Annotated in this window: 50 protein-coding genes, 2 tRNA genes, 5 pseudogenes and 1 CRISPR repeat array (1 of these 58 running past the window's edge); of the genes and pseudogenes, 25 read left to right on the forward strand and 32 right to left on the reverse strand. The window is 49.3% G+C overall.

The features are described from left to right. The first annotated feature begins 36 nt into the window (after positions 1–36). Positions 37–1,144: a CRISPR direct-repeat array (repeat unit 28 nt; unit sequence GTTCACTGCCGTTCAGGCAGCTTAGAAA). 45 nt (positions 1,145–1,189) lie between these two features. After that, the gene (uvrB, locus tag A2F46_RS04385) at positions 1,190–3,214 is read right to left on the reverse strand and encodes an excinuclease ABC subunit UvrB (protein ID WP_066567215.1); all 2,025 of its coding nucleotides are present in this window, start codon (positions 3,212–3,214) and stop codon (positions 1,190–1,192) included. A 129-nt stretch (positions 3,215–3,343) separates the two neighbouring features. Here uvrB and aqpZ point away from each other — a divergent pair, with 129 nt between their 5' ends. After that, entirely contained in the window at positions 3,344–4,027 is a 684-nt protein-coding gene (gene aqpZ / locus A2F46_RS04390) for an aquaporin Z (protein ID WP_066567525.1), read from the forward strand. Positions 4,028–4,340: 313 nt separating this feature from the next. Here the strand turns inward: aqpZ and hpnC are convergent. The 4 genes and pseudogenes from hpnC to A2F46_RS04410 all read right to left on the reverse strand — a co-directional run bounded on the left by hpnC (position 4,341) and on the right by A2F46_RS04410 (position 7,967). Next, a pseudogene (gene hpnC / locus A2F46_RS04395) lies at positions 4,341–5,152 on the reverse strand (squalene synthase HpnC). A gap of 12 nt (positions 5,153–5,164) precedes the next feature. Then, positions 5,165–5,941 carry a ferredoxin--NADP reductase gene (locus A2F46_RS04400; RefSeq protein WP_066567216.1) on the reverse strand — a complete coding sequence of 259 codons (777 nt, stop codon included), beginning with the start codon at positions 5,939–5,941 and terminating at the stop codon, positions 5,165–5,167. Between the two features lie 42 nt (positions 5,942–5,983). Continuing rightward, positions 5,984–6,784, reverse strand: coding sequence for a J domain-containing protein (locus A2F46_RS04405; RefSeq protein WP_066567224.1), 801 nt, complete (start codon positions 6,782–6,784; stop codon positions 5,984–5,986). A gap of 28 nt (positions 6,785–6,812) precedes the next feature. Then, positions 6,813–7,967: a PLP-dependent aspartate aminotransferase family protein gene (locus tag A2F46_RS04410; protein WP_066567227.1), complete on the reverse strand. Its 1,155-nt coding sequence runs from the start codon at positions 7,965–7,967 to the stop codon at positions 6,813–6,815. 252 nt (positions 7,968–8,219) lie between these two features. Between A2F46_RS04410 and folE2 the strand changes: the two genes are divergently transcribed. Both folE2 and dsbD read left to right on the forward strand, forming a co-directional pair. Beyond that, positions 8,220–8,993, forward strand: a complete 774-nt coding sequence (folE2, locus tag A2F46_RS04415; RefSeq protein ID WP_066567230.1) for a GTP cyclohydrolase FolE2 — start codon at positions 8,220–8,222, stop codon at positions 8,991–8,993. Between the two features lie 82 nt (positions 8,994–9,075). Next, a pseudogene (gene dsbD / locus A2F46_RS04420) lies at positions 9,076–10,871 on the forward strand (protein-disulfide reductase DsbD). Positions 10,872–10,950: 79 nt separating this feature from the next. Here the strand turns inward: dsbD and A2F46_RS04425 are convergent. Beyond that, positions 10,951–11,322, reverse strand: a complete 372-nt coding sequence (locus tag A2F46_RS04425) for a hypothetical protein (protein ID WP_066567236.1) — start codon at positions 11,320–11,322, stop codon at positions 10,951–10,953. A gap of 287 nt (positions 11,323–11,609) precedes the next feature. Between A2F46_RS04425 and recC the strand changes: the two genes are divergently transcribed. From recC to A2F46_RS04450, 5 genes are all read left to right on the forward strand, one after another. Further along, positions 11,610–14,747, forward strand: a complete 3,138-nt coding sequence (gene recC, locus A2F46_RS04430) for an exodeoxyribonuclease V subunit gamma (RefSeq protein ID WP_066567238.1) — start codon at positions 11,610–11,612, stop codon at positions 14,745–14,747. A gap of 1 nt (position 14,748) precedes the next feature. Then, positions 14,749–17,523, forward strand: a complete 2,775-nt coding sequence (gene recB / locus A2F46_RS04435; RefSeq protein ID WP_066567241.1) for an exodeoxyribonuclease V subunit beta — start codon at positions 14,749–14,751, stop codon at positions 17,521–17,523. Further along, on the forward strand, positions 17,496–18,353 hold the full coding sequence (locus A2F46_RS04440) for a PD-(D/E)XK nuclease family protein (RefSeq protein WP_066567244.1): 858 nt from the start codon (positions 17,496–17,498) through the stop codon (positions 18,351–18,353). Before recB ends, A2F46_RS04440 begins: the two co-directional genes overlap by 28 nt. Before the next feature lie 41 nt (positions 18,354–18,394). Further along, positions 18,395–18,805 (forward strand): hypothetical protein, encoded by a 411-nt coding sequence (locus A2F46_RS04445; RefSeq protein WP_066567247.1) that lies wholly within the window; start codon positions 18,395–18,397, stop codon positions 18,803–18,805. Between the two features lie 78 nt (positions 18,806–18,883). Continuing rightward, positions 18,884–20,203 carry a DUF445 domain-containing protein gene (locus A2F46_RS04450; protein ID WP_066567248.1) on the forward strand — a complete coding sequence of 440 codons (1,320 nt, stop codon included), beginning with the start codon at positions 18,884–18,886 and terminating at the stop codon, positions 20,201–20,203. Between the two features lie 342 nt (positions 20,204–20,545). On the opposite strand, the gene A2F46_RS04455 is transcribed toward A2F46_RS04450, so the two are convergent. The 7 genes from A2F46_RS04455 to A2F46_RS04485 all read right to left on the reverse strand — a co-directional run bounded on the left by A2F46_RS04455 (position 20,546) and on the right by A2F46_RS04485 (position 25,814). After that, entirely contained in the window at positions 20,546–21,208 is a 663-nt protein-coding gene (locus tag A2F46_RS04455) for a hypothetical protein (RefSeq protein ID WP_066567249.1), read from the reverse strand. A gap of 137 nt (positions 21,209–21,345) precedes the next feature. Beyond that, the gene (gene pepP / locus A2F46_RS04460) at positions 21,346–22,671 is read right to left on the reverse strand and encodes a Xaa-Pro aminopeptidase (protein ID WP_066567250.1); all 1,326 of its coding nucleotides are present in this window, start codon (positions 22,669–22,671) and stop codon (positions 21,346–21,348) included. Positions 22,672–22,677: 6 nt separating this feature from the next. After that, positions 22,678–23,052, reverse strand: a complete 375-nt coding sequence (locus A2F46_RS04465) for a VanZ family protein (protein WP_066567252.1) — start codon at positions 23,050–23,052, stop codon at positions 22,678–22,680. Further along, positions 23,052–23,261 (reverse strand): dioxygenase, encoded by a 210-nt coding sequence (locus tag A2F46_RS04470; RefSeq protein WP_066567255.1) that lies wholly within the window; start codon positions 23,259–23,261, stop codon positions 23,052–23,054. The genes A2F46_RS04465 and A2F46_RS04470 overlap by 1 nt, the downstream gene beginning before the upstream one ends. 41 nt (positions 23,262–23,302) lie before the next feature. Then, complete coding sequence (locus tag A2F46_RS04475) at positions 23,303–24,031, reverse strand: YebC/PmpR family DNA-binding transcriptional regulator (protein ID WP_066567257.1); 729 nt, start codon at positions 24,029–24,031, stop codon at positions 23,303–23,305. A gap of 158 nt (positions 24,032–24,189) precedes the next feature. After that, positions 24,190–24,669 (reverse strand): low molecular weight protein-tyrosine-phosphatase, encoded by a 480-nt coding sequence (locus tag A2F46_RS04480; protein WP_066567260.1) that lies wholly within the window; start codon positions 24,667–24,669, stop codon positions 24,190–24,192. Next, on the reverse strand, positions 24,669–25,814 hold the full coding sequence (locus A2F46_RS04485) for a conjugal transfer protein (protein WP_231867702.1): 1,146 nt from the start codon (positions 25,812–25,814) through the stop codon (positions 24,669–24,671). The genes A2F46_RS04480 and A2F46_RS04485 overlap by 1 nt, the downstream gene beginning before the upstream one ends. Before the next feature lie 138 nt (positions 25,815–25,952). Between A2F46_RS04485 and A2F46_RS04495 the strand changes: the two genes are divergently transcribed. The 4 genes and pseudogenes from A2F46_RS04495 to A2F46_RS04510 all read left to right on the forward strand — a co-directional run bounded on the left by A2F46_RS04495 (position 25,953) and on the right by A2F46_RS04510 (position 29,972). Next, positions 25,953–26,147: a hypothetical protein gene (locus A2F46_RS04495; RefSeq protein WP_066567273.1), complete on the forward strand. Its 195-nt coding sequence runs from the start codon at positions 25,953–25,955 to the stop codon at positions 26,145–26,147. Positions 26,148–26,174: 27 nt separating this feature from the next. Further along, positions 26,175–26,360, forward strand: coding sequence for a hypothetical protein (locus A2F46_RS12280; protein ID WP_156471558.1), 186 nt, complete (start codon positions 26,175–26,177; stop codon positions 26,358–26,360). Positions 26,361–26,684: 324 nt separating this feature from the next. Beyond that, positions 26,685–28,531, forward strand: a pseudogene (htpG, locus tag A2F46_RS04505) (molecular chaperone HtpG). Positions 28,532–28,658: 127 nt separating this feature from the next. After that, entirely contained in the window at positions 28,659–29,972 is a 1,314-nt protein-coding gene (locus tag A2F46_RS04510) for an FAD-binding oxidoreductase (RefSeq protein WP_066567281.1), read from the forward strand. 65 nt (positions 29,973–30,037) lie between these two features. On the opposite strand, the gene A2F46_RS12910 is transcribed toward A2F46_RS04510, so the two are convergent. Together A2F46_RS12910 and A2F46_RS04515 are read right to left on the reverse strand one after the other, a co-directional pair. After that, positions 30,038–30,523, reverse strand: a complete 486-nt coding sequence (locus A2F46_RS12910) for a thiamine pyrophosphate-dependent enzyme (RefSeq protein ID WP_231867703.1) — start codon at positions 30,521–30,523, stop codon at positions 30,038–30,040. Further along, the gene (locus A2F46_RS04515; RefSeq protein WP_231867704.1) at positions 30,520–31,761 is read right to left on the reverse strand and encodes a thiamine pyrophosphate-binding protein; all 1,242 of its coding nucleotides are present in this window, start codon (positions 31,759–31,761) and stop codon (positions 30,520–30,522) included. The genes A2F46_RS12910 and A2F46_RS04515 overlap by 4 nt, the downstream gene beginning before the upstream one ends. A 162-nt stretch (positions 31,762–31,923) precedes the next feature. On the opposite strand from A2F46_RS04515, the gene A2F46_RS12480 reads away from it, so the two are divergent. Further along, positions 31,924–32,475 (forward strand): hypothetical protein, encoded by a 552-nt coding sequence (locus tag A2F46_RS12480; RefSeq protein WP_197457560.1) that lies wholly within the window; start codon positions 31,924–31,926, stop codon positions 32,473–32,475. 64 nt (positions 32,476–32,539) lie between these two features. On the opposite strand, the pseudogene nagZ reads toward A2F46_RS12480, so the two are convergent. From nagZ to dnaQ, 8 genes and pseudogenes are all read right to left on the reverse strand, one after another. After that, positions 32,540–33,627, reverse strand: a pseudogene (gene nagZ, locus A2F46_RS04520) (beta-N-acetylhexosaminidase). Between the two features lie 74 nt (positions 33,628–33,701). Further along, positions 33,702–35,171 carry a DegQ family serine endoprotease gene (locus A2F46_RS04525; RefSeq protein WP_369796308.1) on the reverse strand — a complete coding sequence of 490 codons (1,470 nt, stop codon included), beginning with the start codon at positions 35,169–35,171 and terminating at the stop codon, positions 33,702–33,704. Positions 35,172–35,322: 151 nt separating this feature from the next. Continuing rightward, the gene (gene nth, locus A2F46_RS04530) at positions 35,323–35,961 is read right to left on the reverse strand and encodes an endonuclease III (RefSeq protein ID WP_066567285.1); all 639 of its coding nucleotides are present in this window, start codon (positions 35,959–35,961) and stop codon (positions 35,323–35,325) included. A gap of 8 nt (positions 35,962–35,969) precedes the next feature. Then, the gene (locus A2F46_RS04535; protein WP_066567286.1) at positions 35,970–36,596 is read right to left on the reverse strand and encodes a thermonuclease family protein; all 627 of its coding nucleotides are present in this window, start codon (positions 36,594–36,596) and stop codon (positions 35,970–35,972) included. A 96-nt stretch (positions 36,597–36,692) separates the two neighbouring features. Then, positions 36,693–37,361, reverse strand: a complete 669-nt coding sequence (gene rpiA / locus A2F46_RS04540; protein WP_066567289.1) for a ribose-5-phosphate isomerase RpiA — start codon at positions 37,359–37,361, stop codon at positions 36,693–36,695. 63 nt (positions 37,362–37,424) lie between these two features. Further along, positions 37,425–37,919, reverse strand: coding sequence for a 2-C-methyl-D-erythritol 2,4-cyclodiphosphate synthase (gene ispF / locus A2F46_RS04545; protein WP_066567291.1), 495 nt, complete (start codon positions 37,917–37,919; stop codon positions 37,425–37,427). Continuing rightward, positions 37,916–38,626, reverse strand: a complete 711-nt coding sequence (gene ispD, locus A2F46_RS04550) for a 2-C-methyl-D-erythritol 4-phosphate cytidylyltransferase (protein ID WP_066567293.1) — start codon at positions 38,624–38,626, stop codon at positions 37,916–37,918. The genes ispF and ispD overlap by 4 nt, the downstream gene beginning before the upstream one ends. Continuing rightward, positions 38,623–39,375 (reverse strand): DNA polymerase III subunit epsilon, encoded by a 753-nt coding sequence (gene dnaQ / locus A2F46_RS04555; RefSeq protein ID WP_066567296.1) that lies wholly within the window; start codon positions 39,373–39,375, stop codon positions 38,623–38,625. Before dnaQ ends, ispD begins: the two co-directional genes overlap by 4 nt. 263 nt (positions 39,376–39,638) lie before the next feature. On the opposite strand from dnaQ, the gene A2F46_RS04560 reads away from it, so the two are divergent. Further along, positions 39,639–40,106: a hypothetical protein gene (locus A2F46_RS04560; protein WP_066567298.1), complete on the forward strand. Its 468-nt coding sequence runs from the start codon at positions 39,639–39,641 to the stop codon at positions 40,104–40,106. A 140-nt stretch (positions 40,107–40,246) separates the two neighbouring features. On the opposite strand, the gene A2F46_RS13205 is transcribed toward A2F46_RS04560, so the two are convergent. After that, positions 40,247–40,657 (reverse strand): LysR substrate-binding domain-containing protein, encoded by a 411-nt coding sequence (locus tag A2F46_RS13205; RefSeq protein ID WP_255358748.1) that lies wholly within the window; start codon positions 40,655–40,657, stop codon positions 40,247–40,249. After that, positions 40,639–41,139, reverse strand: a complete 501-nt coding sequence (locus tag A2F46_RS13210) for a LysR family transcriptional regulator (RefSeq protein ID WP_255358749.1) — start codon at positions 41,137–41,139, stop codon at positions 40,639–40,641. The genes A2F46_RS13205 and A2F46_RS13210 overlap by 19 nt, the downstream gene beginning before the upstream one ends. Before the next feature lie 109 nt (positions 41,140–41,248). Between A2F46_RS13210 and A2F46_RS04570 the strand changes: the two genes are divergently transcribed. The 3 genes and pseudogenes from A2F46_RS04570 to A2F46_RS04580 all read left to right on the forward strand — a co-directional run bounded on the left by A2F46_RS04570 (position 41,249) and on the right by A2F46_RS04580 (position 43,921). Beyond that, complete coding sequence (locus A2F46_RS04570; RefSeq protein ID WP_066567300.1) at positions 41,249–41,656, forward strand: CidA/LrgA family protein; 408 nt, start codon at positions 41,249–41,251, stop codon at positions 41,654–41,656. A 122-nt stretch (positions 41,657–41,778) separates the two neighbouring features. Beyond that, positions 41,779–42,383: pseudogene (locus A2F46_RS04575) on the forward strand (LrgB family protein). A 173-nt stretch (positions 42,384–42,556) separates the two neighbouring features. Beyond that, entirely contained in the window at positions 42,557–43,921 is a 1,365-nt protein-coding gene (locus A2F46_RS04580) for an NAD-dependent succinate-semialdehyde dehydrogenase (protein WP_066567302.1), read from the forward strand. Between the two features lie 566 nt (positions 43,922–44,487). Here the strand turns inward: A2F46_RS04580 and A2F46_RS04585 are convergent. Beyond that, positions 44,488–44,563 (reverse strand) — tRNA-Thr (locus A2F46_RS04585). Positions 44,564–44,671: 108 nt separating this feature from the next. Beyond that, a tRNA-Ala gene (locus A2F46_RS04590) sits at positions 44,672–44,747 on the reverse strand. A 260-nt stretch (positions 44,748–45,007) separates the two neighbouring features. Between A2F46_RS04590 and mltG the strand changes: the two genes are divergently transcribed. Genes mltG through A2F46_RS04625 form a run of 7 tightly spaced genes read left to right on the forward strand, consistent with a single transcriptional unit; the run spans position 45,008 to position 50,249 of the window. Continuing rightward, positions 45,008–46,006 carry an endolytic transglycosylase MltG gene (gene mltG / locus A2F46_RS04595; RefSeq protein ID WP_066567304.1) on the forward strand — a complete coding sequence of 333 codons (999 nt, stop codon included), beginning with the start codon at positions 45,008–45,010 and terminating at the stop codon, positions 46,004–46,006. 40 nt (positions 46,007–46,046) lie between these two features. Beyond that, positions 46,047–46,673: a dTMP kinase gene (gene tmk / locus A2F46_RS04600; RefSeq protein WP_066567305.1), complete on the forward strand. Its 627-nt coding sequence runs from the start codon at positions 46,047–46,049 to the stop codon at positions 46,671–46,673. Next, positions 46,670–47,650: a DNA polymerase III subunit delta' gene (holB, locus tag A2F46_RS04605; RefSeq protein ID WP_066567308.1), complete on the forward strand. Its 981-nt coding sequence runs from the start codon at positions 46,670–46,672 to the stop codon at positions 47,648–47,650. The genes tmk and holB overlap by 4 nt, the downstream gene beginning before the upstream one ends. A gap of 17 nt (positions 47,651–47,667) precedes the next feature. Next, complete coding sequence (locus A2F46_RS04610; protein ID WP_066567310.1) at positions 47,668–48,027, forward strand: PilZ domain-containing protein; 360 nt, start codon at positions 47,668–47,670, stop codon at positions 48,025–48,027. A 22-nt stretch (positions 48,028–48,049) separates the two neighbouring features. Further along, the gene (locus tag A2F46_RS04615) at positions 48,050–48,829 is read left to right on the forward strand and encodes a TatD family hydrolase (RefSeq protein WP_066567312.1); all 780 of its coding nucleotides are present in this window, start codon (positions 48,050–48,052) and stop codon (positions 48,827–48,829) included. Positions 48,830–48,831: 2 nt separating this feature from the next. Then, positions 48,832–49,629: an MBL fold metallo-hydrolase gene (locus tag A2F46_RS04620; protein WP_066567317.1), complete on the forward strand. Its 798-nt coding sequence runs from the start codon at positions 48,832–48,834 to the stop codon at positions 49,627–49,629. Positions 49,630–49,637: 8 nt separating this feature from the next. Further along, positions 49,638–50,249 carry an alpha-ketoglutarate-dependent dioxygenase AlkB gene (locus A2F46_RS04625; RefSeq protein ID WP_066567320.1) on the forward strand — a complete coding sequence of 204 codons (612 nt, stop codon included), beginning with the start codon at positions 49,638–49,640 and terminating at the stop codon, positions 50,247–50,249. Positions 50,250–50,353: 104 nt separating this feature from the next. Here A2F46_RS04625 and A2F46_RS04630 read toward each other — a convergent pair whose 3' ends face one another. The 3 genes from A2F46_RS04630 to rluD all read right to left on the reverse strand — a co-directional run bounded on the left by A2F46_RS04630 (position 50,354) and on the right by rluD (position 54,444). Continuing rightward, positions 50,354–52,141 carry a 2-isopropylmalate synthase gene (locus A2F46_RS04630; protein ID WP_066567325.1) on the reverse strand — a complete coding sequence of 596 codons (1,788 nt, stop codon included), beginning with the start codon at positions 52,139–52,141 and terminating at the stop codon, positions 50,354–50,356. Between the two features lie 363 nt (positions 52,142–52,504). Beyond that, a complete protein-coding gene (gene pgeF, locus A2F46_RS04635; protein WP_082783574.1) occupies positions 52,505–53,302 on the reverse strand; it encodes a peptidoglycan editing factor PgeF in 798 nt (265 codons plus the stop codon). 17 nt (positions 53,303–53,319) lie between these two features. Then, positions 53,320–54,444, reverse strand: a complete 1,125-nt coding sequence (gene rluD / locus A2F46_RS04640) for a 23S rRNA pseudouridine(1911/1915/1917) synthase RluD (protein ID WP_066567327.1) — start codon at positions 54,442–54,444, stop codon at positions 53,320–53,322. 12 nt (positions 54,445–54,456) lie between these two features. Between rluD and A2F46_RS04645 the strand changes: the two genes are divergently transcribed. Then, positions 54,457–55,245, forward strand: coding sequence for an outer membrane protein assembly factor BamD (locus A2F46_RS04645; RefSeq protein WP_066567330.1), 789 nt, complete (start codon positions 54,457–54,459; stop codon positions 55,243–55,245). Between the two features lie 71 nt (positions 55,246–55,316). Here the strand turns inward: A2F46_RS04645 and trpE are convergent, their stop codons facing one another. Both trpE and A2F46_RS04655 read right to left on the reverse strand, forming a co-directional pair. Next, positions 55,317–56,792, reverse strand: a complete 1,476-nt coding sequence (gene trpE / locus A2F46_RS04650) for an anthranilate synthase component I (RefSeq protein WP_066567333.1) — start codon at positions 56,790–56,792, stop codon at positions 55,317–55,319. Positions 56,793–56,893: 101 nt separating this feature from the next. Then, positions 56,894–57,671, reverse strand: the 3' portion of a protein-coding gene (locus A2F46_RS04655) for a DUF3488 and transglutaminase-like domain-containing protein (RefSeq protein WP_197457561.1). Its footprint extends 1,214 nt past the window's final position; 778 of the gene's 1,992 nt are visible here — the last part of the coding sequence; its start codon lies off the right edge, out of view; it ends in the stop codon at positions 56,894–56,896.

Below are 57,671 nucleotides of genomic sequence, written 5' to 3' on the forward strand. Positions count from 1 at the left end.
GAAAAGCTGCTCATCGTCATATCATTGTCTTTGAGCGTTCACTGCCGTTCAGGCAGCTTAGAAATGAAAGGTTAGCGATGAAATGGATTTTACGAAGTTCACTGCCGTTCAGGCAGCTTAGAAACGAATATCAAGAATATGATTATGTAACCCGCCGTTCACTGCCGTTCAGGCAGCTTAGAAAAGATACTTCTGCTCAAACAGTCCCGTATAAGGGTTCACTGCCGTTCAGGCAGCTTAGAAATTTAACGTATTTATATTTGAGTAAATCAGCACGTTCACTGCCGTTCAGGCAGCTTAGAAACAAAGTGGGCGTTTTTAAACAAGGAGCACATTGTTCACTGCCGTTCAGGCAGCTTAGAAAGCTCAGATTCTTGAGATACAAGAACACGAGGTGTTCACTGCCGTTCAGGCAGCTTAGAAAACTCGCCGTCAGCTTGCCAAATATCTGGGGTATGTTCACTGCCGTTCAGGAGCTTAGAAAGCTGGGGTCTCTCCAAAATGGGCGTTTTTAAAGTTCACTGCCGTTCAGGCAGCTTAGAAAAGCAGGCAACCAAAGATAATAACCTGGTATCCGTTCACTGCCGTTCAGGCAGCTTAGAAATTCAACCCCGGCTGCTCGGCGGCGGGCAAATAGTTCACTGCCGTTCAGGCAGCTTAGAAAATGATTACGCTTTTAGTTATGACAACGCATGTGTTCACTGCCGTTCAGGCAGCTTAGAAAGAGCAAAGCTGCTGCAGTGTGTTATAACGCGCGTTCACTGCCGTTCAGGCAGCTTGGAAATATCCAGTTCAGCAAAAAATGAGTCAGGAAAAGTTCACTGCCGTTCAGGCAGCTTAGAAATGATACGCCGGACATGTGCGCAGTTAACCCGAGTTCACTGCCGTTCAGGCAGCTTAGAAAATGATTTCTCACTTAATTGAATATGTAACGAAGTTCACTGCCGTTCAGGCAGCTTAGAAATATGGGCGGCTTTTTCATGAGGTGACGATATGGTTCACTGCCGTTCAGGCAGCTTAGAAAATTCATCATGCGCGTAAACACTTTACGCAACGGTTCACTGCCGTTCAGGCAGCTTAGAAATCAAATTCGCGGCCCAACACCGCTTTCACCGCGTTCACTGCCGTTCAGGCAGCCTAATAATTTTATTTATTATTCAATAAATTCATGAATAAACTCGGTTATCTGTCATACATCAACAGCACCAAACAACAACCCTTCTTTAATCGCGCGAATTTTGTCGCGAATCACGGCGGCCTCCTCAAACTGCAAATCGCGTGCCGCCGTTTGCATGGCTTTTTCCAGCTTAGCGATTTCTTTTAAGGCGTCTTCTTCGCTGCGGATTTCCTTTATTTTGATTTTATGTTTGCCGCGGCCTTTGCCATTATCATCGTGGTAAACGCCATCAATGATGTCTTTCACTTGTTTGTGAATTGGCGTGGGGACAATACCATTTGCTTCATTAAAGGCAATTTGCTTCTCGCGCCGCCGATCGGTTTCATCAATGGCCGATTTCATCGAGTCAGTGATTTTATCGGCGTATAAAATGGCCTCACCATTGATGTTGCGGGCTGCTCTACCAATGGTTTGAATCAAGCTGCGATGACTGCGCAAAAAGCCTTCTTTGTCGGCATCCAAAATGGCCACCAAGGATACTTCGGGAATATCCAAGCCTTCACGCAACAAATTAATGCCCACCAATACGTCAAACAAACCCAAACGCAAATCACGGATGATTTCCACGCGTTCGACTGTATCAATGTCGCTATGCAAATAACGGACTTTCACGCCCAGCTCGGTGTAGTAATCGGTGAGTTGCTCGGCCATGCGTTTGGTTAAGGTGGTGACTAATACGCGCTCGCCGCGTTCTTTGCGGATATTGATTTCGGAGAGTAAGTCATCCACTTGGGTGGCCACTGGACGAATAATAATGGTGGGATCCACCAAGCCAGTTGGCCGCACCACTTGCTCAACTACTTGCCCGGCATGCTCGGCTTCATATTTGGCAGGCGTAGCCGACACAAAGATGGTTTGCGGCATCAGCTGCTCAAATTCCGGAAATTTGAGTGGGCGATTGTCACGAGCACTGGGCAAACGGAAACCATAGTCCACCAAATTTTGTTTGCGTGACGCATCGCCTTTATACATGCCACCTACTTGGGTGACGGTGACATGGCTTTCATCAATAAACATCAAGGCATTATCGGGCAAGTAATCCATTAAAGTGGGTGGCGGCTCGCCTTCGGCTTTCCCAGAAAAATGGCGTGAGTAGTTTTCAATGCCTTTACAAAAGCCCATTTCATAGAGCATTTCCAAATCAAAACGGGTGCGCTGTTCAATGCGTTGAGCCTCAACCATGCGCCCTTCTTGGCTGAACCAGCTAATGCGATCGGCCAATTCTTGCTTGATGCCTTCACACGCGCGCAATACGGTATCGCGTGGGGTCACATAATGGCTGGCCGGATATACAGTGTAACGGGCCAAACGCTGATGCAGGCTGCCTGTTAGCGGGTCAAAAAACTGCATGCGGTCAATCTCGTCATCAAACAGGCTCACGCGCAAAGCCAGTTCTGAGCTTTCCGCTGGGAAGATGTCAATAACATCACCGCGCACGCGAAAAGTACCGCGAGAAAAATCCATGTCGCCACGCTCATATTGCATGGCCACCAGTCGTGCAATGATGTCACGCTGATCCATATGATCCCCCTCGCGGATAATCAAACGCATCTGCGTGTAATCTTCGGGGGCACCAATGCCATAAATGGCAGAAACGGTGGCCACAATCACCACGTCGCGCTGCTCCAATACCCTTTTGGTGGCGCTTAAGCGCATTTGCTCGATGTGTTCATTAATGCTGGAATCTTTCTCAATAAACAGATCGCGGCTGGGCACATAAGCCTCGGGTTGGTAATAGTCATAATAAGACACAAAATACTCAACCGCATTTTCTGGGAAAAATTCACGCATTTCCGCATACAACTGCGCCGCCAAGGTTTTGTTGTGTGCCATGATGATGGCTGGGCGGCCGCTTTGCGCAATCACATTGGCCATGGTGTAGGTTTTACCTGAACCAGTTACCCCCAGCAGGGTCTGATAGGCCAAACCATCTTCCAAGCCTTCCAGCAAACCAGCAATCGCCGTTGGCTGATCGCCGGCAGGCGGAAATGGTCGATGCAATTTAAACGGGCTATTGGGGTATTCGATGATGTCCATGCTCTTATGATGGTGCCAACTCAGATGAATAACAAGCCTAGGAAACCATTTCTGGGTTCAGATTCGTTTCAGGCAACCGATGCAATGGGCTACAATGACGCTCCCATCTGCTTTCACACGAGAAAAATTATGGATAAATATTTGGCTGAGTTTTTTGGTACATTTTGGTTGGTTTTCGGCGGTTGCGGCAGCGCCGTGTTGGCGGCGGCTTTTCCTGAACTGGGCATTGGCTTTGCGGGCGTGGCACTGGCTTTTGGTTTAACGGTGGTTACCATGGCTTATGCCGTGGGCCATATTTCCGGCGCCCATTTCAATCCAGCAGTGTCTGTGGGCCTCGTAGTGGGCGGCCGTATGGAAGCAAAATACTTGTTGCCGTATGTAGTCTCTCAAGTATTGGGCGCCATTGCCGCAGCAGCGGTATTGTATGTCGTGGCTTCAGGCAAAGCAGGATTTGATGCTGCCGCCAGCGGCTTCGCCAGCAACGGTTATGGTGCGCACTCGCCAGGTGGGTTTAGCCTGATGTCGGCATTGGTGATTGAAGTGGTGTTAACGGCTTTCTTCCTGTTTATCATCATGGGCGTTACCCATGCCAATGCCCCTGCGGGCTTTGCACCCTTGGCCATTGGTTTGACGTTGACCCTGATTCACTTGATCAGCATCCCAGTAACCAACACCTCGGTGAATCCTGCCCGCTCTACCGGTGTGGCCTTATTCCAAGGCGGTTGGGCTTTGCATCAGTTATGGCTGTTTTGGCTGGCACCCATTGTGGGTGGCATCATTGGCGCGATCACTTACCGCGCGATAAAAAAATAACCCATTATCAACATCAACAGGCTGCCTGAATGTTTCAGGCAGCCTGTTTTGTCATTACACCCGAATATCAACACAGCCATCGAATCCCAGCCACCATTCAAGTAAAAGATTATGGTCCATGAATGGAGGTGCATTGAAGCGGCCTGAGCGATAACGCCAAGGGATGTGCAGCAGTATATTTTTCACTTCTGGGCAATTTGGATGGCTACGAGTATCAGCGATACTCAGAGGCGGAAGTGTCATCAAAATGAGTAGGCGGTTCACCACCAGAACCAATCCGAGATAGCCACTGAGTGGTTTAAGATTTCATCATCTACTTAAGCAATGCGCGCCAGAGCAAAAGTGGTGCATCCCAAGCATGCAATTTAGGCCGTTCCGTAAACACATCAAACTTCGCGGCCCGAAGCTTATCTAAAATACGCTGTCCACCCGCTACAATCAGGCGCAATTCCAAGCCAACTCGACCCGGCAGCGTGCGGCCCAACGGTACGCCTACATCTAAAAAATGCTGTGCGCGCATCACTTGATGGGCGATGAGCGCCTGCATATCGGGCGTCAGCACCGCAGCATTGATTTCATGCACCGTAATACCATAGCGCTGGCATTCGTGTTCCGGCAAATACACGCGCCCTTTTTGCAATCTATGGCCACATCTTGGCAAAAATTGATGAGCTGCAAGGCGGTACAAATGGCGTCGCTCTGAGTCTGTGCAGTTGCATCGTGTATGCCAAATAGTCCCAACATGAGCCTACCCACTGGATTGGCGCTGCGTGCGCAGTAATCCAGCAACATAGTCTCATCAGAGAAACGCGTGGTGGTGACATCTTGGGTAAATGCGGAAAGTAAATTGTAAAAAGGAGGCAATGGCAGCGAAAACGGGCGTATCGCGACTTGGTTTAGGCGTTGCATTAAACCCGTTTGCGGCATTTCATTGCGGCCAATTCGATCCAATTCGGCGGTTAAGGCAGCCAGCTGTTGCAAACGCAAGGCGGGATCGTCATCACCCTCATCCGCGATATCATCTGCAGTGCGGCAAAACGCATATAAGGCATGCACAGGCGCCCGCAGCGACTTAGGCAACACCCATGACCCCACGGGAAAATTTTCGTAATGATTAACCGCCATGTTGATGCGCCATCAAAACCCGTTTTCCATAATGATTTGCCCCGGTATTTTATTGCGGTGCATGGCATAGCCCAAGTTGATTAAAGCTTTGAACGTATCTTGCACCATGGCAGGGTTGCCGCACAGCATAAACCGGGTATCGGCTGGGGAAAAAAGTTTCCCCGCGTATTGTGCCAAACTGCCATCCTGCAACAATTCAGGCAATCGTTTACCCAAAGCACCCGCTACCTGCTCACGCGTCACCACGGGAACAAAGCACAATTGATGCACAAATGCACCCACCAAGGGATGGTCAGCCAATGCCGCTATGTGCTGGTTGAAAATCAGTTCATCGGCATAAGACACGGAATGCACCAACACCAAATGCGCAAACCGTTGCCACACTTCTGGCTGCTGCAACATAGACAGAAATGGGGCAATGCCGCTACCCGTACTGAGCATCACCAAATCACGCCCGTCGGCAAACCGATCAGGCAGCAAAAAACCCGTGGCGGTTTTGTCCAACAGTATCGAATCCCCTGCGCACATGGCTTCAAACCGCGCGCTCATCGGTCCACCCTCAATCAACACCGCAAAATATTCCAGCGTGTCGGCATATTCAGCCGACACCACCGAATAGGCGCGCCACAAAAAACCGCTGCCATCGCGAAAACCCAAACGTGAAAATTGACCAGCCGTAAAACGGTAAGATTCAGGTCTGGTTATGGCAAAAGTCATCAATTTGGACGTATGCCGCTTTACCCACAACACGGTTTCCTCAGTGAATTTGGCTTCTGCTGGTGCACTCATACAACCTCACTTCTGTTCAGGCAACCACAACGCCGCCTATCATCACAAACGAATATCAATTTCTCGGAATTGGCCACTGGACTCGGTGTGCTGAATTTGAATGGCGTCGCTGACTTGCCAAGCCCCATTATCCAAACGCTGATACTGCAGGCTAAAATCACCATCACCCAATTTTTTCACATCAAAGACATCACCTGCTGGCACATAAAATGACCGAATGGCCGTGAACTTACCCGCGCGCAACTCATACAATTGGGCAAACACCGCCGTATTTAAGCCACTGGCATCCACATGAATCACATTACGACCACGCTCACGCAAAACTGGGTAACCAGACACATATGCCGGTTTCACCGGAAAAGACTGCCCATTGGGTGCTGTCATCACCACGCCAGGTATCGATGCCGATAAGGCGGCGGGCTTATGCCATGTCATTTTCCACCATACTCCGCCCATCACCACCACCAACGCCGCAGCCAGTAGCCACAGCCAACCATGCCCTTGCGTGGCCAAAGTATTGGTATCCTCACCCAAGGCAGGCACCGTTGCCACGGCCTGACCGCCTTGAGTTACCTCGTGCTGGCGGTTCAGGCGTGTGGGTGCCACATTAGATTGCAGCTGCTGCCGCGCGATCCACACATCATGTTGATGCCGCTGCTCTGGGTCTGACAATACTGCATAAGCCTCATTAATCTGCGTCATCATCTGATGGGCTTGAGGGTTATGCGGATTGCGATCAGGATGGTATTTTTGTGACAACACGCGATAAGCCGCGCGAATCACATCCTCTGAGGCAGTAGGCGCTACCCCCAAAACATCATAAAAAGTACGAAACACACTCATGGCCCTGCGGCCCTTCCTCAAAACAAGTTCACATCAGTTGGTTTAAAGCGTGATTGATGTCATCCCAAATGTCGTCTATGTCCTCAATCCCTGCCGAAAACCGCAATAAGCCTTCACGGATACCCAATGCCTCTTTCACTTCATGGCTCATGCCACTGTGCGATTGGCTGGCACTGTGATTCACAAGGCTTTCTACACCACCCAAACTGGGTGCCATTTGCACCAATTTGAGGTTCTTAATAACGGTATTGGCAGCTTCGCGACTGTTGTTTTTTAAATAAATTGACACCACACCACCAAAACCACGCATTTGTTTGGCCGCAATATCATGATGCTCGTGTTCAGGCAGCCCGGGGAAAAATACCTTTTCTACGGCCGCATGTTTTTTCAGGCGCAAGGCCAATTCAGTCGCATTTTGCACATGTCTGTCCATACGCACGGCCAAGGTCTTGATACCGCGCAACACCAGCGCGCAATCCATAGGGCCAGCTACGCCACCACTGTTGATGGAGATGCTTTTCAATAATTTGGCGTGTTTGGCCGATTTGGTCACCACAATGCCCATCAACACATCAGAATGCCCACATAAATATTTGGTGGCTGAATGAAACACCACATCAACGCCCAAATCCAATGGATTCTGCAAATAAGGCGTGGCAAAGGTGTTGTCCATACCCACCAAAGCACCGGCTGCTTTTGCTTTAGCGGTCAACAACCCGATATCCACCAAACGCAGCAAGGGATTACTGGGGGACTCCAACCACACCATTTTCACTGGTGTTTCAGCCAAAATAGTATCCAAGTTGGCCGGATCGGTTAAATCGGCGAACACCACGTTTACGCCCCATTGCGCATACACTTCAGTGAGCAAATCATAGGCACCGCCATAAATATCAGCTACCGCCACGATGGTGTCGCCGGGTCGCAAAAAAGTGCGCCAAATAGCGTCAATACCTGCCATCCCGCTGGCAAACGCAAAGCCCTCTACGCCATGTTCCAATGCCGCCACAGTGTCTTCCAATACTTTGCGCGTGGGGTTGCTCACACGCGAATAACGAAACGGAATGCCCTCCCCGATTTCACGCAAAGCAAACATGCTGTTTTGATAAATGGGTGGCATCAATGCGCGGTTATGTTCGTCTGGATCGTAACTAGAATGAATGGCTTCCGTGGCAAATTTCATGCAAAACTCCTGATATCGGCACCCATGCTTGGCATGCCGCTTAAGCCCGTTTGGCAAGTTTAAAAGTGGGTGAATTTTAGCACGTTGGCCCTACTTTCAGGCAGCCCATTGCACAACAATCGCATTCACAGCGATTTAATCCGACTAATTTGCTCGGATTTAAGCAGTCCAGTATAATCGCCAGCCACGCATCTCATCATGCGCAGGCCCAGAGCCCAACCGCTTTCTTTATACTGAAGGATATGCAACAGCATGAATGCCATTGCCGACGTGCAAAGCAGCTTAGACAAACGCAACATGCCCATTAATCAAGTGGGCATCAAAGACTTACGCCTACCCATTGCCATCACTTCCGATGCCGGCACGCAAAATACAGTGGCGCGTCTGACCATGACCGTCTTTTTGCCAGCTGAGCAAAAAGGCACACATATGTCGCGCTTTGTTGAATTGATGGAAACACACCATGAAGCCATTGACTTTCAAGGTTTGCAAACGCTGACTGAAGCGATGGTGGCTCGTTTGCATTCAGATTCTGGTAAGTTGAGCTTGAGTTTTCCTTTTTTCCGTCGTAAACAAGCGCCGGTATCTGGTATCAGTAGCACCTTAGATTACGAAGTCACACTTAGCGGCGAGATATTAAATGGTCAATACCGCCACCGTTTACAGGTGATGGCGCCGGTAACCAGCCTGTGTCCTTGCAGTAAGGAAATTTCTCAATATGGCGCACATAATCAGCGTTCCCATGTCACCGTTTCCTTGTGTTGCACCGAAAAAGTAAGCATAGAAGAAGTCATTGACTTAATTGAAGCGCAAGCCTCCTGCCAACTCTATGGTTTGCTCAAGCGCCCAGATGAAAAATTCGTTACCGAGCAGGCTTATGACAACCCTAAATTTGTGGAAGACATGGTGCGCGATATTGCCACTGCGTTAAAAGCAGACGCGCGCATTGGCCAATTTACCGTGGAAAGCGAAAACTTTGAATCCATCCACAATCACTCCGCTTACGCCTTGATTCAATACCCATGATGACGCCAATATGGTTTGGGCAACATCAAGCGCAGAAGCGGGTTAGTGAGAAAATCGTGGCACCGCGCCCATCCTTGTGATCATGAATATATTCAAAAAACTGTGTTGGTTGCTGCTCATGTGGCTGGGTTTATTTCAGGCAAGCCATGGGCTTGATGCCAGCCAGTTATTGCCTGCTGAAAAAGCCTTTGTGCCCACCGTCACGGTGAGCAACAATCAGGTAACGGTTGAATTTGCCATTGCCGATGGCTACTATCTTTACCGCGACAAAATCATTGCAGACACCCAGCCCAAGAAATTTTTGGGTCAACCGCAATTTACGATTGAGGGCAAGACCAAAAGTGATGCTTTTTTTGGTCGGCAACAGGTTTACTACCAACGTGCGGTTCTCTCGCTGCCTTTCCTAAAACCCGCTTCGGGCCAACCATTTTCGTTGCATTTGAGCTATCAAGGCTGCGCCGATGCGGGCATATGTTACCCCCCTGTCGACACGCTCTTAAACATTAATGGCGATGGCCGCTATCAGCCACTGAACCTGCAAAAAGCAATCCCTTTTTACAACAACCGCATGAACAACCCCGCCAATCTGTGCCACCCGCAAAACCCGATAGCCACCGTTTTCAATTATCTTGGCAAACATTGAGCGCCAATTTATTGGCGTTTTTTATTGCCGGCATCGGCTTGAGCCTCACGGCCTGTATGTACCCATTGCTGCCCATCGTATCGGGCATCATTGTGGGTAATAATACCCACACCAAACGCCGCGCCTTGGTGCTTTCTTTTGTGTATGTACAAGGTTTGGCACTAACTTATGCCTTAGTGGGGGTGGCTGCTGCCTTATCGGGTGCTTTGCTCACAGTATGGTTGCAACAATCTTGGGTTGTGCTCAGTGCCGCCACCATATTAGTGGTATTGGCTCTATCAATGTTTGGGTGCTATACCTTGCAATTACCCAGCCGCTGGCAAAGCTACATACATACACGCAGCCATCGACTCCGTGGTGGCCACTTGTTGTCGGCAGGAGGGATGGGCATGTTGTCCGCCTTGATTGTCGGGCCTTGTGTAGCACCACCATTGGCATTCGCTTTGGGCTATATTAGTCAGACTGGTGATGCGCTATTGGGTGCTCTGGCTTTGTATGTATTGGCATTGGGCACAGGCTTACCGTTGATGATGGTGGCCACTCTGGGTAGCCACATTTTGCCTCGTGCAGGCGTATGGATGGTGGGTGTCAAACAAGCATTCGGATTGCTACTCATAGCCGCCGCAATCTATTTGGCCACGCCATTTTTGCCTTATCCGCTGGTCGTCTCGCTGTATACCCTACTGCTGGTCATCCCCGCAGGTTTGTTGTTGGTCAATCTGCGTCATTTTTCAGGCAAGCTAAAATACTTCAGCGCTATTCTAGGGTCGTTTTTACTGGGATTCGGGGTGTATTTTGCGCTGGCCAGTGTGCAACAACACAGTACCTTTCTGCACAGAGCGCTCACACTAACCCCCCCCAATCAAATACATTTTGGCCGAGTTTTTAATCATCCTGATGATTTAAACGCTGCCATAGAAGCCGCTTTTGCCGCCCATCCCAATGAGCCTGTGATTGTTGATTTCTATGCTGATTGGTGCGTGTCGTGCAAGGAAATGGCTGCCTATACACTGTCTAATAGCCATGTTCAACGCCGCCTCAATCCACACCGTTTTTTGCAACTGGATGTCACCGCCAACACACCAGCACAACAAGCCTTTCTCAAGCAATATGGACTATATGGCCCACCCGGTTTATTTGTGTTGAAAGCCGATGGCTGGCGCAGTGCGCCGTTGCTGGGTTATGTACCCGCAGAAGCATTTTTGCACTGGTATCAGCAACAGGCTCAACCCTGATCGCCCACTTCAGCGAATAGAAACTGGGGCAGTCCATAAAAAAACACCGCCCAAGGCGGTGTTTTGAGTGACACAGGCATCAATTTTTATAATGCCGATCAGCATCCTTCATGGCACGGCGAGACAGCGCCAAATTGCCTTTGTTTCGATCCAACACCAAAAACAAAAACAACCCAGGGGAGCTTTTCATCGGTCGCAACAAATAATACTGTTTACCCAGTGTAATCAGGATATCCTCGATTTTATCTTCTACCCCTTCACCTTCATACAGGCGGTCAATGGCTTTGACTTCTGAGCGCACAATTTCGGTATTCCCAGCCGCCAAAATATCCAAATCCATGCCAGATGGACTTTGTCCATCCAAAATCATGCCGCTACCATAATCCACCACGGCACACGCCATCACGCCTTTGGTCTGAGCCAATTCATTGATTACGCCTTCAAATCTCACGTTCGTATCCTTAATGATTTGGACAGGACCAGAAATCACCTATCCGATGTCAATTAGTACTTATTTTCCATTTTTTTACTTAATTTGACCAGCACAATCAGCGCTTTTTATCGCGAAAAAATCATTGCCTGCGTTTGGCAAACGCCATACTGCTCCCGCATAATAACGACTTTGTTGCTTCTGGTCATGGTCATGCTGTATTTGTATCAATCCAACTGCTTGGAATATTTAGCTGCCACCTTTGCCCAAGTATACCGGCTGCGGCCACCGTCGCGGCTTGGCAACCCATGCAAATTATGGTGCAAAGCCAAGGTATGCGCCGTTACCTGAATCAGTTTTTAGCACAACAACACGGCATTGCCGCCAATCTACAGTTTGGCTTGCCCGCTGGTTTTGCTTGGCAGCTGACGCGCCAAGTATTACCAGACACCCCAGCTGTTAACCCATTCCAAACCGATGTGTTGCGCTGGCGCTTGTTGGCTTTATTCAATCATTCTGATTTCAGGCAACCTGACTTGGCACTGGCACATGCTGCCTTAAGCGAATACCTCAACAGCAGCGAGCAAGCACCCTACCACTTAGCAGGCAAACTCGCAGATGTGTTTGACCAATATTTGATTTATCGCAGTGATTGGATAGATGCATGGCAACGTGGCCAGCTGCTCAATCTAGGCCAAGACGAAAGCTGGCAGGCGCAATTGTGGCGATATTTGGTACAAGAGACACCCGCGGCCCACCGAGCACAACAACAAAAAGCACTGTTAAGCGCCTTATCTGCGCGCGTTTTGCCTGAACGCATTGTGGTTTTTGGCATCACCACGTTAGCCCCCTTATACTTGCAACTGCTACAAGCCATCGCACAACACACTGAAGTGCACATTTTTGCCGTTAACCCCAGCGATCAATACTGGGGACACATTTTGCCAGCTGAGCACCTACTCCAGCACCACTATGATGGCCCGATTGACGACAATGTCGGGCACCCTCTTCTGGCCAGTTTGGGCAAGCAGGGCCGTGATTTTTTTGATGCCTTAAACGACATGCCGCATGTACAACTGGAGCAAAGCATCTATGACCAGCATCCCCGTTCAGGCAGCCTATTGGCCCGTTTGCAGCACCATATCCAAACTTTACGCATGCCTCAGCACGAGCCTGACAGCTTCATGGATGGCAGTATCCAGCTGGTGAGCGCACATTCCCGTTTGCGTGAATTGCAAATTTTAAAAGATCAGTTGTTGCAAGACTTGGCCAGACATCCAAAATGGCAGCCAAGCGACATCGTGGTGCTCACCCCCCACATCGAACACTATTTGCCATTCATTGATGCCGTTTTTGGACAATCTCAAGACGGCCAGCAAAGTCTGCCATTCTCTATTGCCGACGTCAAAATCAGCCATCAGCAAGCGCTGCTACAATTATTGGCCAAAACGTTGCCATTGATGCGTGGGCGTTTTGTCATTGATGAAGTGTTCGCGCTCTTGGATGAGCCAGCGCTGCGCGCCCGCTTCGATTTGAGCGATGCTGATGTGGACACCTTAACCGCAGCATGGACCGATATCGGTGTGCATTGGGGCAGTGATGCCGCTATGCGTGCTCAATTTGGTGGCAACAGTGCCCAATTTACTTGGCAGCAAGCACGTGACCGTACGGTATTGGGCTGGCTGCTGCCACAAACCAACGCGCCAACATCTTGGCAAGGCATACTGCCTTGGTTTGGCGAGCTGAGTCAAAACCCGCTGTTGATGCGCGGCCAAACCCTCATCGACACCTTAATACAGCACCACCAGACATGGCAGACGGAAGCAGACGTCCCCACGTGGTTACACCGCATTCGCGCTTTATTGCATGATTTGGCTGACGAAGACAACCTCACCGGCAGTGCCATGCAGCAATTGGAAAGCGCCTTGGCTGATTGGCAAGCGCAAACTACCCTAGCCCATTTCCAAGACACGCTTTCGCCTGATGTGGTCATAGAACATGTGCAGCGCTTCCTCGAGGGCACGCGCCAAGCGGGTTTTTTGCGCGGTGGCATCACTTTTTGCAGCATGGTCCCCATGCGTACCTTGCCTTTTCGTTGTGTGTGCTTACTGGGTTTGAATGATGGCGAATTCCCCCGCACCACCAAAGCTGCTGCTTTTGATTTGATTGCGCAACACCCACGCGCGGGCGATCGGGCGCGCCGTGATGATGACCGTTATTTATTTTTGGAATCGATACTCAGCGCCCGCGATAAATTGTATTTATCGTACGTGGGCAAAGACATCCGCAAAAATGAAGCATTGGCGCCCTCGGCACTGGTGTTTGAACTCACCGATGTGGTGGCTACTGTATTGGGGCTTACACCCACTCAATTTAACCAGCGCCACATCATTCAACATCCTCTACAACCGTTTTCACGGCGCTATTTTAATGGCTACCTCAACAGCACCCGCGCCGATTATGCAACGGCATTGAGCGCACCACCTGAGGAGGTAGCACCCTTTTACAACCCGTCTATACCCGCCAGCCTAAATCCTGTTGATGAGGAAATGGCACCCAACACCATTGACATACAAGATTGGCTGAGTTTTTGGCGTAATCCCGTCAAGCATTGGCTGCGTCATCAACTACAATGGCAGGCACCGTTCACGGAGGCATCAGAAGAAGCCGACGAACCATTTTCCATTATCGACAGCGCCGACGTGTATTCGGCCTATCTGTCGGCACGACGCAACGGCACAGATTTTGCACTGGTCGAAACCGAGCTGGCACAAGCGGGTAGTCTGCCTGAAGGCAATTTGGGTGATGCCGCTACCAAGGCCTACCGCGCCGCAGTGTTGTCCCTGCCCACCCAATGGTTTACCAGCATGCCAATGCCCGATGCCCCCATTGACTTGGCTTTTGGCCACACCCAATTATGCGGTTCACTCAACCATTTGTATGAAGATGGCCAATTGCTGTTTTCTGGCAGCCCGCTCAATGCGCCCGATACCATCGTGTTGTTACTGCGCCACTTATTGCTGTGCGCGGCCAATATCAAAGGCCTGCCCCATGAAAGCCACCATCTTTACCCACCTGCGCCCACTGTATTGAACACCATTGATGTGGACCAAGCACATGCCTGGCTGCGACCGTGGATAGACTACTACAAACTGGGACAAACACGGCCACTGCCTTTTTTCCCTAAAACCAGCCTGGCTACTGCCCAGCAGTGGCTCAAAACACAGCAGCAAAATGCCACTGAGCAAGATTACGGGGAAGCGGAGGTGACCAAAGCCCGCCACGAATACTTAGGCAGCCAATTCAACAGCGGTCAGGCAGATTACGACGAAGTACGCCAGGTATTTGGGCACGACAACGAACGGCCCATAGAGACTCCGCTTTTTTGGCAACTGCTGCGCGATCTACTGCTGCCTTTGCTGCGCGCCACGCACACGGAAGTATGACATGCCCCAACCTTTTAACCCCATCACCCTACCGCTCCATGGCATCAGCTTGATTGAAGCATCTGCGGGTACCGGTAAAACCTACAATATTGCGGCCTTATTTGCCCGTTTGGTGTTATTGGAACACAAGGCAGTGGAACGCATCTTGGTGGTGACTTTCACCAAAGCCGCCACAGCCGAACTCAAAACCCGCCTGCGTGCACGCTTGAATGACGCACTGTCGTTATTGCAAAATCGGCTGGATGAAGACAATCCGCCCGATGAGGTATTGCTGCAACTCATTGCAGCAGCAAGACAGCAAGAAAGTGATGACCAACTGATTTTGCGGCTTCAGGCAGCCATCAACCAATTTGACGGGGCTGCCATCTATACCATTCATGGTTTTTGCCAACGGGTCCTCACGGATTATGCTTTTTTGTGCCAATGCCCCTTTGACACCGAGACCGCCGAAGCCGACCCCAAACTATTGCGCACTTTTGCTGAAGATTTTTGGCGCCGTCATGTCAGCCATGACGCCACACTTGCCCCTCTGGTCGCCGAGCAAGGGCTAACACCACACCATTTGGTAAAAACCCTCGGCGCTTGGGTCAATCGCGCTGATTTGCAACTGCGCCCTGCCGGCGTCGCCGACTTGGCAGAACGCGAACGCACATTGCAAGATTGCTGGCAACGCGTGGCCCAAACATACGATGACATTCAGGCAGCCTTTTGGCGCTTGCACCCCAAGCTCAACGGCAACAGCTATCGCCAAGCAACCTTCAATGCTTTTTTTACGGAGTTGCAGGTCGCCGTGGCCACACAGCAACCCCTTTATGCATTCACCAAACACGACAAATTTGTTCTTTTTGAGGCACCCACACTACACGAAAAAACCAAAAAAGGGCAGATACTGGATGAACAAGACGTAGCCCTGCTGGCCCCATTGGCCGCTTTCGGCACTGCTTATTTGACATTAAAAACGGCGCAACAGGCGGCGTTATTGCAATTACAGTTGGCCTGTTTTGACTACATGCGCCAAGCCATGGTTGAACACAAACGCAACAGTCATCGACGCAGCTTTGATGATTTACTGGCCGACGTGGCCAATGCCCTATCCCCGCAAAACCCCCAAGCGAATGCATTGGCGGCCGCTTTATCCCGCGACTGGCACATAGCCCTTATCGACGAATGCCAAGACACCGATCCACTGCAATACCGATTGTTTAAAACCGCTTTTGCCGAGCAAGGGCGCCCACTCATCATGGTAGGTGATCCCAAGCAAGCCATTTACAGCTTTCGCGGTGCCGACATTCATGCCTACCTTCAAGCAGCCGCCGATACCCCGCCAAGCCAGCGTTATACCTTGTCCACCAACTATCGCAGCCACCAGCCATTGGTACAGTCCATAAGCCACTTATTTGGTGGCAAGGCGTGGCCATTTGTGCTTGAAGGCATCCGCTATACCGCCGTACAAGCCCATCGCGAACACACCAAGCTGACGCCAGCCGTACCTGCATTAAGCGTGCGCTGGCTACATGAGGTGATAGACGTTAACGACAAAGGCAAAGAAACGCTTCCCAGCAAGGAAATGCTGCGCCAGCGCGCTGCCAACTGGTGCGCTGATGAAGTGGCCAACACCCTCCAAAGCGGATTTTCAGGCAAGCTCAAGCTGAATCATCAACCCATCCAAGCGGGCGATATCGCCGTACTGGTACGCACACACAATGAAGGCAAATTGGTGGCTTCGGCCCTGAAAATGCGTGGGGTAGTTAGCGTATCATTGGACAACCAATCGGTATTTGCCAGTCTTGAAGCAGCGGCATTAAATGCATTATTGCAGTTTTGGCTGCACCCCCAACGCACCGAAACACTGCGCTATGTGCTCGGTGGCGTGCTCTATGGGTGGACAGCCGGTCAATTGACCCAATTAAATGCCGATGAAACGACATTGGATCAATGGTTGTCTTGGGCGCAACAGGCCCGTGAATACTGGCAGCAAAAAGGGATATACAGCGCATTGGTGTGGTTTGCCAATATCACCCAAATGGAAAGTCAACTATTGATGCGCCGTGCCGAGCGCAGCCTCACCAATTTTTGGCAACTGGCCGAATTACTGGCCGATGCCGAAGTACAATTGCCCTCGCCCACGGCCTTGGCACAATGGCTGCACACACAAAGCCAACCAGATCAGCGTCAAGGAGAAGAAGCCCTATTGCGCTTGGAGAGCGATGAACACTTGGTGAAAATCGTCACCATGCATGCCGCCAAAGGTTTGGAATACCCGATTGTGTTTTGTCCATTTGTGTGGGATGGCAAGGATGCCACCCAGGGCACTTGGGTCATTATCCACCGCGATGGCCAAGCTGAGCTGGTGCACAAAGATGGGTTGAGTGAAGCAGACAAAGACGCCATGCTAAATGATGCCATGGGCGAAATGCTGCGCTTGTATTATGTGGCCTTCACACGGGCGCGCGAGCAATTGATATTGTATGCGGGCGCCGGCAGCAATCTGGTGGATAATCCGTTTTCTTATCTGCTGGATGGTCACGCCGAAGGCAGCTTGGCGCAAAGCCGCGCGTATTGGGAAGCACATAAAGATCAGCGGATTTCAAGCTTGTATGCCGCTTGGCAGCATTGCCTCAACACGGCGGCCGGCGACACCGACATCCATTGGTTCACAGGGCGCCCGACACAGCACAGCTATTGCCGGCAGCCGTACCCGTCGAGCCTTATCAGGCCTTGTCTATCCCAGCACGATCTTTTGATTTCGTGCGCTACACCAGCTTCACAGCTTTGAGCCGCCACACCACCATACCCACCGCAGACGATGATGAAGAGCTGATACCCGTCATTGATGCAGCCGAAGCCGATGCACAGTCATCGCCCGACATTGTGGCAAGCGCTGCCACGCCGGAAACACCGCTACTGGGTTTTGCCCGTGGCATGAATGCAGGTTTATGCCTGCATGCTTTATTGGAAAATACTGAGTTTACCCATACTGCGGCCGCCCAAGCCGACGCCTATCCCCCTTTATTGAGCCGCTTCGGTTTCGATGCGCAGCTTGCGCCATTCATGCATGATATGGTTGATGCCGTGCGCGAGGCCCCCCTGTTTGCTGACAGCACCCTGGCTAACATAAATGCACACCAGCGCGTTGCCGAGATGGATTTTATGCTTCATGTTTGCGATTTTGCTTTGCCGGTACTACAAAACTGGCTGGCGCAGCCGCATTTAGGGCTACCTGAGATATGTGTGCAAGCGGCTCAAAGCCTTGATTTTGCCACTGTGAATGGTTTTCTTAACGGCGCCATTGATTTGGTGTGTGAAGACCCATGGGGCCGTGTATGCGTGATTGATTACAAATCCAATCACTTGGGCAACCGACTGGCCGATTATCATGCCGCCAATATGGATGCAGCCATGGCCGAACACCACTATTACCTGCAAGCACTGATTTACAGCATCGCTGTGGCGCGCTTTATGGCCACACAAGGCAGGTTGCCTGAAACGCTTTCCGTGCGTTATTTATTCTTGCGTGGCCTCAATCACGAAAACGATAACGGTATTTGGCGCTGGGACATCGCCACCCGCGATTTACAAGCGTGGTTGCCACATGACAAAGACTAAGCCCTGCGGTATATTTGGCGCAAACAACCAAGGAACTCATCATGTTCAGTAAACCTGAAGAAGTCATCATGGCCGTATTAGCGGGCTTATGGGTGATACTCACCTATTTTCTCAGCAGCTACGCCGGCATGCCCACACACACCGCTTTGTTGATCACCCTATTCACTCTAATTTGGGCTATTGTGTTTTTCTTAATGTGGCAGCGCAGCCAAACCCGCTTTATTTGGCCCATTTTTCTGGGGCTGCTGGTGGCGTGCTGGTGGCCGGCCATCACATGGTTTGCCTACAAAGATGTGATCCTGCCTGGCACCGATATGAGTACCATCATCTTGAGCCTGCCTTGGTATGCCACGTGGACAGCTAAATTCATATACGCCTTCATCCCGGTGGTGGTGGGCTATATCATCAAATGGCGCTGGCACCAACGTCGTCAAACACCAGCACAACCTTGATTCAGGCAGCCTGACGCACCTCATCTTGGCGGCCAAGCTTGTTGTTTGGCCGTTTTGACATCAGCCAAACGATCCCCTATGTCTATGCCTCCTTTAGATACCACTGCTTTATCCCGCCAACGATTGCGTCGCAGCCGAATTTGGGCTTTGGGTTTACTGCTGCTGGCCTGTGCGCTGTTTGTGGTGTCCTGCTTGTTGCTGCATCGATATCCTGCCCTAGGCTACCTAAAAGCCTTTAGTGAAGCCGCCATGGTGGGTGCTTTGGCCGACTGGTTTGCCGTTACCGCCCTATTTCGGCACCCTTTGGGCCTACCCATTCCCCACACCGCCATTTTGCCGCGAAAGCAAAGCAAAATCGGCGATGAAATTGGCCGTTTTATTGCGCATAATTTTCTGCAAGGCAAATCCATTGCTGTACGCGTCTACCAATTGCATCCAACCCAGAAAATGCTGGATTGGCTCACCAATCAAATCCATCAGCAAAGTTGGCTGCCCTTGTTGAGCGCGCAAATTCCAGCACTACTTCGAGCCGCCAAACCACAAGACGTATCCCGCTTTGTGGGCCAACTCATCGACAGTCAATACAGTGGAGAAAAACTGGGTCAAACCTTAGCCAATGTGCTGCAACTACTGAATAAACAAGGCATAGACACGGTATTGCTGCGCGCCCTAATGAAGCAAATACGCCGGTGGCTGCAAGACGATGCCACTCGACAAATGCTGGAAACCAGTTTATTGACATGGGCAGGTAAAATAGAAAAAGAAGCCCCCAATGCCTGGGACAAATTCAAGTCATCCTTGAAAACCACCTTGGCTGAGCGCGTGGACGATTGGGTAGCGGGCAAAGCCTTGGATTGGGCTGACTCCTACCTCGCAGCAGCGCTGGTCGATGACCAGCACACCTTATGGCGCGGTTATCGCAAACAAATTGTGCACAGCATTCGGCAATTACGCCGCAACCCGTTGTGGCATCAACGTTTGGCAGCTGGCCGTCACCAATTAGCACAATCACCGGCGCTACAAACCAGCCTGGCGCACATGTGGTCCAGTTTCATTGAGTGGAGCGAAGACGATGTGGGTCAATCAAATTCTTGGTGGCAGACCCAAATAGAACGATTATTGACCCACATGCAACTTCAGGCAAGCCATTACCCGCAGTTCATGCGCCGTGTTGACGCACGCTTGGCTTTGGCGGTCAAAGCCGCCGTCGAGCAATACAAACATCAGGCTGGCCAATTTGTGGCCGATAAGGTGAAAAGCTGGGATAGTCGCCAAATGGTGGATAAATTGGAGCTCAGTGTAGGGCGTGATTTGCAATTTATCCGCATCAACGGCACCCTTGTGGGCGGTTTGATTGGCTTGGTGATTTATGGCGCATCGCAATTTTTGTTGCAATAAACGCTGGTTCATCAACCTAATAATTAACACACTTGACCAAAGAATGGCCCAAATTCACGCTGGTTGGATCGCAAGGTATTCAATCGCATCTGGATGCGATGATACTTTACTAGCGAGTCATCCATTCATCCAATAAGCGCACACGACAAGCAATCCGATTGGCCCGTATTTATCCTCAATAATCAATTGATCTTTTCTTACCTTGAGTCAAAATAACCAACCAAAACGGAACCGAGCAGTGTCATCATCAGCGTAAAAATCCGCTTCATATTGGGTAATTCGATAATACTCCATGCCAGCAAGCAGCCTAATCTTCATGGTGGTGCTTGCATGGATGGGTCATCAATGGTCGCAAGGTTTGATGCGCCCGGCCGAGCGGGTGATATTAACTGGGTCGCCATCTGTCACATCCAGAAGACTTGCGCGATACGCATAAGTCGTTTTGGATTGTGTACCGGGACCACCCCAACTGCTATTGGATTTATTTTCGATAATCAATTGGTATTGTCGGTTTTTCTGGGGCGTGAAACTTAAACCAAACCCAAATTCTTCAACAGCACTGCTAAGCAGTGCGCCTAAACCACTGCCCATCTTTGGAATAAAAATGGTCAACGGCTTATCGGCATTAACCACCATGTCCTTAGAAATATAGGAATATCCATATGCAGACAAACCCATTTGCTGCATCTGCTCAACGGATAAGCCTTTGACACCCAAATCATGGGTAATAAATTCCTTGGTTTGGGGCGACTTAAACGACCAGAATGAGAGATCGCTGCGCAAGCTTTCTGGTCGCTGATCATTAATCAGTCCAGAGCGCGATAAATCCACACAATTGGCATTTGGTGTGGCAAATACACGCGCAGCATCTGTGGTCAATCTGATTGTGGCAGTGGCATCGGTTAATTGAAAGTCTGCCGGTTGACGCGCGCTGATGGTATAGCGCTCCATTGCACTACAGGCAGACAACCATACACACGACAGTACTATCAGTGATTTTTGCATGCAGGTTCCCTAAAAATATGGATTCGCTGATATCTTTTAATGATGATGCTTTTTTCAGGCAACACCACCACACCGTACTCGATTAAACGCAGGGATCACGCTACATTTAAATACATACCCCCAATGGGTGCTTAAATTTATCGTGCCAACATCAGCGCTTCGATTTCCGCTGTCGATTTCGGCACAGAACGAGTCAATACCTCATGGCCGGTTGAGGTCACCAATACATTGTCTTCAATGCGAATGCCTATATTATGAAAATCCGTGGGGATGTCGGCGGCAGCAGCGATGTATAACCCAGGCTCAACCGTTGTCACCATACCTGGCGCCAACATGATGGCTTGGCCTTGTGCATCAAAGCGACCACCCACGTCATGCACATCCAAGCCTAACCAATGGCCCAAGCCATGCATGTAAAAACGCCGATAAGTTTGCGTCTCAATGTTGTCGTCCACACGGCCGTGTAATAGCCCCAAATCCACCAAACCTTCGGTTAACAGGCGCACAGCCGCTTGGCTAATCAACTGCCAGTCTGCCCCTGGCCGAATGGCAGCAATGCTTTGCTCATTCACCGCTAAAACCACATCGTATACTGCTTTTTGTGCCGCGCTAAAGCGCCCATTAACAGGGAAAGTACGGGTAATGTCGCCCGCATACATTTGGTATTCAGCACCGGCATCAATCAACAATAAATCGCCATCGCGTAATGCCGACCCATTGGCCACATAATGTAAGCAACAGGCATTTTTACCACCCGCCACAATGCTGTTGTAAGAAGGTGATCGGGCGCCGCGCTGCATGAATGCATGCAAAATTTCCCCTTCCACCTGATATTCAAACTGTCCGACGCGCGTCGTTTGCATGGCGCGAATGTGCGCTTGTGCCGAAATTTCAGCCGCTGCGCGCATCAATGCTTGCTCACTGGCATCTTTCACCAAGCGCATGCCATCCAAAATAGCGCTGAAATCAATTAAGCCCGTGGGCGCGATGGTGCTACCATGAGCGGCTCGGTAAGCCGCCATATTGCGTACCTCATGCCAGATAGCCATGATTTCGGTATCGTGTTGCGGATAGCGGCCCCACAATGCATAAAGCTGCGTGTGTCCGGGCAAGGCTGCCTGAAAACTACTTTGCCAGTCATCCATACTGCCTGCCGCATCCACGCCAAATGCCTCTTTGGCCGCAGCCGGACCATAGCGGAAACCGTTCCAGATTTCGTGTAATTCATCTTTATTACGGCAAAAAAGCGTGCTGCTACGGGTACGGCCATCCAGCAACAACATAGCGCCTGGCTCAGGAAACCCGGTAAGATAGTGTAGGTAGCTATCAGGACGATAGGGATATTCGGTGTCATTGCTGCGCACCCGTTCGGGTGCTGCAAATACCACGGCCACGCCGGTTTCACCCAATTGTGCCAATACCTGCTCACGCCGGGCTTGATAAACTGCAATCGCCACATCCATTTGTCTCTATCCTTTTCTTTGGCGCGCCTGCGCCACTTGCTGTGCCAGCCATAGCGCCAGCGCGGCACCGCACACATCCGCTACGCCATCTAAAACCTCAGCTTGTCGTGTGGTCGTGAAGAGCCCTTGTAGCATTTCGCTGCCGACCGCCCAAACCAACGCGCAACTCATCAACGTGCGCCAAGGTATGGGTCGCCCTTGGCTAAAAAAACCTTTAGCCAATAACCACATTTGCACAAAAAAAAGCGCGAAGTGACTCGCTTTATCAAAATGAGGAAATGGCGCTGGGCCACCGCCATCCTTGAAAAATAAAGCATAAATGCCCGCCCAAAACCACACAGCTGCTAAGCCAAACCATTGATTCACGCGCCCAGCGGCCATCAATTAGCCGCCTCTTCATCCAGCCAGGTCTGGCACACATCGGCTAATCGCGTAAAAGCACCGCCGCGAGAGGCCAACGAAGCTTGCCAAACACATACAGTAGGGATGTCGGGAGCCTCATCAATGGCACACTCATACAGCCAAAAATCCAGTGTTTCGGCACAAATACCAATGGACTCAGTTTGCAAAAGATCGGTGATGGCTTGCATAAAAGGCTGCCTGAAAAAAAGCCGATGTGTCGGCCTAGGTATTAGTCTAAGTCCAAAGCGGCAGTCGTATACACATCTTGAACATCATCTAAATCCTCCAACGCGTCCAAAAGTTTTTGCATTTTTTCGGCGTCTTCGCCACTCAGTTCGGTTTCGTTTTGGGCACGCATGGTGACTTCACCATCATCAGCCTGGAAGCCCGCTGCGGCCAACGTAGCTTTGACATCAGAATATTCATTCGGACCAGTAATCACCTCCACCGAGCCATCATCCTGCGTCACCACGTCTTCGGCACCCGCCTCCAACGCGGCTTCCATCAATGCATCTTCATCCACGCCAGGCGCAAACAACAAATACCCCTGATGCACAAATTGAAACGCCACCGAACCATCGGTGCCCAGATTGCCGCCATTTTTACTGAACGCATGGCGCACATCGGCCACGGTTCGGGTTTTATTGTCAGTAAGGCAATCCACCATCACAGCCGCACCGCCAATACCATAGCCTTCATAACGCAACTCTACGTATTCCACACCTTCTAGATTGCCCGCCCCTTTATCAATCGCCCGCTGAATATTGTCTTTGGGCATATTGGCCGCAGTGGCTTTGTCCACTGCCAAACGCAAACGCGGATTCGAACCCACTTCACCACCACCCAAACGAGCTGCAATGGTGATTTCTTTGATTAATCGGGTAAAAATTTTACCGCGCTTGGCATCTTGGCGCCCTTTGCGGTGTTGGATATTGGCCCACTTACTGTGTCCAGACATATACACTCCTTCGATTGGTGACCCGTTTCACAGCGAATGTGAAAAGAGAAGCCAAAGCACGTAGCTTTGGCATTCAGGTATTTGATATGGCGGCATTTTACCATGCTGGGGGTGGCTTGAGTAGGCCGGCATTCAGGCAGCCCGAACCTCAAGCAAGATTAACGTGACTGGCAACGTGTTTGAATGTCGGCCAAAAGAGCAGAACAAGCACCAGAAACAATATGCCATGTCTCGCGAAAATCACCGGTGAAATAAGGATCCGGCACATGGTCATATTGGCAATTGCCCAGCCAATCCGTTAATTTATGCACACGATGCAACCGAGATGGCCCAAACAAGCGCGCCAATTCGGCCATATTATGGTCGTCCATCGCCACAATGTAGTCATAGTCATCGGCATCACTGGCGCGCACTTGACTGCTGACAAAGCCATTGGGCAAGATATGATGCGCCACCAACTCCGCACGGGTGCCAGCATGCATGTCTTCACCATTGTGCCAACCCGAAGTTCCAGCACTGGCGGTCTCAACCATTTGCGCACATCCAGCTTGCTGGGCCAAGTCCCGCAACACAAATTCAGCCATCGGCGAGCGGCAAATATTACCCAAACACACAAACAATACCTTGGTTTTCAACATCAGTGATGCTCGGTAAACAATGGATTATGACCCAGCATGTGTATCGCCTGAGCATAATTGGGCAACGCATCGGCCTCAGCCAGTGGCTCATGCAGCAAACGAATGTTTTCCACTTGGCATTCGGCCAGCAAATCGATGAATTGCTGTACCACCGTATCCATGTTGTCGGCTGGGGTGAGCGGCCAAGCAAAGACCTGTGGTGCCAATTCAAAAACCGCATCGGTGGCGTTAAAACCAAACAACAGCCGCCCTCCTGCCTGCGCTGCGATGACCACACCCACCCGCGGACTTTGCAACCGAATGGCACGCACGGCATTGGTGGTAAATACATCACATGCCATACGCAAACGCAAGGCATTGCCCTCTCGCATAGCGGTCATCGGCGTCATGGGCATCATGGGATTGGTAAATAACGTTGCGCCAGGCGTGTGAAAATGGGTTTGCCACGCTTGCATCAGTGGTAACGCCACACTACCCAAAGGCGTGGATAAGGCTGCCTGAATGCCTTTGCCCGCAAAACCCACCGCATAGCGTACTTGCACTGATTGGCCCGCTTCAAGGGCAAAGCCTTGATCGGATAATGTGCTCAGTAAAGACTCAGCGGCAGCGGCATTTTTTTTTCGCCGCAAACCATTGATGCGCTTTAATTGCCCCCAGTTCAGCTGCACTGAGCAAATGAGGTGCCCAGTGTATGGTGGCCCAATCGGATAGCCAAGGCTGCCCTTGAAAAAGGGTTTCGATCTCAGCCACTGGCACATTGTTGGGTAAATGGATCGTTTGTTTGGCACCGCCACCACCACCACCGGCAAAGCCAACCATTGCACTTCGTCATCACCATGCGCCGCCAATACATCCGCCAAGCTTTGCCACAAAGCACTGTAAACCGCAGCATTGGGCGCCAGAGCCAGCGCCACCGACAAATTCAAATAGTGGTTTTGCGCCAACATTTGCGCAATTTCAACGGCCAACGTTTCTCGTGCCAAAGTCGCTTGTGCTTTAGAAGTAGGCGCCGCCAACTGTGCCGCGTGCAACAGCAATTCATTTTTAACAGGGTCTGTCGGATACGCGCGCGTATCAGGCAAGCGATAATGAGTGGGGTTCATCGTGATGGAATACAGGCAATATAAAGAATGCCATTCTAGCAAAATTCACACACTTCGGTGGCACATGCCACGCACTCGAATGCAAGACTGCCAACCAAAAGCACACGCCCAATTCTGGACCCATGAGCGACAGGCCAATGCTGATCGCCACTGCTACAAAAACCAGCAACAACAATCCTGATGCCTAACCAATCTTTAGTTGATTTTTTATTGTCACGTAAAAAAGCCCCGTTCGAGAGCATTACTCAGCCTTCTTTTTATGGTGGTTTAGGCCAGCATTTTCAACACTCAGCGCCTGCGCCGCCACTCATCGAAGAACAAGCAAAACCCATATCCATCCATGCAGGGAGCGCACAGACATTGGCGCCCAAATAGGCTGGATCAGCCAAAGCCGCCAACCTCATGTATCGAAACTCAGCCCGAGCAAGCAAGGCTGCTTGGCTCACGAACATCCTTGCTTGCAAACCCGATGTTGTTAGCGGTGGTAAACCCAACGAGGCTTTAAAAACTGGTGACGACAATGATGCCGTTAGCCCAGAATTTTTCAGCAATAGAGATGCCGGTGTCGCTTACGGCGTGGTGAACTAGGCCTAAGCCAAAACATTGAAATATCAAGCCTTGATCATGATTTTCAGCGTGGTGAACTGGGTCTAAACCACGCACATTATTGCATTGTTGTTCAATCTGGCAAGCATTCTCCCACCAACCCAAAATCATGCGACATGGGCGTTTCAGGCAGCCTGAATGACCAAGCTGCCTGAATTTTATGCCACTTTGTCTTGAAACTCTTCATTCCACCCTTATCTGGTTTAGCAATTAATGATTTTGTCCCCTGATTGAAAACCGTTTTAGAGGTACATGATGAAACAAACCCATGCATTTCAAACTGAAGTTAAACAATTACTGCAACTGATGATTCACTCTTTGTATAGCAACAAAGAGATTTTTTTGCGAGAGCTGATTTCCAATGCGGCTGATGCCTGCGACAAACTGCGCTTTGAGGCACTCAATAACGCAGCACTGCTGGGCGACGATACTGAATTCAAAATCACCGTCACCGCCAACCAAGACGCCAAAACCATTACCGTGTCCGATAACGGCATCGGCATGAATGAAGCCGAGATCATTGAGCATTTGGGTACCATCGCCAAATCAGGCACCAAGGCCTTTTTTGAAAAGCTCACGGGTGATGCGCAAAAAGATGCCCATTTAATTGGCCAATTTGGCGTGGGTTTCTACTCGGCGTTCATGGTGGCGGACAGCGTGACTGTAGAGAGCCGCAAAGCTGGGCTGCCTGAACATGAAGCTGTCCGCTGGGTGAGTGCCGGCGATGGCGAATACACAGTAGAACCCATCAGCAAAAGTACGCGTGGCACCAACGTGATTTTGCACCTCAAAGAAGATGAGCACGATTTGCTTTCCGATTGGACACTGCGCCGCATCGTGACCACCTACAGTGACCATATCGCCGTGCCCATTTACATGAAAAAGGCGCCTGAATACGACGACGAAGGCAATCCCAAACCGGTGGATGAATTGGAAATCGTCAACCAAGCTCAAGCCTTGTGGTTGCGGCCTAAAAATGAAATTACTGACGAGCAGTATCAGGCCTTTTATAAACACGTTTCACACGACTTTGACGATGCCTTGGCGTGGACTCATTTTCGCGTAGAAGGCCGCCATGAATATACCGGTTTACTCTATATTCCCAAACGCGCACCTTATGATTTGTATGAGCGCGATCCCAAACATGGTGTACAACTGTTTGTGAAACGTGTGTTCATCATGGATGACGCCAAAAAACTGATGCCTTTGTATTTGCGCTTTGTGCGCGGGGTTATTGACAGCAGTGACTTGCCTTTGAATGTATCGCGCGAAATTTTGCAACAAAGCAAAGATTTAGATGCCATTCGTGCGGGGAGTGTCAAAAAAGTTTTGTCTTTACTGGAAGACATCAAGAAAAACGAACCGGAAAAATACACCGAATTCTGGTCAACCTTTGGCAATGCTTGAAAGAAGGCATCGGGGAGGATGTGGCCAATAAAGATAAAATTGCAGGGCTGTGCCTATTTGCCTCTACCCACAATGACACGGATGCACAAAATGTATCGCTCGCTGATTACATCGCTCGTATGAAGGCAGGCCAAGACAAAATTTATTACATCACTGGCGACAGTTATGCTGCTGCCAAAAACAGCCCACACTTGGAAATTTTCGCCAAAAAAGGGGTGGAAGTATTGCTGTTAACCGATCGCGTAGACGAATGGGTAGTAGGCAGCTTGTTTGAATTTGGTGGCAAAAAACTGATCAGCGTGGCTAAGGGTGATTTGGATTTGGGTGATTTGGCTGATGAGGCAGACAAAGCAGAACAAACCAAAATAGAAGAAGCCAGCAAAGCCGTGGTGGAAGCGATCAAAGCCGATTTGGGCGACAAAGTGGAAGCAGTGCGCGCCACCACTCGTCTTACCGATAGCCCCGCGTGTTTGGTGGTCGGTGAAAACGACATGAGCCAACATTTGGCACGCATGCTGGAAGCCGCTGGCGCCGGTGGGCAAATCCCGCACAGCAAGCCCACATTGGAAATCAATCCGGAACACTTATTGGTTCAAAAAATCGCCGAAGCCCAAGATTCAGCACAACGCCGCGATTTATCTGAATTGGTGTATGAGCAGGCACTTTTGGCAGAAGGTGGGAAACTCGACAACCCCGCAGCGTTTGTTAAACGCATGAACCATCTATTGCTCACCATGAGCCAATAATCTTTTAATTTTTAAAAAAATCAACAGGCTGCCTGAAATATTCAGGCAGCCTGTTTCTGTTTTCAAGCAGCAATGATAGGCTAAAGCATGCACATTGCGTTGTTTTGTTCCCGTTTCAGGAGCCGCTATGAATCACAATCCACGCCACATTCCGATTTATTCCAACGGCCAATATCCCGATAGCTACTATGCTGCCAGCCGCAACGACCACACTGAATACCCCACGTTGCAAAATGACATGACTGCTGAAATTTGCGTAGTCGGCGGCGGCTACAGCGGCTTATCCACCGCCATTCACCTACTGGAACTGGGGCATGAAGTGGTGCTCTTGGAAGGCGCGCGCATAGGCTGGGGCGCATCTGGACGCAATGGGGGTCAAATCGTCAATGGTCTCAATGCTGGCTTAGACAAAATTCAGAAAGCATATGGCGCCGACACCGCAGCCTTCGTAGGCGGCCTGATTACCCGAGGTAACGACATCATCCGCCGCGTGATTGCCGATTACCACATTGAATGTGATCTAAAAAATGGCAATATCTATGTTGGCCACACCGAAGCACACATGCAAGGCTTACGCAATAAAAAAGCATTATGGGCACAATACGGCATGGACAGCCATGAAATACTTGACCGCACTGCGCTCAAACAATACATCAATAGCAATGCCTATTTAGGTGGCATGATTGACCATTCAGGCGGACACATGCATCCACTGAATCTCGCGTTGGGTGAAGCACGTGCCCTCACTCAACTCGGCGGAAAAATATTTGAACACACCTTGGTCACTGAAGTGACCCCGGCCCAGGATCATGTGTTGGTGCTCACCGACCAAGGCAGCGTGCGCGCCCAGCAAGTGGTGTTGTGCGGCAATGCTTACTTAGACAAAGCAGTACCAACGCTGCGCGACCGCGTTATGCCAGCCTCAACCCAAATTGTGGCCACCGAGCCATTGGGTGATTTGGCAAACGAATTGATGCCTGGCGGTGCTTGCGTGGAAGATGTGCGCTACATTTTAGATTATTACCGCATCAGCGCAGATGGCCGCCTTCTCTTTGGAGGCGGCACCGTATATGGCGGTACGGATCCTGCTGATATTGAAGCCAAAATCCGCCCCAATATGGAAAAAGTGTTCCCACAAACTCAAGGTGTCAACATTGATTATGCGTGGAGTGGCAATTTCGCCATCTCCTTTTCGCGCGTCCCGCAAATGGGGGAAATTCACCCGCGCATTAAATTTGCCCACGGCTATAGTGGACATGGCGTCACCGGTTCTCATCTGTTTGGCCAAATTTTGGCCAATGCCATTCATGGCAATACCACCGAATATGAGCGCTTCAAAGCCATCCCTTGGCTACCCTTCCCCGGCGGCCGAGCTTTGCGCGTTCCCTATTCCATGATTGGCTCATGGTGGTATGGCTTGCGCGATCGATTGGGCATGTAAAAAAACACTTAGAGCACAAAAAAGGCTGCCTGTGCATTCAGGCAGCCTTTGGTTTTCCACTTAAATCAACGTCGCAGATTGGTTTTAAGTAATTCTTTGATTTCATCGCCACGACCATTCATGATCGCTTTAATCATAAACAGACTGAATCCTTTAGCTTGAGCCAATTTGATTTTGGGTGGCATCGCCAGTTCTTGTTTGGCGGTAACCACATCCACCAATGCCGGGCCATCAAACGCCAATGCTTCGGTTAAGGCGGCATCCAAGTCTTCGGCTTTTTCTACGCGAAAAGATTTAATACCGATAGCGTCTGCCATCGCTGCAAAATTCGGATTTTGCAAATCGGTGGCATGATCCAAATAGCCAGACGCTTTCATTTCCATCGCCACAAACCCCAATGTGCTGTTATTAAAAATCACGATCTTCACTGGCAGATTAAGCTGTTTAACAGTCAGGATTTCACCCATCATCATCGCAAAACCGCCATCACCAGACAATGACACCACTTGCCGTTTGGTATCCGCGCCTTGCGCACCCAAAGCTTGCATCATGCATTGGCCATAGAACCGTGGTTAAACGAACCGATTAAGCGGCGTTTTCCATTCATATGCAAATAACGTGCAGCCCACACCGTTGGCGTACCCACATCGGCGGTGAATACAGCATCATCAGCAGCCAATGCGCTGATTCGGCTGGCCACATATTGTGGATGAATGGGTTTACCCGCAGGCGTACTCACGGCCAAATCATCCAATTCGGCGCGGGTTTTCTGATAGTGCGCTTTGGCATTGTCCAAAAACGTACCATCTTTATTATCGGCCAACAATGGCAACAAGGCTGCGGCAGTTTCTTTTACACCGCCAATAATGCCTTGCGTCAATGGCACACGTTTGCCTAAATTGGCGGCATTGATGTCCACTTGGAATACTTTGGCTTTTTCAGGATAAAACGGGCGATATGGGAAATCGGTGCCCAGCATCAACAGAGTATCGCTGTTGAGCATGGCATGGTAGCCGGAAGAAAAACCAATCAACCCTGTCATCCCCACATCATTTGGATTATCCCACTCTACCCATTCCTTCCCACGCAAAGCATGCACCACAGGGGCTTTGAGTTTTTGTGCCAAAGCCACAACTTCATCGTGCGCACCTGCACAGCCAGAACCAGCTAAAATAGTAATGGCCTTCGATTCATTCAAAGCAGAGGCCAGTTTGTTGATTTCTTCAGCATTAGGCAGCACGTGAGGTAATACGGGTGCTGTCCATTGATCCGCCGTATCCGCAGGTATTTCGGACAATGATACATCCCCTGGGATCACCAAAACCGCTACACCACGCTGGCCCACAGCCACATTCATGGCTCGGAATAAAATTTCCGGCATTTGCTGTGGATTAGACACCAACTCCACAAAATCGCTACATTCGCGAAACAATTCTTGTGGATGGGTTTCTTGGAAATAGCCCAAACCAATTTCAGATGAAGGAATGTGTGACGCAATCGCCAATACCGGTACATGGTTACGCTGGCAATCAAATAACCCATTGATTAAATGCAAATTACCAGGCCCACAACTACCAGCACAGACTGCCATCTTACCCGTGACCGCGGCTTCTGCACCAGCGGCAAAAGCGGCAGTTTCCTCATGGCGCACGTGCATCCATTCAATTTTACCGTTGCGCCGCAAACTATCGTTAATGCCATTTAAGCTATCACCGGTAATGCCCCATATCCGCTGCACGCCAGCATTAACCAACGTATCCACCAGTAAATCCGCGATTGTCCTAGCCATATTGGTTTCCTCTTGATGTTGTTTTATGTGTTTATATAAACACTATAATACGCCTTCTTTTTAAAATTTTCACTTTAGAAAAATAAATATTCCTATATTGTTCGTTTATTTTCTTTAATTTGTGTATGCAAAAAATAAATATTCGATTTAGAAAATAGGAAAATGGTTATTGCCTATCCCGTTATGGAAATCGAAAACCCAATTAAAAATACGGCGCAAACACGACGGCTATGTTCTTATCCACCGCTGCCTGAATCCAATCCTCATCTTGTGGGGTCAATGAATACACCGTTACTGTCTTTGTGGCATGTGCCTGCTGCAAAGCTTTTCACAAAGCAGCGGCAACCACCGCTGGATGGTCGAATTCACCGCAATCGAACCAATATCGTGGTTGGTTCGTGCGCAATGGCCACCATTAAAGGACTTGCGTTCATCTCAGATATCCTTAACCATTATGGCATTGGATACGGGGTGACCTGCACCGAAATACCATTCAGTAACGAGTTATTGATTGGCTGCTGTTGTTGCATGTATTGCGTCACGCGTGAAAACTGTATCTACTGCGTTTCTGCACAGTCGCAATCCCACGCAAGCACAATCACACCATACCGAAAACCATCAAGCGGTGCATCTCATCTCTCTTTTTATACTGTCCGCAATGACAATCATCACACAAGCCAATCCATTGATCAAGCCACAAAAAACCGCCGATGATAATAACCATTCGGCGGTTGAATGCAGTTTAGGCAGACTTAGGCTGCCTGAAAAAACCATGGACTCAAAATGCTTCTCCGACTTTAACTCCGCCACAAACATCCTTGGGTGTGGCCAATTGCGATACCACCTGCTGGGCAGCTTGAAATTCAGGCGTCTCCATCATGCGCACAAAATCGTTGGGCTCTCCTTGCCCCGCAATCATTTGCCAACGCTGCGCCAATAATGCAGTGGGATGCCAAGCCAAATCAGCTACCAACGCGTCTACCCAATCGGGTTTGTTGCACACCAGCACGATATCACAACCCGCCGTGAATGACCGCTCTGCTCGTGCCAGAATGTCGCCCGCCATGCTGGCACCTTCCATGGTCAAGTCATCAGAGAAAATCACACCGTCAAAACCCAATCGCTCACGCAGTACGTCTTTTAACCAAATTTTGGAATACCCTGCAGGTTCGTGTGCATCAATTTGTGGGTAAATAACATGTGCTGGCATCACCGCCGCCATACCAGCATCAATCAAATCCTTAAACGGCTGAAGATCGTTATCCCACAACTCATCCCAACTACGGTTATCTTCGGGTAAGGTCATATGACTGTCTCCCGATACATGACCATGACCGGGAAAATGTTTGCCACAAGCTTTCATACCGCCACGGTGCAGGCCTTGTTGCACGGCCAAAGCCAATGCAGCCACAATGGCAGGTTGCCGATGAAAGCTGCGATTGCCAATCACCGCACAATCCCCCCAGTCCAAATCCAATACTGGCGTAAATGACAAATCAATACCACACGCACGCAATTCTGTGGCCAGTACCCAGCCTGCCTGTCGCGCCAATGCTTTGGCGCGATCTTCACCATCCATATCCCAGATTTCACCCAATACATGCATGGCCGGCAAGCGCGTAAATTCCTGAATAAAGCGCTGCACCCGCCCGCCTCATGATCCACGGCCACCACCAGCGTAGGCTGCCTTAATGCTTTAATGTCGGCTACTAATCGCGAAATTTGGTCACGCGATTGGTAATTACGGCGAAATAAAATCACCCCACCCACCGCGGGATCACACAAACGCACCCGCTCTTCTTCTGTCAATTCAAAACCAGCCACGTCCGCCATGACTGGACCACGCGGCAAACCAATTGCGTCCATTTTTATGTCTGTTTCCCATTAAAATCGATGTACCCTGCTTGTACAGGCAACCAAATCAAGCCCCAACAGCACATTTAAGGCAGCGCCAGCGCCAAGAATAAGGTACTGCTACCGCGTTTAACCAGCAACGGAATATTCTTCCCTGAAGAAGTCAATGCTTGTGAGAAACTAGACTCATCACGCACATTCTGTTGCCCCAATGCCATAATGACATCACCACGGCGCACCCCAGCTTGGGCAGAAAGGCCTTCCGCCTGTACCACCAGCAAGCCTTCTTGGCTGGGTTGCAATCCCAAGCCTAAATTACCCACATTGAAGCTGCTGCCTTGAATCTCATTGCCACCTTCACTTTTATTGGTATCGGCAGCAGTGTCATTGTTCATGGTATCGAGCAATACCTTAATGCTTTCTTGCTTGCCTTTGCGCCAAATGCCCAAGGTAATCTCTTTACCTGGGGGCAGTAAGCCCACCATAACCGGCAAATCACTGGAATTATCCACCTCTTCGCCATTCACACTTTGCACAATATCCCCTGGCTGCAAGCCCGCCTTGGCGGCAGGACCACCTGGAATCACTTGCGATACCAACGCACCATTGGCTTTGCTCAAACCAAAAGACTTGGCCAAATCATAATTCACTTCCTGAATCACCACACCCAAACGCCCACGTTGCACTTTACCAGTGGTTTTCAACTGCTCGGCCACGCTCATGGCCACATCAATCGGAATCGCGAAAGAGATACCCATAAAGCCGCCGCTACGGCTGTATATTTGCGAATTGATACCCACTACCTGGCCTTTTAAATTAAACAAAGGCCCGCCGGAATTACCGGGGTTGATGGCAACATCAGTCTGAATAAATGGGGTGTAATTTTCATTAGGGAGGCTGCGGCCTTTTGCCGAAACAATCCCAGCAGTTACACTGTTATCAAAACCAAATGGTGCGCCTATAGCCGCCACCCACTCACCCACCTTCAGCTCTTTCGGACTACCAACATGAACCACGGGCAAATTATCTGCATCGATTTTTAACAGGGCTACGTCCGACTGAGCATCAGAGCCAATCAATTTGGCCTTGAATTCGCGCTTATCGTTGAGCAGCACCTTGATGTTATTCATGCCCCCCACCACGTGGGTGTTGGTCAAAATGTAACCATCTTTGCTGATAAGAAAACCAGAACCGAAATTGTATTCATCTTCCGGATCTTGCGGTGTGGAAGGCACATTCGGCAATAATCGTTTGAAATATTCATAAAACGGGTCAGTATTGGCACCTTGGTTTTGATCAGCACCGGTGTCTGGTGTACTATTTTCATTCACTTCACTGCGTGAAGCTTGAATATTCACCACTGCAGGGCCTTCTTGCTCGACCAGTTGCGTAAAGTCAGGCAGCAACATGGCCACTTTGCCATCTTTGGTACCTTCCATCTTTTGCACAAACCCCTGGTCTTCTTTATCTTTGCCAAACCATTGGTGAATTTTGTCACAACCGCCCAAAACCAACGCAGCCGCCAGCAAGCCTGTCACCATAAATTTCTGATTGATGCGCATAGAACTCTCTACTCCATTGACGCGTTTGTCCAAGTTTATCTCGGACATAAGTGTCCGTCATTCTAAACAAATCATTCAAGCTGGTACAGATTAAAACCAAGTCACGACCACAAAAAAGCCATTGTTCCTAATCATGAAAAATAGATCACGATTGCCAATTTTTTGCGGGATAGTCACACAAATCACGTATCAAACACTCGTCACACAATGGCTTTCTTGCCTTGCACACATAACGCCCATGCAAAATCAACCAATGGTGCGCGTTGAGCAAATAGGGCTTGGGCACCACTTTCACCAGTTTATCTTCGACGTCACGCACAGTTTTTCCTGGTGCCAAACCAGTACGATTGCACACTCGAAAAATATGTGTGTCGACGGCAATCGTAGGCTCACCAAATGCCGTATTGAGTACCACATTGGCGGTTTTTCGACCCACACCCGGTAGCGACTCCAAAGCCTCGCGCGTACGTGGCACAAGCCCATCATATTGAGTCACCAGAATATGGCAGGTAGCCAACACATGTTTGGCTTTGGTTTTGTATAAACCAATGGTTTTGATGTAGCCCATCACCTCATCCAAACCCAAATCCAACATGGCTTGAGGTGTCGGCGCAGCAGCAAACAATAACCGCGTGCATTTATTTACAGACACATCGGTTGCTTGCGCGGAAAGCAACACAGCAATCAGCAGCTCAAATGGATTGTGATACACCAACTCGGTAGTTGGGTGGGGATTGGCTGCCTGAAAGCGAGCAAAAATCTCAGCGCGTTTTTGTGCGTTCATGGTTATAGTTAACGATTATTAGGGTTATTGAGCCGACGAAATTGCCATGGGGGCAAAGGATTGCGCGCATTCCACACGCCCAATCGCTGCTGCCGGGCTTGGCCTTCGGCCTTTTGGTAATGAGCAAATTCAATCTGGTTTTGCTGTTTTTTGGCCAAAGAAACATAATGCCAAGCCCATCCTTGCGCGACCAGCCAAGCATTGACGTCTTGATGCTTATAAGTCAACTGTGCCACTTCACGCCGATAGCGATCATGCCCAAGCAAATTCACCACCACGGTTTTGCCCAACAGCCACTGTCGCAATGCATGAGCACTGGCCTGACCATTTTGCTGGGTTAATTCTGGCGCATCAATATTGGCCAATCGAATTTTGTGGATGCCGCCATGCGCATCTCGGACGCGCACCGTGTCGCCATCGTGTACGGACAGCACCACAGCATCATAAGCCATGCGGCGATGAGCCCATGTTGGTGGCTCAGCAATCAAAACTGACTGTTCAACGCCGTTTATCTGCCGCCCCCAAACTGCTGCATCGGGCAGTATTGGTGTCGCCAGCACACGGGTCAATGGGGCATTCCACCCCACTGCCCATATCACCACACAATACAGCGTCACTTTCAGGATTGCATTCATTTGTTCACTTCAATTAAAGCAATTGGCCGCGCAGCGCACGGCCAATTGAATCATCAATCACCTACATTATTTAGGTTCAGGCAGCCTGAAATAGCATCACACTTGGGCACGCAATATTTCAACGCCACCTTGTCGAGCCAATACCAACAAATCAGCAGGCCGGTGAGCAAACAAACCATTATCAACCACACCGGGAATGGCATTAATGGTGTCTTCCATTTTAATGGGTTCATCAATCAACAAACCGCTCACATCCAAGATTTGGTGACCATTATCAGAAGTAAAGTTGAGACGCAAATCAGGTTGGCCACCCAATTTAACCATCTGACGAGCCACCAGTGAGCGGGCATTGGGGATCACTTCCACTGGTAAAGGGAACCGTCCCAGGCGCGCCACATATTTGCTTTCATCAGCAATGCAAATAAATTGTTCGGCCGCAGAAGCGACAATTTTTTCATTCAATAAGGCCCCACCACCACCTTTAATCATTTGCAATAAATGATTCACTTCATCAGCGCCATCCACATACACCGATAATCCGTGCACTTCACTCAAAAGTATTTCAGGGATACCAAACCGCTTGAGCGCTTCACTGGTGCCATGTGAAGTGGATACCGCGCCTTTAATCTGCTTGCCGCTTTGGGCCAATGCCTCGATGAAAAACTGCACTGTAGAGCCTGTGCCCACACCAATATATTCACCCTCGGGCACCCATTGGGTCGCCTTTTGCGCCGCCAAGCGCTTCAATTCATTTTGCGTTGCCATAATCTACCTTTTAATGTGTTTGCTCTAGAATGGATGTGGCCGTTACATGGATACTCGCAGCGGTTATGGAATAGCATCATCAATCGCCTGTAACAACACCACTGCTTGTGCTTCTATGGCTTCTTCTCGGCCCAAATAGCCCAGCTTTTCATTGGTTTTGCCTTTAATATTCACCACTTCCAGCGCCAACCCCAAATCAGCAGCGATGTGGCGGCGCATGTCATCAATATAGGGACGCAATTTAGGGCGCTGGGCAACCAATGTGCTGTCGACATTAATGACCTGCCAACCGGCTGCCTGAACTCTTTGATAAGCATCACGCAACAGCACGCGGCTATTGGCATCTTTATTGATTTCAGCAGTATCGGGATACCATGTGCCAATATCGCCCAACGCCGCCGCACCCAATAAGGCATCGGTAATGGCATGCAGCAACGCATCAGCATCCGAGTGGCCCAAGAGCCCTTTTTCAAACGGGATGTGTACTCCCCCTAGAATCAGCGGCCGTCCTGCCACCAAGGCATGTACATCATAGCCTTGTCCTATGCGTATATTCATATTTTTTGCTCTTGCATTAACAGTAATTCAGCCAAAACTGCATCGGATGGCCGCGTCAATTTGATGTTGCGTACATCACCCTCCACCAACAAAGGCCATTTACCCAGCGCCTCTATGGCTGACGACTCATCCGTCACCATCGATATATCCACTCTATTAAGCGCTTGTTGCAACAATCCCGCTCGAAACATTTGTGGCGTTTGTGCCTGCCACAATCCACTACGGTCTATAGTGGCACAGACTTGTCCACTGATATCAGCTTTCTTGACAGTATCGGCCATCGGCACGGCCAACAAACCACCCACAGGATGGTGGCCAGCCTCAGCCAATAAACGCTGAATCGCGTCAAGGGGAACACAACACCGTGCCGCATCGTGTACAAGCACCCAGTCTGAAGCGCACGCAATATCCTCATTCATTATTTGGGCCAAGCCATTGCGTACGCTCTCTGCACGCGTTTCCCCACCACAACGCCATATCCTCACTTTTTCAGGCAGCCCATGCGGCGCATAAACTTGATCGATACAGTGGTCAGATGGCGCAACCACCACCCCAATGTGGGCGACTTCAGGAACCGCCAAAAATCGCGCAACCGTGTGCTGTAAAACCGTTTGCCCACATAGCATTGTGTATTGTTTGGGCTGCGTACCGCCAAACCTAGCGCCCACGCCCCCGGCAGGAATCAGCACCACAAATCGTTTACTCACGAAGTGTGCTCCGCTCCTTCATGGCGCCCAGTACCTCGCCAAACACAGGCGCCTTCCACTATCTTATCCAAATCAGTTAGATAGGCCTCATGTGCTGCCATATCATCGGCAGAGGGGGCTACCACAAGCAATGGCGGATGACCAACCAAAGGCGCACTGCGCTGGCCATCCGCAGACAAAATGCTCGAATCGGATGTCCCCATCAATTCATCCACCAAACTGAATTGATTACGTGTCATCGCCAGATACACTTCACCCAGCAATTCACAGTCAATCAATGCGCCGTGCAATACCCGTTTACTGCGATCCACATCCAACCGAGTACACAATGCATCAAGCGAATTTTTCTGGCCCGGGTACATTTCGCGCGCCATTTTCAGCGTATCTACCACATTCGCCGCCACATTGGTAATTGAAGGCAAACCCATGCGCCCAAATTCCATGTTCAGAAAACCCACATCAAATGGGGCATTGTGGATAACCAATTCGGCATCACGTAAAAAATCAGCAATCTGTCCACCCACACGGGCAAACAATGGTGCATTCATTTCGGTTAATTTATCTAAAGTAATTCCATGTACCGCTACAGCCTCTTCAGCGATATCACGCTCCGGATTGACGTATAAGTGCAAATTATTGCCAGTAAAGCGGCGATCAATCATCTCCACTCCAGCAAATTCAATTAGACGGTCACCTTGATCGGGGTACAATCCGGTGGTTTCAGTATCAAGAATAATTTGGCGTTTCATGGCTCAATCATGTGTGGCAAAAGGCTGCCTGAACAATAAATGTTCATGATACTAAATATTGGCGCCCTACGCACGGCATAGGTCAGCGCCATATATGCGCTGCTCGACTCTTATTGAGCAATACTCCGCGCCATCAATAAAATAAATTATTTTTAAATTCAATAAATTAATTAATTTAATATAAATAATAATGGTTATCATTTGCAAATAAGTGCATTTGCCCTTATGATACATCCAACGCTTGAAAACACGGGAGAGACACCATGCCGATGCCGCTATTACAGCAACTGGCTCAAGCTGTGCTGTCACTACATCAACGCAGCTTGGCTTGGATTGCCACCCAAGATGGAGAAGCACCTCCCGAAGTAGTCCCGGTGCATTGTGTACATGTAGGCAACACTTATTGCTTATGGACAGACAACTTGGTACCCATCAGTGAAAGTTTGTCTGACCATAACACGGGAATTTTGCTATTAAGCCATCCTGACTGCGCACAAAATTGTCACTTAAGCTGGATAGGTTGTTTACAAGCAGTGGGCCAGCAAGAATGCATATACAAACAAGCATGGGCGGCATTGCGGCAGGTATTCAGCGGCGACCCAGATTGCGTACCACGTTGTTTGTTGCAGTTACAACCCCAGTTTGGTCGCATCAGTCGCAATGGAGAAAACGATGTGCCGTTAACGGCACAAGATTTAACAGAGATTTTGCACTTGCCTGTGGCTGCCTAAAGTCACAAGCAAGCAGGTAAATAAAGTTTTGGTAGTGGTTTGTGTTCCTTTTTGCGCCCCCTCGTGGGGCGACTTTTTTTGTCGATTGATTGAAACAAACAATTTAGCGAACAGCCCGTCACCCCAGCATCTTAACTTATTTATCCAACGGGAAATTTCTGCCTCACTACCGTTAGCCATGCTTTCAGCGCTGGCGTCAGGCGCTTGTGCTTTGGCCAAGCCAATGCCAACCGCCAATGGATTTCAGGCTCCACTAACGGTACGGCCACAAAAACCGACGGATCAAATTCATCGGTATAGTATTTTGGCAAAAGCGCAATACCCAACTGCTGTGCCACCATATCACGCAATAAATCCCACTGGCTGGTTCGGCACACCACATTAGGCGTAAAACCATGGATATGACACGCATCCATGATCCAGTCATACAGCACAAAATTTTCCGTAAACAGAATAAAAGACTCGTCGCGCAAACTGCGCATACTCAATGCTGTAGTGGTAGCGGGTAAATTTTCTCGGCGCATCAACACCATCAAGGGATAGCTACACAAACTAATGCTGTCAAAATCAGTACTGACTGGCTCCAGTATCTGCCCGCATCCAATTGATTGGCCAATAAGGCTTTTTCAATGGTGTGCGCCCCTTCTTCTAAAAATGCCAGCTCAATGCCAGGCCAACGCTGATGGAATTCAAAAAAAGCAGGCGTCAACAATCGGCTCCCCAGCAACGAAATGCCTATGCGCAAGGTACCGATTTTATGGTTCTGATAATCGACCACGTCTTCTTGCAACAAACCCACCTGCTGCACAATATGACGCGCACGCTCATAAACCATTTGACCAATTTCTGTAGGCAGCACCAATCGCTTACGCCCAGCCTGACCTTTTTGTAGCAACGCCACACCCAATTCATCTTCTAAGGCCTGAATGATTTTGCTTACCGTGGATTGTGATACCGACAATTTTTCGGCGGCGGCTGAAAAACTGCCGCAATCGACTAATTCAACCCACAGGTGTAGTGCTTTGAAGTCCATGCACATCCAAATTATTTAATTTAGGAATAATAATAATCAAATAATTCATATTATGCCTAATTTTTTTATCTAGAATACTTAATTCCCTATTCCATTTGAGGTTTATGAGATGTCTGCATCTTTGGTTAGCCGTACCCAAAAATGGATGCGCATATGTCAGCAAATTGCAGTCATTGCTGTGGTTTGGTTGGTTTCCATTGGTATCGTTAATCTCACCCACATTCCTTTATCATCTGGGGTAATTGGCTTATTTTTGATGCTGATTTTATTGGGAACCGGCCTTTTGAAATTGCCACAAGTCGAAGCTGGTGCGCATTTCATCTTGGGTGAATTGTTGTTTTTTTTCCTGCCCATTATTGTGGCCGTGGTGCAATACAAGGATTTATTCATGACTCAGGGTTGGCAATTGGTGTTGAGTATTGTTATCGGCACCATATTGGTCATGATGAGTACGGCGCTGACCTTGAAATATTGTTACCGAATCCGGCGCATGATGATTAAACGTCGACACGCCTAAACCACACACATCAAGAGATAATAAAGAAAGAACGTATCATGAACACGGTTGCATTGGTTTGCTTGATTTGGACTTTGGTGGCCTATCTAGCCGCTAAAAAATTATATCGTGCCAAGCCCATTATGTTGCTCTCACCAGCCATTACGGTACCCGTGGTCACCATCGCACTGATGTTGATTCTGGGCATCAGCTACCAGCAATACCATGAATATACGCGTTGGATTGTGGCTTTACTGGGGCCCGCCACGGTGGCATTCGCCATCCCTATCTACGAATACCGCGAAGTGATCAAGCGCCAGATCGTGATTTTGGGTCTGGCCATTGTAGTGGGCATGTTTGTGGGGTTGGGAGCGCTTATATTTTAGCGCAATTATTCCATTTCAATTCAGAAGTGACCAATAGCCTGATGGCGCGCTCTATTTCAACGCCTTTTGCTATCGAACTCTCAGACGAAATTCATGGTTCCTCCACGTTGGTGTCTTTATTCACCATTCTCACAGGCTTAGCAGGTATGTTGCTAGGCGATTTGGTTTTGACCTTGAGCCGTTGCAAATTCCACTTAGCCAATGGTGCTGCTTTCGGTAATGCCGCTCATGGGTTTGGTACTTCACGCGCCACGCAGCGCCATGACGACGAAGGGGTGGTGGCAAGCTTAACCATGGTGTTGGCAGGTTTATTTATGGTTTTGGTTGGGCCATGGATTGTGAAATTGGTGGTCTGGTTATAGCCAGCATCACATCAACTCAATCCATTGAATCATTGAAATACAAGATTAGGCGCTGCTTTGGTCATCAAAGCAGCGCTTTTTTCAGGCAGCCTAAGTTGAGTAGATGCTAGTCAAAGCCTTATTTTATCCCTACAATCAACGACAAATATAAAACACTTCATCAGGAGACATACATGGCCTATCAAACCATCAACCCCTATACGCAAGAAACCCTGCACACCTTTGCCAATCACAGCGATGATGAAGTAGCACAAAAAATCAGCGAAGCCGATGCACTGTATCAATCCTTGTGGCGCGACCCCGCCAATATGCCAGAACGACTGGCCTGCTTAAATCGTTTGGCAGACATCATGCACCAACGCAAAGCAGAAGTGGCGCGCACCATCAGCATTGAAATGGGTAAATTATTATCTGAGGCCGTGGGTGAAGTGGCATGTTGCGTCGATATCGCGCGCTATTATGCCGAACATGCTGCCCATTTTCTGAAACCCGTTCCTTATCCTGACGTGCTGGGCAAAGCATGGGTGGAACATCACCCCATCGGGGTTATCTTGGCTGTGGAACCCTGGAATTTTCCCCTATACCAATTGATCCGCGTGGTCGCACCCGCTATTGCCATTGGCAATCCTGTATTGGCAAAACACGCCAGTAATGTTCCTCAATGCGCCCAAATGATGGAAGACATGCTAGGTGAAACTGGCGCACCCGTGGGCGCTTATGCAAATTTGTATGTCACACCCGCACAAATCGCCACCATTATTGGCGATGATCGCGTGCGCGGTGTCGCATTAACGGGATCAGAGCATGCAGGCAGCATCGTGGCTGGAGAGGCCGGATCCAAACTGAAAAAAGCGACCATGGAACTGGGTGGCAATGACGTTTTTGTGGTATTGGATGATGCAGACCTGCCTAATGCCGCTGCCGCTGCAGTGGGTGGTCGTTTATACAATGCAGGCCAAGTGTGCACGGCTTCCAAACGTTATATCGTACACCAAGCTGTGGCAGAAAAATTTAAAAGCCTCATCATTTCTGCCTTTCAATCTGTGATTATGGGCGATCCGTTGGATGAGCATACCACGTTGGCACCCTTGTCTTCCGCCAAAGCAAAAAGTGATTTGCAGCAGCAACTGGATCGAGCCATCACCCACGGCGCTCGTGTTTTATGTGGTAATACCCCTGCCGAAGGCAATTTTTTTACCCCCACCATTCTCACCGACATCTCGCGCAACAACCCTGCTTATTTCGAGGAATTTTTCGGCCCAGTGGCGCAATTGTATGTAGTAGCCGATGACGATGAAGCTGTGGCATTAGCCAACGATTCACATTACGGCTTGGGTGGCACCATTTATTCAGGCAACGTGGAACGCGCCAAAAACATGGCCTCACGCATTGAAACCGGCATGGTTTTCATCAACCGAAGCGGTGATTCCGTGGCCGAACTGCCTTTTGGCGGCGTGAAACGCTCTGGCTTTGGCCGTGAATTAAGTGATTTGGGCATCAAAGAATTTGTGAACCAAAAATTGGTGGTTGTGGGTTAACGCATACCTCATCGCCTCCAGCAGCATCATGCCCATGGTCAGTAGCATCAACCCAAATCCTTCTGGTTTAAAAACCAGAGGGATTTTAAAATGTTCATTGTTCCATGCTGAGTATACACATCGATTATTCATCACCTTACCAATGAGAATATGGCAAACAATCATGAGGTTGGTTTAAAACCCTTAAATCATATGACTTCAGCTCACCCAAACAGAAACCGCGATCAGATTTTCATCTTGATTGATCGTCAATAGGGTCATTAATTTCAGGCAACCCATTGAACAATACATCAGCGTCCCCTACTCATTTAACAACGCCGTCTTGCTCCCGCACGCAGCTGAAGGTCTGTGTTTAGCTCAACCCTAGTCTAAGGAAATCAACTGCAATAAGATAAATGAAGATCATGCTTTTGAACCATGATGCGATTACCGCGTTTTGCGAAAGTTGCCATAATGTTTTTACCTTTTATTGATGCATAAAATACATCAATAAAATGGCTTTTCGAAATCATTCGTCGCAAATTTATCGAAAAATAAATTTAAGTTACTAAAAATAAGAGATTAATTGGTGCCGGCAATAGGAATCGAACCTACGACCTTCGCGTTACGAGTGCGCTGCTCTACCAACTGAGCTATGCCGGCTAATGAAGAATGCGTCCATTCTATACCGATTGTTGGACTGGGAACACCTGATCAAATATAGCCGCAACAAACCAATGAATAAAGACCGCGTGTGCGGTCTTTTAAATCTGGTGGAGGTAAGCGGGATCGAACCGCTGACCTCTTGCATGCCATGCAAGCGCTCTACCAACTGAGCTATACCCCCGTTGCAGCCACAATGATGATGACTAGGCTGCGCATATTACCAGCTCTTTCTTTTTTTGCCCATACTTTAATTACCCTCTACCCAGAAAAATCGTTCAGTTTAATGATTTTCAAGTAAATTTAATCTGAATGATTTGACTTGGTTTTCATCAGGATAAACCACAGTGGCTTTGGTTCGCATTTGATTTTATACTTTGCGCCTATTAATCAGCGCTGTTATGCGGCACAAAGGTGTTGGCAACAGCCTAAAGGATGGATTCAATGCCTCGAAACACAATGCGTTGGCTAATCTCAGGCTTCATATTGGTGGTGGCTGGATTGGCATTTTTGCTGTTTGCCCCCAAAACCAATTCAGGCTATCGGCTCAAGGTGCAAGCAGGTTATGGCATGGCATCAGTGAGCCGAGATTTGGCTCATGACGGTGTGGTATACAGCCGTTATGCTCTACTGGGTGCTGCATATGCAATGGGCATGAGCGATAAGTTACATCCAGGCAATTACCGGCTCCCTCGCTCCATTTCCACATGGCAAATCTTACAGCGCCTGCGGGATGGTAAACCAGATACAGTCACCATCTCAATCATCGAAGGCAATACATTCAAGCAAATGCGCCGCATCATCAATCAAAATCCTGATCTGCACCATGACACGGCAACATGGTCAGATATGGCTATTGTGCACAAAATTGATTCCAACATAACAGCCAAACAAGCTGAAGGACTATTCTTTCCCGCCAGTTATGAAGTCGATACCGACAGCAGCGATCTAGCCGTGTATCGGCTGGCCTACCAAACCATGCAAAAGCACCTTCAGGCAGCCTGGGACGAGCGGCGCAGTGGCCTACCTTATACGCAGCCCTACGACCTACTGATCATGGCAAGCTTAGTAGAAAAAGAAACTGGCAACCCCAAAGACCGTGCGCATGTGGCGGCGGTATTTGTCAATCGACTCAACCAAGGCATGCGCTTACAAACCGACCCCACCGTTATTTACGGCATGGGCAGCGCATATAGAGGTAAAATTGGCAAAGCAGATTTACGCCGTGATACGCCTTACAATACGTATACTCGTAACGGCTTGCCGCCTACGCCCATCGCGTTACCAGGCAAAGCAGCACTAGAAGCAGCGGCTCACCCGTCCAGTGCCCAATATTTGTATTTTGTATCCAAAAACGATGGCAGTGGACAAAGCCAATTCAGCCATAATTTGGATGAACACAATGCGGCCGTGCGTCAATACATCCTTAAAAAAGGCCCATAATAGATTTTTTTATTTTTTTTAGAGCATAGCCTCTTCGCTTATGAAACCATTTTTTATTACTTTAGATGGCATTGACGGTGCCGGTAAATCCACCAACTTGGCGACCATGCGTGCCTGGTTTGAAGCGCATGCGCTGCCGGTATTGTTTACCCGCGAACCTGGCGGCACCCCCATTGGAGAAGCCATACGCCAACTACTGCTCGACCCAGCTACCGAAGCCAATGTCCGTACTGAAACACTATTGATGTTTGCAGCCCGCCAACAACATCTAGATGAAGTGATACGCCCCGCTTTAGCCAGTGGGGTAAATGTGGTATCCGACCGATTCACCGATGCCACATTTGCCTATCAAGGTGGCGGGCGCTGCTTGCCTTTGGCCGACATTGAAATATTGGAAAAGTGGGTTCAACACAGTTTTCAACCAGATTTAACCTTGCTCTTAGACATTCCCTTGGCTGTTTCTATGCAGCGTTTGGCTCAAAATGGCAGCCAAGACCGCTTCGAGCAAGAGGATAGAGCCTTCTTTGAGCGCACGCGACAAATCTACCTGAGCAGAGCACAAGCCTACCCCTCGCAATATCGTATCATCGACAGCAGCCAGCCTATGAATACCGTTGCCCGCACCATTCAGGCAGCCTTGGCACACTTATTTGGGCAGGACGCATGATTTATCCGTGGCTACAATCCATTTGGCAACACATTGACCAGCATTGGCAGCAACAGCCGCATGCATGGCTAATTCATGGGCACAGCGGCATTGGCAAACGCGCTTTTGCCGAGCATCTGGCCCAAGCTTTATTGTGTGAACATTCATTGGCGGAACATCAACCCTGTGGACAGTGCCCATCCTGTCATTTATTTACCCAACAGAGCCATCCCGATTTTTTGATGCTCACGCCGCCCTTGGCTGAAGATGAAGCCAATCCGCGGGCACGCCAACAAATCAAAGTGGAATCCGTACGCGCTGCTTTGGCCTTTGCTCATCTAAGCTCGCATCGTGGCGGTCGGCGCGTCATACTGATTTATCCAGCTGAAAGCATGAATACTCAGGCAGCCAATGCCTTATTGAAAATACTAGAAGAACCACCCGCTGATGTAATGTTTATTCTGGTGAGCCACAACAAAGACCGGCTGCTCCCTACCATCAAAAGCCGTTGCCGCCAATTAGCGTTACCGATGCCCAGCCATGAGCAGGCCATGGCTTATTTGCAACAGCAGGCAGTCCCAGATGCAGATAATCAATTGGCGTTTCACGGTGGGGCGCCGCTATTTGACGAATCAGCAGACGATGCCGCCTTGCGCGAAAACTTGCTGACCATTCTGGCTAAACCTGGACTCATCGCCTGCATGGACTATGCCGCTCAATTTGATCGCCAGAAAAAACCCTTGGCACTGTTCCTCAATTGGCTGCACAAATGGCTATTGGATGTGGCCTTGGCGCAAAGAAGCATGCCAACGGTGTATTATCCAGCTTGGCATACGGCCATCGATACGGTAGCCGAGCGCACGACATCCTTGGCCTTGTTTGCCTTGGTGCAGAAACTTGCCACCATAGCCCCTTACGGCTACCACACGCTCAATGTTAAAATGCAACTGGAAGACTTATTCATTGCCTATGTCCAATTTTGGCAAAACAAAGCTTAAGCACGAAAAGGATAACCATGGCCACGCCTCCTGTTGATTTACCTGGAAAAATGCTGAACCTAACGATACCGGATAAGCCAGAGCTGTATCGCAGCTATATGTCGTTTTTGAAACACGGCGGTTTATTTGCCCCAACCACCGATTCATTTGCCATGAATGAAGAAGTTTTGCTGGTGGTTAACTTGCCTGAATTCAATGAGCCCCGTTATCTGCGCACACACGTGGCTTGGATTAACCCCACGCCCACTTCATCCGGACAACCCAAAGGCATCGGCTTGGCCTTTGGCGATGACGAAACCGCGGTAGAAACCAAGCAGGCCATCGAAGATTTGTTACCGGGTATGCTGCTTAACGAGCGTGCCACCTACACTTTATAACGGCCAACAGCCAATAAATGCTATGTTCATTGATTCCCACTGCCACCTAAATATGCCTGAGCTGGCTAACAGGTTGCCTGAAATACTGGCCAATATGAGCGCCGATGATGTGGTGCAAGCCATCGCCATCAGCGTGGACAAACCCAGCGCCACCGCAGTCTTAGCATTGGCAGAACAATATCCACAATTATTTGCCAGCGTTGGCGTTCACCCAGAAGACATGGATTCCGAAGAGATGAGCGTGGCCGACTTGGTTGCCGCTGCGGCACATCCCAAAGTGGTGGGCATAGGCGAAACGGGCTTAGACTACCATTGGTGTAGTGGCGATTTGCGCTGGCAGCAAAACCGCTTCGCCACCCACATTCAAGCTGCCAATGACAGCAGGTTGCCCCTCATTGTACATACCCGAGACGCCGCAGCCGATACATTGAGTTTACTGAAAGCAGGCCAAGCCCATGCCGGTGTGATTCATTGCTTCACTGAAGATGTGGCTTTTGCCAAAGCCGTATTGGATTTGGGTTTTTATGTTTCCTTTTCAGGCATCGTAACTTTTAAAAATGCACAAAGCATTCAGGCAGCCTGCCAATATGTGCCTTTGGATCGATTATTGGTCGAAACCGATGCCCCATATTTGGCTCCGGTACCCAAACGCGGCAAAATAAATGAGCCTGCTTTTGTACACTACACGGCCGAATTCATTGCGCAGCTTCGCGGCGAGTCTTTATCTACTCTGGCAGAAGCCACTTGTGCCAACACCTACCGATTGTTTGGCAAAATGACGCGGCCATCTACGCAAGGATAGTCATGGCCACCGACATCACCCTCACCGTTTTGGGCTGTGGCAGCTCTTCAGGCAGCCCAGTTATCGGTTGCGGCTGCAATACCTGCATGAGCCTCAAGCCCCAAAACACCCGTAGCCGATGCAGTGCACACCTCACCATTGGTACCCAACACTGGCAAATTGACACCGGAACTGACTTTCGAAGCCAAGCACTGACCCATCACCTAAACCATATTGATGGTGTGCTCTACACCCACCCTCATGCCGACCACCTAAACGGCATTGATGATTTACGTGCATTTTGCTATCAACAACAAACGGCCATCCCCATTTACGGCAACCACTTCACCATGGCCAATATCGAAGATCGTTTTGGCTATGCCTTTTTACCCATCAGCCAACATTGGAATCGCCCTGTTTTGCAAAGCCATGTCTGGCCGCTGAATCAAGGCCAATCACCCGTGTTTGACATTGATGGTGTACCCGTTTGGCACTTTGGCGTACCCCATGGACATTGGACAACCAGCGCCTTCCGCATCGGCAATGTGGCTTGGTTTACTGATTTAAACCACATTGATGATGCCATGATTGAACGACTACAAGGACTGGATTATTTGTTTCTAGACTGTCTCATGGACAAGGCTTATCCCAGCCATTTGAGTACCGATCAAGCCTTTGAATATGCAGAACGCATCGGTGCGCAGCACACTTATTTCATCCACATGACGCATATGCTCGAATACGAAGCATTAAATGCACGCTGCCCACCAAAGTGTGCCGTGGCCTATGATGGACTGAGCATCAACAGCAGCTATCCGTAAAGCTTAAGATGCACACTGACTTATTCGCCGACTTCAGGCAGCCAGAACAGAATCTTTTACCTGTTGACGGCATTGTGCAAGATTACGGCTTCATTTTCCCAGAAGATCAGGCTGATGTTTACTTTCAATCGCTTTATTGCCATACCCCATGGCAACACGATGAAGTGGTTATGGCTGGTCAACGCATACAAACGCAACGTCAAATCGCTTGGTATGCCGATGCCAGCCAAAATTATGTCTATTCTGGTGTTTCTCATGCATCTTTGCCTTGGACAGCATTATTATTGGACATCAAAACGGCCATTCAAGATCAACTGCATACTCACTTCAATGCCTGTTTGCTCAACCTATATCATGATGGACAAGAGGGACTCGCTTGGCACAGTGACAATGAACCAATATGGGGCAAGCAGCCTACCATTGCCTCACTCAGCTTAGGTGCCAGTAGGCGCTTTGTGTTTAAACACAAAATTACCCAGCAAAAATATGAACTCACCTTGCACCATGGTCAATTATTGGTCATGCGAGGGCAAACACAAAACCATTGGTTGCACAGTCTGCCCAAAATGGCCAAAGTAGATCAGCCACGCATTAATCTGACGTTTCGTTATTATCTCTGAATCCAAGCACACCCAGCCACCACCAACCAGCAATAAAAAACCGTTTCAGGCAGCCTGAAACGGTTTTAACGCGATATAAAATTTAAAATCAATCTCTACCTGAATTAAATTGTGCCTTGTGCTTTCATCCGCGGCCCGGTAGCCAGTTTATTCAACGCAGACAAATATGCCTTAGCACTGGCCACCAGAATATCGGTGTCGGCACCTTGGCCACTAACCAAATGGCCATCTTTGGCCAAACGCACCGTCACCTCACCTTGGCTTTCCGTGCCCGCTGTGATCGCATTCACAGAATACAGCTGCAAGATGGCATCACTGTTGATTTGCGATTCAATGGCTTTGAAGACAGCATCAATCGGACCCGAACCTTCACTCTGTGCACGTTTTTCATGGCCATCAATGCTGCACACAATTTCTGCTTTTGGCGATTCGCCCGTTTCAGTCTGAATGCACAAAGACACATATTTATAACGATCTGGCGCACGACTAATCAGCTCATCCGACACCAATGCATGCAAATCTTCATCAAAAATTTCACGCTTTTTATCGGCCAACTCTTTAAATCGGGCAAAAGCCGCATTCAGGGCTTCTTCGCTGTCTAGCTCAATTCCGAGCTCATGCAATTTAGTGCGAAAAGCATTGCGCCCAGAGAGCTTGCCCAAGGTGATGCGATTATGGCTCCAACCCACGGATTCTGCTGACATGATTTCATAGGTTTCGCGGCATTTGAGCACGCCATCTTGGTGAATCCCAGACTCATGCGCAAAAGCATTGGCACCCACGATTGCCTTATTGGGCTGTACTGGATAACCCGTTATGGTAGACACCAGTTTGGAGGTCGGCACAATTTGTGTCGTATCAATGCCGGTTTCTAATCCAAAAATATCGTGACGGGTTTTCAGTGCCATGACTACTTCTTCCAAACTGGCATTCCCTGCACGCTCACCCAAACCATTAATGGTGCATTCAATTTGGCGCGCACCGCCGCGCACAGCAGCCAAAGAATTGCCCACAGCCAAGCCCAGATCATTGTGACAATGAGCTGACCACACGACTTTATCGCCACCTTGTGTTTTTTGAATTAGGTCACGAAAGAAATCTTCGGTTTTGAACGGTACAGAATAGCCCACCGTATCTGGAATGTTGATGGTGGTGGCACCAGCAGCAATCACCGCGCCACAAACATCGGCCAGAAAATCAATATCACTGCGCAAGGCATCTTCACACGAAAACTCAACATCATCGGTATATTCGCTGGCGATTTTAACCGCTTTTACAGCAGCTTCTTTTACCTGCTGCGGCTTCATTTTCAATTTGTGTTCCATGTGCAATGGGCTGGTGGCAATAAACGTGTGAATGCGTTTATGTTGTGCTGGTGAAACAGCCTCCCCAGCTGCGCGCACATCGCGCTCGTTGGCCCGCGCTAAAGAACACACCGTGGCATTCTGTATGACTTCGGCGATGCTGTGCACGGCATCAAAATCGCCTGGACTGGCTGCAGCAAAACCTGCTTCAATCACATCCACACCCAATTTTTCCAATTGGCGCGCAATACGAATTTTTTCTTCCTTAGTCATAGCAGCACCAGGAGATTGCTCGCCATCTCGCAAAGTGGTGTCAAAGATCACCACCCGATTATTATTTTCTGCCATTTGTGGCTTTTCAACCGCAGTGTTTTTCTGCATAAAGGCATTCAGGTCTAAAGGTTTACCCAATGCCTCAGCCAATGAAGTGATTTTTTGTAACTGATTCAATGGCAGAGACCCACGTGCTCGCCACTTGTAAATGGCGGCGGTGGTAGTGGCGTCGTCGGGATAGTGCGTTTTCATGGCATCGGCTAAGGCGTTGACGCCACCGAAGTACGCAATCAAGCGATCAATATTAAGTTGCATGCCAGTACCTTTTGTCCAAAATTTAAATTGTTATCTTACTTGCAGTAGAAGTGGACGAAATATAAACCAAATTGGACATTTTATCAAGTAATAGTTGAATTTTCTCTAAGGAATACGCCAAAATCACTTCATTCATGTCTAACTTATATGACAAATGGCTTTCAATCCACTTCCGCATATACACAAATATTTCTATACTATATTGATTTATTTTAAATAATTTAGTATAAAAAGATAGATTTTTAGCCAGTAACCCTAGTATATTTTTTAGACAAAATAAAACCGATGACAAGGATCACCGGTGTCCATAACAAGAAAACCAATTGTTGCTTCTGTCGCTATTGGCCTCAATAAAAACGCACTCTATTCATCCAACCAAATCAAACTCACCATACGCCCAGTTTGTCCATCGCGCCGATAGGAGTAAAAGCGATCTCGGTCCAAAACCGTACACCATTCCCCACCATATACGGCATGAACCCCTAAGGAAAGCAAAGACAACCGCGCCAATTGATAGATATCAGCCAAATACTTACCTTGTCCAATAGAGTGAAAAGCATCCTGAGCGTGCATATTCTTTAGACAAAACGTGTCCCAAACATCCTGTCCCACCTCGAATGCCTCAGGCCCAATGGCCGGCCCCAAATATGCCATCACTTCATCTGGAGCCACTTTCATTTGTTGTATCGTATTGGCCAAAACACCCGCCGCCAACCCGCGCCAACCCGCATGTGCAGCAGCCACCACCGAGCCCTTCCGATCACACAACAAAACGGGCAAGCAATCGGCCGTCATCACGGCACAAGCCGCACCATCCTGAATACGAGCCACACTGGCATCGGCCTGCAAGGGTCGCCCCAAGCCCATGGCATGAACGGCATCAATGGCGTTCACCACTTCGATGCCATGCACCTGATCCAAATAGCCCACAGGTAAATCCACATGCTGCTGGACAATGGCCCGATTTCGCGTAACAGCATCAGGATCATCGCCCACATGCATACCCACATTCAAGCTGGCAAAGACACCTTGGCTCACGCCACCTCGGCGTGTGGTGATTAAGGTTTTTACCCGTGAAGGCGCTGGCCAATCTGCCTGAAAAAAAGGGGCTGAATCCGCCGACAAACCCAAAACCTGGTTTATATTGTTCCATGATTCCATTTCAGGCAGCCTCACGCTTATTCACGCACATACACCACATCCACATCATAATCATCTTCATCCCAGTCATCATCGTCTTCGACACCCAGATGTTGCTGCCATTCTGCTGCATGCGACAAGGGTGAATCCATACCCGCCTCCAACCGCAACACCGACAGCAAATGATACATATCATTTGGCATGGGTGCTTCGAACTGCATATGATCACCATTGATGGGGTGTACCAAACACAAACGATAGGCATGCAGTGCTTGGCGACCCAATGCCTTAACAGCGGCTTTAACAGCATCAGAGGCAGGATGGCGCGGGTTACCATAAACGGGATCGCCGGCCAACGGGTGTTTGGCGGCCTTCATGTGTACACGGATTTGGTGAGTGCGGCCAGTTTCTAATTGGCATTCAATGTAGCTGAAATCGGCGTAACGCTCTAAAACCTGAATATGGGTGATGGCTTCTTTCCCACCAAACGGCACCACTGCCATACGCAAACGATTATGCGGATCTCTGCCGATTAAGGTTTCAATTTTGCCGTCAAACGGCACCACTCCGTCGGCCACTGCGCGATAAGTGCGTTTCACCGTGCGCGCTTGCAGCTGTTGCACCAAATGGGTTTGTGCTGCCACTGTTTTGGCCACCACCATTAAACCGCTGGTTTCTTTGTCCAAACGATGCACAATACCAGCACGAGGCACCTGTACTAAAGACGGGCAATACGCCAGCAATCCATTTAACAATGTGCCTTGCCAGTTGCCGGCGGCTGGGTGCACCACCAGCCCAGCTGGTTTATTGATGACCAACACCGCATCGTCTTCGTACACAACATCCAAATCCATGGCTTCGGGTGTAAACGCCAGCACCTCATCGGTTTGCTGTATGGCTACCTGAATGTGCTCTCCACCCACCAATTTCAGTTTTGGCGTGGCTACTTCGCCATTAACTGTCACCCAGCCTTCTTTAATCCACGTCGATAACCGACTGCGCGAGTAGGCTGGTAATAATTTAGCCAAGACAGCGTCCAAGCGCTGACCAGCAAAATCGTTTGAAATCGTTAATTTTTCCAAACTTTGTGCTGCATCATCTGCCGCAAAGGCAAAATCATCGCTATAATCGGCTTCGTTATCTAAGGAAGAAGTGTTTTTCATGAAAAAGTACTTTTGATCGTGGGGTTGGGTTTGGCTTTGAGTGCATGCTCCAGCACCGGTACCGTCGACAAAGACACACAAATCACGCAAGATTGGTCTGTGCAGCGCTTGTACAATGAAGCACATGATGAACTCAACAGCGGCAATTATAACCGCGCCGAGAAATTATACGAAATTTTGCAATCACGCTTCCCTTTTGGCCCTTATGCGGAACAAGCTCAGTTGGATACGGCTTATGCTTATTATAAAGACGATGAGCCAGAAAAAGCACTGGCCGCCATCGCTCAATTCCAACAAACTTACCCACAACACCCCAATATGGACTATGCCTTATATTTAAAAGCATTGGTTCAATTGAACGAAGACAAATCCTTTGTCAACCGCATGGTGAAACAAGACTGGGCCGACCGTGACCCCAAAGCCAATCGTGAAGCCTATGCCACGTTTGCCGAGCTGGTCAAAACTTACCCCAATAGTAAATATGCAGCCGATGCCACTGAAAAAATGCAGACATTGGTCAATGCATTGAGCGGCAATCAGATGGCCATTGCGCGCTACTATATGAAACGCGGCGCTTACTTGGCGGCGGCCAATCGAGCCCAAGAGATTGTTGCGCAATACCAAAATACACCCAATGTAGAAGAAGCGTTGGCGATCATGGTTACAGCCTATGATAAACTCAACCAACCGCAACTGAGTCGCGATGCACAACGTGTTTTGGCACAAAATTTCCCCAACAGCCCATATTTGACCAAGGTTTGGCAAGTCAATGATTTGCCTTGGTGGAAATTCTGGAATTAAACCCATAAAGGCTGCCTGAAAACAAAACACCCTGCCAACTTAGCAGGGTGTTTTATAAACCATCCACGAGATTACTTATCTAATCCAGCTTGCACCATTTGCACAGCGCGCACCACTGCCCGTGCTTTATTTTGGGTTTCCTGCCATTCCGCCTCTTCCTGAGAATCGGCGACGATACCACCACCGCTTTGTATGTACACGGTTTCTTCTTTAATAACGGCAGTACGAATCACAATGCACAAATCCATGTCACCAGAAAAGCTCAGATAACCCGCAGCGCCACCATAAACCCCACGCCTGCTGGGTTCTAATTCCTCAATGATTTCCATGGCACGCACTTTTGGGGCACCCGATAAGGTGCCAGCAGGGAACGTGGCCGCCAATACCGCCATATTGGATGTACCGTCTTTCAATTCACCTTCTACATTCGATACCAAATGCATCACATGTGAATAGCGTTCGATCACCATCTTATCGGTGACATTAACCTGCCCTACTTTGCTGACTCGCCCCACATCATTGCGGCCCAAATCAATCAGCATGACATGTTCGGCAATTTCTTTTTCATCATGCAACAACTCGTCTGCCATCGCCTGATCTTGCTCTGGCGTTTGGCCTCGCAACCGTGTTCCGGCAATGGGGCGCACGGTAATGTGGTTGCGTTCGCGTCGCACCAAAATTTCTGGCGATGAACCCACCACATAAAAATCACCAAAATTGTAATAAAACATATAAGGCGACGGATTCAGTGTGCGTAAAGCGCGATACAAACTTAATGGGTTGTCGTGAAAAGGCATGGTCAACCGCTGGCTCGGTACCACCTGCATACAATCACCAGCCAAAATATAGTCGCGCACACGGCGCACATACGATTTATATTGTGCCTCGCCAGTTTCCGCTATCGGCTCGGTGCGCTCGCTCCCCAACGACAATGGAATCCGCACACTTTGGCGCAATGCGGTACGCAATTCTTCCAATCGTTCTCGCGCTTGCTGATAGCCATTTTCGACCTGCGTATCGGCATACACAATCAGATAAATTTTACCCGACAAATTATCCACCACTGCCAACTCCAGCGACAGCATCAGCAGCATGTCTGGCACACCCACGGTATTGGGCTTGTCGCGTTCTTTCAAACGGTGTGCTATGTGATCAAAATGATAAATGGTTTCATAGCCGAAATAGCCCACTAAGCCGCCAGTAAAGCGCGGTAAGTTTGGAATTTCTGGGGTTTTGAAGGCTGCCTGAAAAGATTCTATAAAACGAAGCGGGTTGCCATGATGGGTTTCATGCAAGCGCTGATCATGATAAACCTCAGTGGTGTCGCCTGATACTTTCAGGTAGGTGCGGCATGGCAAGCCAATAAATGAATAACGGCCAAAGCGCTCACCCCCAACCACCGATTCAAGCAAATAGCTAAATGGCTGATTGGCCAGTTTCAAATACAGTGACAGCGGCGTATCCAAATCCGCCAACAATTCCTGCACCAAAGGCACATGGGTATACCCTGCCTGCGCCTGCTGCTGATACTCAGCCAAACTGATCATGATGTGTAACCACAATAAAAACAATGCAAAGCAGTATAGCAGTTTGATACGCCGCTTTGCAGTGTTTCAGGCAACCATAAATCGTCCTATACTCAATGCAATTACTTCAAATGAGCTTGATGGAGGCGCTTAACGGCAGTTTTCATGCGCCGATACCAACGCCGCTGTACGCGCTTTTCTGGTGGTTTGACTTGGGCATACAGTGCATCACTGTATTCAGTCAATAGCTGAGCCAGGGCAGGAGTAAGCCATTGCTGTTGCATTAAAATGATTTTCAGCTGATCCGGGCCAATGGCGGCCAATTCATGCTCATTGCCATCCAAAACCGCTTGCTTCAGCAACATCAACCCATCATTCATGGGTGTGTTGCTGCCACGCCATGCACGAGCGCACCACAACAACAATGGCAATGCGGCCAGCAACATCACCACACCTGCCAAAAGCGCCAATACAGGCCATGAGCGCTGGGCCAAGCCCAGCTTGGCAAACAAATTTTGCTGGCGGTTGGCATCAAAATTCACCACCCATTGCTGCCAATAAAATTGGCTACTCTGCAAGGTGTTGTCTAACCACGGGTAACGCGGTGTCAACGTCGATTGCTCGGCTTCAGGTAATGACTGAGTAATCCCGCTATCGATACGGGAAATGGATACCGCAGCAGTGGGGTCAACGCGCCACCATGCCTGCTTTTCAGGCAGCCACACTTCAGCCCAAGCATGGGCATCTTTGCTGCGTACCTGCCAAAATCCGCCTTCAGCATGATATTGGCCACCCTGATATCCCGTCATGATGCGCGCGGGCACTCCCACCGAACGCATCAACCAGACAAAAGCGTCGGCATAATCCTCACAAAAGCCTTCACGCCCATCAAACAAAAAA

The sequence above is a fragment of the Snodgrassella sp. CFCC 13594 genome, assembly GCF_001590725.1.
GTDB lineage: Bacteria > Pseudomonadota > Gammaproteobacteria > Burkholderiales > Neisseriaceae > Snodgrassella.

Excerpts from the sequence above, each read along its gene's own strand:
- uvrB (WP_066567215.1), bottom strand. The coding sequence starts at position 3,214 with ATGGACATCATCGAATACCCCAATAGCCCGTTTAAATTGCATCGACCA.
- aqpZ (WP_066567525.1), top strand. The coding sequence starts at position 3,344 with ATGGATAAATATTTGGCTGAGTTTTTTGGTACATTTTGGTTGGTTTTC.
- A2F46_RS04400 (WP_066567216.1), bottom strand. The coding sequence starts at position 5,941 with ATGAGTGCACCAGCAGAAGCCAAATTCACTGAGGAAACCGTGTTGTGG.
- A2F46_RS04405 (WP_066567224.1), bottom strand. The coding sequence starts at position 6,784 with ATGAGTGTGTTTCGTACTTTTTATGATGTTTTGGGGGTAGCGCCTACT.
- A2F46_RS04410 (WP_066567227.1), bottom strand. The coding sequence starts at position 7,967 with ATGAAATTTGCCACGGAAGCCATTCATTCTAGTTACGATCCAGACGAA.
- folE2 (WP_066567230.1), top strand. The coding sequence starts at position 8,220 with ATGAATGCCATTGCCGACGTGCAAAGCAGCTTAGACAAACGCAACATG.
- recC (WP_066567238.1), top strand. The coding sequence starts at position 11,610 with ATGCAAATTATGGTGCAAAGCCAAGGTATGCGCCGTTACCTGAATCAG.
- recB (WP_066567241.1), top strand. The coding sequence starts at position 14,749 with ATGCCCCAACCTTTTAACCCCATCACCCTACCGCTCCATGGCATCAGC.
- A2F46_RS04445 (WP_066567247.1), top strand. The coding sequence starts at position 18,395 with ATGTTCAGTAAACCTGAAGAAGTCATCATGGCCGTATTAGCGGGCTTA.
- A2F46_RS04450 (WP_066567248.1), top strand. The coding sequence starts at position 18,884 with ATGTCTATGCCTCCTTTAGATACCACTGCTTTATCCCGCCAACGATTG.
- A2F46_RS04455 (WP_066567249.1), bottom strand. The coding sequence starts at position 21,208 with ATGCAAAAATCACTGATAGTACTGTCGTGTGTATGGTTGTCTGCCTGT.
- pepP (WP_066567250.1), bottom strand. The coding sequence starts at position 22,671 with ATGGATGTGGCGATTGCAGTTTATCAAGCCCGGCGTGAGCAGGTATTG.
- A2F46_RS04465 (WP_066567252.1), bottom strand. The coding sequence starts at position 23,052 with ATGGCCGCTGGGCGCGTGAATCAATGGTTTGGCTTAGCAGCTGTGTGG.
- A2F46_RS04470 (WP_066567255.1), bottom strand. The coding sequence starts at position 23,261 with ATGCAAGCCATCACCGATCTTTTGCAAACTGAGTCCATTGGTATTTGT.
- A2F46_RS04475 (WP_066567257.1), bottom strand. The coding sequence starts at position 24,031 with ATGTCTGGACACAGTAAGTGGGCCAATATCCAACACCGCAAAGGGCGC.
- A2F46_RS04480 (WP_066567260.1), bottom strand. The coding sequence starts at position 24,669 with ATGTTGAAAACCAAGGTATTGTTTGTGTGTTTGGGTAATATTTGCCGC.
- A2F46_RS04495 (WP_066567273.1), top strand. The coding sequence starts at position 25,953 with ATGCCTAACCAATCTTTAGTTGATTTTTTATTGTCACGTAAAAAAGCC.
- A2F46_RS12280 (WP_156471558.1), top strand. The coding sequence starts at position 26,175 with ATGTATCGAAACTCAGCCCGAGCAAGCAAGGCTGCTTGGCTCACGAAC.
- A2F46_RS04510 (WP_066567281.1), top strand. The coding sequence starts at position 28,659 with ATGAATCACAATCCACGCCACATTCCGATTTATTCCAACGGCCAATAT.
- A2F46_RS12910 (WP_231867703.1), bottom strand. The coding sequence starts at position 30,523 with ATGATGCAAGCTTTGGGTGCGCAAGGCGCGGATACCAAACGGCAAGTG.
- A2F46_RS04515 (WP_231867704.1), bottom strand. The coding sequence starts at position 31,761 with ATGGCTAGGACAATCGCGGATTTACTGGTGGATACGTTGGTTAATGCT.
- A2F46_RS12480 (WP_197457560.1), top strand. The coding sequence starts at position 31,924 with ATGGTTATTGCCTATCCCGTTATGGAAATCGAAAACCCAATTAAAAAT.
- nth (WP_066567285.1), bottom strand. The coding sequence starts at position 35,961 with ATGAACGCACAAAAACGCGCTGAGATTTTTGCTCGCTTTCAGGCAGCC.
- A2F46_RS04535 (WP_066567286.1), bottom strand. The coding sequence starts at position 36,596 with ATGAATGCAATCCTGAAAGTGACGCTGTATTGTGTGGTGATATGGGCA.
- rpiA (WP_066567289.1), bottom strand. The coding sequence starts at position 37,361 with ATGGCAACGCAAAATGAATTGAAGCGCTTGGCGGCGCAAAAGGCGACC.
- ispF (WP_066567291.1), bottom strand. The coding sequence starts at position 37,919 with ATGAATATACGCATAGGACAAGGCTATGATGTACATGCCTTGGTGGCA.
- dnaQ (WP_066567296.1), bottom strand. The coding sequence starts at position 39,375 with ATGAAACGCCAAATTATTCTTGATACTGAAACCACCGGATTGTACCCC.
- A2F46_RS04560 (WP_066567298.1), top strand. The coding sequence starts at position 39,639 with ATGCCGATGCCGCTATTACAGCAACTGGCTCAAGCTGTGCTGTCACTA.
- A2F46_RS13210 (WP_255358749.1), bottom strand. The coding sequence starts at position 41,139 with ATGGACTTCAAAGCACTACACCTGTGGGTTGAATTAGTCGATTGCGGC.
- A2F46_RS04570 (WP_066567300.1), top strand. The coding sequence starts at position 41,249 with ATGTCTGCATCTTTGGTTAGCCGTACCCAAAAATGGATGCGCATATGT.
- A2F46_RS04580 (WP_066567302.1), top strand. The coding sequence starts at position 42,557 with ATGGCCTATCAAACCATCAACCCCTATACGCAAGAAACCCTGCACACC.
- mltG (WP_066567304.1), top strand. The coding sequence starts at position 45,008 with ATGCCTCGAAACACAATGCGTTGGCTAATCTCAGGCTTCATATTGGTG.
- tmk (WP_066567305.1), top strand. The coding sequence starts at position 46,047 with ATGAAACCATTTTTTATTACTTTAGATGGCATTGACGGTGCCGGTAAA.
- holB (WP_066567308.1), top strand. The coding sequence starts at position 46,670 with ATGATTTATCCGTGGCTACAATCCATTTGGCAACACATTGACCAGCAT.
- A2F46_RS04610 (WP_066567310.1), top strand. The coding sequence starts at position 47,668 with ATGGCCACGCCTCCTGTTGATTTACCTGGAAAAATGCTGAACCTAACG.
- A2F46_RS04615 (WP_066567312.1), top strand. The coding sequence starts at position 48,050 with ATGTTCATTGATTCCCACTGCCACCTAAATATGCCTGAGCTGGCTAAC.
- A2F46_RS04620 (WP_066567317.1), top strand. The coding sequence starts at position 48,832 with ATGGCCACCGACATCACCCTCACCGTTTTGGGCTGTGGCAGCTCTTCA.
- A2F46_RS04625 (WP_066567320.1), top strand. The coding sequence starts at position 49,638 with ATGCACACTGACTTATTCGCCGACTTCAGGCAGCCAGAACAGAATCTT.
- A2F46_RS04630 (WP_066567325.1), bottom strand. The coding sequence starts at position 52,141 with ATGCAACTTAATATTGATCGCTTGATTGCGTACTTCGGTGGCGTCAAC.
- pgeF (WP_082783574.1), bottom strand. The coding sequence starts at position 53,302 with ATGGAATCATGGAACAATATAAACCAGGTTTTGGGTTTGTCGGCGGAT.
- rluD (WP_066567327.1), bottom strand. The coding sequence starts at position 54,444 with ATGAAAAACACTTCTTCCTTAGATAACGAAGCCGATTATAGCGATGAT.
- trpE (WP_066567333.1), bottom strand. The coding sequence starts at position 56,792 with ATGATCAGTTTGGCTGAGTATCAGCAGCAGGCGCAGGCAGGGTATACC.